General features: G+C 68.6%; 48 protein-coding genes, 2 tRNA genes and 3 pseudogenes (1 of these 53 cut by a window edge). 19 read left to right on the top strand and 34 right to left on the bottom strand.

Annotated elements, in window-relative coordinates:
• The 5 genes from ASD47_RS05210 to ASD47_RS05190 all read right to left on the bottom strand — a co-directional run.
• Positions 1-21 carry the 5' portion of a hypothetical protein gene (locus tag ASD47_RS05210; RefSeq protein ID WP_056752614.1) on the bottom strand. 561 nt of this gene lie to the left of the window's left edge, so the window shows 21 of its 582 coding nt (coding positions 1-21); its start codon is at positions 19-21; its stop codon lies beyond the left edge, outside the window.
• Between the two features lie 103 nt (positions 22-124).
• Positions 125-415, bottom strand: coding sequence for a hypothetical protein (locus tag ASD47_RS05205; protein WP_056752610.1), 291 nt, complete (start codon positions 413-415; stop codon positions 125-127).
• 132 nt (positions 416-547) lie between these two features.
• On the bottom strand, positions 548-1,420 hold the full coding sequence (locus ASD47_RS05200) for a kinase (protein WP_056752868.1): 873 nt from the start codon (positions 1,418-1,420) through the stop codon (positions 548-550).
• A gap of 170 nt (positions 1,421-1,590) precedes the next feature.
• Positions 1,591-2,472 (bottom strand): TraB/GumN family protein, encoded by an 882-nt coding sequence (locus ASD47_RS05195; protein WP_230983938.1) that lies wholly within the window; start codon positions 2,470-2,472, stop codon positions 1,591-1,593.
• 81 nt (positions 2,473-2,553) lie between these two features.
• Positions 2,554-3,582: a 2'-deoxycytidine 5'-triphosphate deaminase gene (locus ASD47_RS05190; protein WP_056752604.1), complete on the bottom strand. Its 1,029-nt coding sequence runs from the start codon at positions 3,580-3,582 to the stop codon at positions 2,554-2,556.
• Positions 3,583-3,754: 172 nt separating this feature from the next.
• On the opposite strand from ASD47_RS05190, the gene metZ reads away from it, so the two are divergent.
• The 4 genes from metZ to ASD47_RS05170 all read left to right on the top strand — a co-directional run bounded on the left by metZ (position 3,755) and on the right by ASD47_RS05170 (position 10,357).
• Complete coding sequence (metZ, locus tag ASD47_RS05185; RefSeq protein ID WP_056752601.1) at positions 3,755-4,939, top strand: O-succinylhomoserine sulfhydrylase; 1,185 nt, start codon at positions 3,755-3,757, stop codon at positions 4,937-4,939.
• Entirely contained in the window at positions 4,920-5,384 is a 465-nt protein-coding gene (gene apaG / locus ASD47_RS05180) for a Co2+/Mg2+ efflux protein ApaG (RefSeq protein ID WP_056752600.1), read from the top strand. The genes metZ and apaG overlap by 20 nt, the downstream gene beginning before the upstream one ends.
• 314 nt (positions 5,385-5,698) lie before the next feature.
• Complete coding sequence (locus tag ASD47_RS05175; protein ID WP_230983939.1) at positions 5,699-8,212, top strand: TonB-dependent siderophore receptor; 2,514 nt, start codon at positions 5,699-5,701, stop codon at positions 8,210-8,212.
• Between the two features lie 72 nt (positions 8,213-8,284).
• Positions 8,285-10,357: a hypothetical protein gene (locus tag ASD47_RS05170; protein ID WP_056752597.1), complete on the top strand. Its 2,073-nt coding sequence runs from the start codon at positions 8,285-8,287 to the stop codon at positions 10,355-10,357.
• Between the two features lie 33 nt (positions 10,358-10,390).
• On the opposite strand, the gene ASD47_RS05165 is transcribed toward ASD47_RS05170, so the two are convergent.
• Positions 10,391-11,899, bottom strand: a complete 1,509-nt coding sequence (locus ASD47_RS05165; protein ID WP_056752594.1) for a tryptophan halogenase family protein — start codon at positions 11,897-11,899, stop codon at positions 10,391-10,393.
• A 252-nt stretch (positions 11,900-12,151) separates the two neighbouring features.
• Between ASD47_RS05165 and ASD47_RS05160 the strand changes: the two genes are divergently transcribed.
• The 3 genes from ASD47_RS05160 to ASD47_RS05150 all read left to right on the top strand — a co-directional run bounded on the left by ASD47_RS05160 (position 12,152) and on the right by ASD47_RS05150 (position 16,547).
• Positions 12,152-13,126, top strand: a complete 975-nt coding sequence (locus tag ASD47_RS05160; RefSeq protein ID WP_255355499.1) for a LacI family DNA-binding transcriptional regulator — start codon at positions 12,152-12,154, stop codon at positions 13,124-13,126.
• Positions 13,127-13,349: 223 nt separating this feature from the next.
• Positions 13,350-15,188, top strand: coding sequence for an alpha-amylase family glycosyl hydrolase (locus ASD47_RS05155; RefSeq protein ID WP_056752592.1), 1,839 nt, complete (start codon positions 13,350-13,352; stop codon positions 15,186-15,188).
• A gap of 126 nt (positions 15,189-15,314) precedes the next feature.
• A complete protein-coding gene (locus ASD47_RS05150) occupies positions 15,315-16,547 on the top strand; it encodes an MFS transporter (RefSeq protein WP_056752589.1) in 1,233 nt (410 codons plus the stop codon).
• A gap of 91 nt (positions 16,548-16,638) precedes the next feature.
• Here ASD47_RS05150 and ASD47_RS05145 read toward each other — a convergent pair whose 3' ends face one another.
• The 3 genes from ASD47_RS05145 to ASD47_RS05135 form a co-directional block, all read right to left on the bottom strand.
• Complete coding sequence (locus tag ASD47_RS05145) at positions 16,639-22,098, bottom strand: AAA domain-containing protein (protein ID WP_056752586.1); 5,460 nt, start codon at positions 22,096-22,098, stop codon at positions 16,639-16,641.
• Positions 22,095-23,252: a M48 family metalloprotease gene (locus ASD47_RS26490; RefSeq protein ID WP_230983941.1), complete on the bottom strand. Its 1,158-nt coding sequence runs from the start codon at positions 23,250-23,252 to the stop codon at positions 22,095-22,097. The genes ASD47_RS05145 and ASD47_RS26490 overlap by 4 nt, the downstream gene beginning before the upstream one ends.
• A 196-nt stretch (positions 23,253-23,448) precedes the next feature.
• Positions 23,449-25,077, bottom strand: a complete 1,629-nt coding sequence (locus ASD47_RS05135; protein WP_056752580.1) for an ABC-F family ATP-binding cassette domain-containing protein — start codon at positions 25,075-25,077, stop codon at positions 23,449-23,451.
• A gap of 267 nt (positions 25,078-25,344) precedes the next feature.
• On the opposite strand from ASD47_RS05135, the gene ASD47_RS25985 reads away from it, so the two are divergent.
• From ASD47_RS25985 to ASD47_RS05120, 3 genes are read left to right on the top strand one after another with little or no spacing between them, the layout of a single operon-like run.
• On the top strand, positions 25,345-25,746 hold the full coding sequence (locus ASD47_RS25985; RefSeq protein ID WP_162251620.1) for a GntR family transcriptional regulator: 402 nt from the start codon (positions 25,345-25,347) through the stop codon (positions 25,744-25,746).
• Between the two features lies 1 nt (position 25,747).
• Positions 25,748-26,668, top strand: a complete 921-nt coding sequence (locus tag ASD47_RS05125) for a slipin family protein (protein ID WP_082564472.1) — start codon at positions 25,748-25,750, stop codon at positions 26,666-26,668.
• Between the two features lie 14 nt (positions 26,669-26,682).
• Positions 26,683-28,059 (top strand): S9 family peptidase, encoded by a 1,377-nt coding sequence (locus ASD47_RS05120; protein WP_056752575.1) that lies wholly within the window; start codon positions 26,683-26,685, stop codon positions 28,057-28,059.
• A 66-nt stretch (positions 28,060-28,125) separates the two neighbouring features.
• Here the strand turns inward: ASD47_RS05120 and ASD47_RS05115 are convergent, their stop codons facing one another.
• Complete coding sequence (locus ASD47_RS05115) at positions 28,126-29,199, bottom strand: tyrosine-protein phosphatase (protein ID WP_156402119.1); 1,074 nt, start codon at positions 29,197-29,199, stop codon at positions 28,126-28,128.
• 19 nt (positions 29,200-29,218) lie between these two features.
• Positions 29,219-31,522 (bottom strand): TonB-dependent receptor, encoded by a 2,304-nt coding sequence (locus ASD47_RS05110; protein WP_082564471.1) that lies wholly within the window; start codon positions 31,520-31,522, stop codon positions 29,219-29,221.
• A gap of 156 nt (positions 31,523-31,678) precedes the next feature.
• On the opposite strand from ASD47_RS05110, the gene ASD47_RS05105 reads away from it, so the two are divergent.
• The gene (locus ASD47_RS05105) at positions 31,679-32,950 is read left to right on the top strand and encodes a TetR/AcrR family transcriptional regulator (RefSeq protein WP_162251619.1); all 1,272 of its coding nucleotides are present in this window, start codon (positions 31,679-31,681) and stop codon (positions 32,948-32,950) included.
• A gap of 56 nt (positions 32,951-33,006) precedes the next feature.
• Here the strand turns inward: ASD47_RS05105 and ASD47_RS05100 are convergent, their stop codons facing one another.
• From ASD47_RS05100 to ASD47_RS05080, 6 genes and pseudogenes are all read right to left on the bottom strand, one after another.
• Positions 33,007-33,927 carry an Hsp33 family molecular chaperone gene (locus tag ASD47_RS05100; RefSeq protein ID WP_056752566.1) on the bottom strand — a complete coding sequence of 307 codons (921 nt, stop codon included), beginning with the start codon at positions 33,925-33,927 and terminating at the stop codon, positions 33,007-33,009.
• A 178-nt stretch (positions 33,928-34,105) separates the two neighbouring features.
• A complete protein-coding gene (locus ASD47_RS05095; RefSeq protein ID WP_007668579.1) occupies positions 34,106-34,345 on the bottom strand; it encodes a DUF2164 domain-containing protein in 240 nt (79 codons plus the stop codon).
• A 15-nt stretch (positions 34,346-34,360) separates the two neighbouring features.
• Positions 34,361-34,452: pseudogene (locus tag ASD47_RS28115) on the bottom strand (hypothetical protein); the annotation flags it as partial.
• 24 nt (positions 34,453-34,476) lie between these two features.
• Complete coding sequence (gene argF / locus ASD47_RS05090; RefSeq protein WP_056752563.1) at positions 34,477-35,412, bottom strand: ornithine carbamoyltransferase; 936 nt, start codon at positions 35,410-35,412, stop codon at positions 34,477-34,479.
• A 67-nt stretch (positions 35,413-35,479) separates the two neighbouring features.
• On the bottom strand, positions 35,480-36,694 hold the full coding sequence (locus ASD47_RS05085) for an aspartate aminotransferase family protein (protein ID WP_082564469.1): 1,215 nt from the start codon (positions 36,692-36,694) through the stop codon (positions 35,480-35,482).
• A 171-nt stretch (positions 36,695-36,865) separates the two neighbouring features.
• Positions 36,866-37,687 carry an ABC transporter permease gene (locus tag ASD47_RS05080; protein ID WP_056752558.1) on the bottom strand — a complete coding sequence of 274 codons (822 nt, stop codon included), beginning with the start codon at positions 37,685-37,687 and terminating at the stop codon, positions 36,866-36,868.
• 297 nt (positions 37,688-37,984) lie between these two features.
• Here ASD47_RS05080 and ASD47_RS05075 point away from each other — a divergent pair, with 297 nt between their 5' ends.
• From ASD47_RS05075 to ASD47_RS27905, 5 genes are all read left to right on the top strand, one after another.
• Complete coding sequence (locus tag ASD47_RS05075) at positions 37,985-38,503, top strand: GcrA family cell cycle regulator (RefSeq protein ID WP_028039557.1); 519 nt, start codon at positions 37,985-37,987, stop codon at positions 38,501-38,503.
• Positions 38,504-38,677: 174 nt separating this feature from the next.
• Complete coding sequence (locus ASD47_RS05070; protein ID WP_056752555.1) at positions 38,678-39,382, top strand: LysM domain-containing protein; 705 nt, start codon at positions 38,678-38,680, stop codon at positions 39,380-39,382.
• A complete protein-coding gene (locus tag ASD47_RS05065) occupies positions 39,379-39,828 on the top strand; it encodes a hypothetical protein (RefSeq protein ID WP_056752554.1) in 450 nt (149 codons plus the stop codon). Before ASD47_RS05070 ends, ASD47_RS05065 begins: the two co-directional genes overlap by 4 nt.
• A 237-nt stretch (positions 39,829-40,065) precedes the next feature.
• A complete protein-coding gene (locus ASD47_RS27410) occupies positions 40,066-40,260 on the top strand; it encodes a hypothetical protein (RefSeq protein ID WP_230983942.1) in 195 nt (64 codons plus the stop codon).
• A 427-nt stretch (positions 40,261-40,687) separates the two neighbouring features.
• Positions 40,688-40,816 (top strand): hypothetical protein, encoded by a 129-nt coding sequence (locus ASD47_RS27905; RefSeq protein WP_255355498.1) that lies wholly within the window; start codon positions 40,688-40,690, stop codon positions 40,814-40,816.
• A 363-nt stretch (positions 40,817-41,179) separates the two neighbouring features.
• Here ASD47_RS27905 and ASD47_RS28110 read toward each other — a convergent pair.
• From ASD47_RS28110 to ASD47_RS05045, 3 genes and pseudogenes are all read right to left on the bottom strand, one after another.
• A pseudogene (locus tag ASD47_RS28110) lies at positions 41,180-41,247 on the bottom strand (hypothetical protein); the annotation flags it as partial.
• 571 nt (positions 41,248-41,818) lie between these two features.
• On the bottom strand, positions 41,819-42,982 hold the full coding sequence (locus ASD47_RS05050) for an acyl-CoA dehydrogenase family protein (RefSeq protein ID WP_056752551.1): 1,164 nt from the start codon (positions 42,980-42,982) through the stop codon (positions 41,819-41,821).
• A 40-nt stretch (positions 42,983-43,022) separates the two neighbouring features.
• The gene (locus ASD47_RS05045; protein WP_056752548.1) at positions 43,023-44,012 is read right to left on the bottom strand and encodes an FAD-binding oxidoreductase; all 990 of its coding nucleotides are present in this window, start codon (positions 44,010-44,012) and stop codon (positions 43,023-43,025) included.
• A gap of 181 nt (positions 44,013-44,193) precedes the next feature.
• Here ASD47_RS05045 and ASD47_RS05040 point away from each other — a divergent pair, with 181 nt between their 5' ends.
• The gene (locus ASD47_RS05040; RefSeq protein WP_056752546.1) at positions 44,194-44,616 is read left to right on the top strand and encodes a helix-turn-helix domain-containing protein; all 423 of its coding nucleotides are present in this window, start codon (positions 44,194-44,196) and stop codon (positions 44,614-44,616) included.
• Positions 44,617-44,811: 195 nt separating this feature from the next.
• Complete coding sequence (locus ASD47_RS26485) at positions 44,812-44,955, top strand: hypothetical protein (RefSeq protein WP_156402117.1); 144 nt, start codon at positions 44,812-44,814, stop codon at positions 44,953-44,955.
• A gap of 59 nt (positions 44,956-45,014) precedes the next feature.
• Here the strand turns inward: ASD47_RS26485 and ASD47_RS05035 are convergent.
• From ASD47_RS05035 to ASD47_RS04970, 14 genes are all read right to left on the bottom strand, one after another.
• Positions 45,015-45,091, bottom strand: a tRNA-His gene (locus tag ASD47_RS05035).
• Between the two features lie 129 nt (positions 45,092-45,220).
• Positions 45,221-45,961: an energy transducer TonB gene (locus ASD47_RS05030; RefSeq protein ID WP_056752543.1), complete on the bottom strand. Its 741-nt coding sequence runs from the start codon at positions 45,959-45,961 to the stop codon at positions 45,221-45,223.
• A 9-nt stretch (positions 45,962-45,970) separates the two neighbouring features.
• Positions 45,971-46,405, bottom strand: a complete 435-nt coding sequence (locus tag ASD47_RS05025) for a biopolymer transporter ExbD (RefSeq protein WP_019847727.1) — start codon at positions 46,403-46,405, stop codon at positions 45,971-45,973.
• A 5-nt stretch (positions 46,406-46,410) separates the two neighbouring features.
• Positions 46,411-47,310, bottom strand: coding sequence for a MotA/TolQ/ExbB proton channel family protein (locus ASD47_RS05020; protein WP_029589236.1), 900 nt, complete (start codon positions 47,308-47,310; stop codon positions 46,411-46,413).
• A gap of 919 nt (positions 47,311-48,229) precedes the next feature.
• Positions 48,230-48,305 (bottom strand) — tRNA-Phe (locus tag ASD47_RS05015).
• Positions 48,306-48,415: 110 nt separating this feature from the next.
• Positions 48,416-48,586: a DNA gyrase inhibitor YacG gene (locus ASD47_RS05010; RefSeq protein ID WP_056752542.1), complete on the bottom strand. Its 171-nt coding sequence runs from the start codon at positions 48,584-48,586 to the stop codon at positions 48,416-48,418.
• Positions 48,583-49,623: a ribonuclease E/G gene (locus tag ASD47_RS05005; protein ID WP_056752539.1), complete on the bottom strand. Its 1,041-nt coding sequence runs from the start codon at positions 49,621-49,623 to the stop codon at positions 48,583-48,585. The genes ASD47_RS05010 and ASD47_RS05005 overlap by 4 nt, the downstream gene beginning before the upstream one ends.
• The gene (locus tag ASD47_RS05000; protein WP_056752536.1) at positions 49,620-50,204 is read right to left on the bottom strand and encodes a nucleoside triphosphate pyrophosphatase; all 585 of its coding nucleotides are present in this window, start codon (positions 50,202-50,204) and stop codon (positions 49,620-49,622) included. Before ASD47_RS05000 ends, ASD47_RS05005 begins: the two co-directional genes overlap by 4 nt.
• 8 nt (positions 50,205-50,212) lie before the next feature.
• Positions 50,213-50,431, bottom strand: coding sequence for a translation initiation factor IF-1 (gene infA, locus ASD47_RS04995; RefSeq protein ID WP_004617696.1), 219 nt, complete (start codon positions 50,429-50,431; stop codon positions 50,213-50,215).
• Positions 50,432-50,528: 97 nt separating this feature from the next.
• Positions 50,529-50,987, bottom strand: coding sequence for a low molecular weight phosphatase family protein (locus ASD47_RS04990; RefSeq protein WP_056752535.1), 459 nt, complete (start codon positions 50,985-50,987; stop codon positions 50,529-50,531).
• Between the two features lie 5 nt (positions 50,988-50,992).
• Positions 50,993-51,472: a UPF0262 family protein gene (locus ASD47_RS04985; RefSeq protein ID WP_056752532.1), complete on the bottom strand. Its 480-nt coding sequence runs from the start codon at positions 51,470-51,472 to the stop codon at positions 50,993-50,995.
• Positions 51,473-51,490: 18 nt separating this feature from the next.
• Positions 51,491-52,777, bottom strand: coding sequence for a histidinol dehydrogenase (gene hisD / locus ASD47_RS04980; protein WP_056752529.1), 1,287 nt, complete (start codon positions 52,775-52,777; stop codon positions 51,491-51,493).
• Positions 52,778-53,450: 673 nt separating this feature from the next.
• Complete coding sequence (locus tag ASD47_RS04975) at positions 53,451-54,413, bottom strand: glucokinase (RefSeq protein WP_056752526.1); 963 nt, start codon at positions 54,411-54,413, stop codon at positions 53,451-53,453.
• 114 nt (positions 54,414-54,527) lie between these two features.
• Positions 54,528-55,985, bottom strand: a complete 1,458-nt coding sequence (locus tag ASD47_RS04970) for an NCS1 family nucleobase:cation symporter-1 (protein WP_056752523.1) — start codon at positions 55,983-55,985, stop codon at positions 54,528-54,530.
• Between the two features lie 126 nt (positions 55,986-56,111).
• Between ASD47_RS04970 and ASD47_RS04965 the strand changes: the two are divergent.
• A pseudogene (locus tag ASD47_RS04965) lies at positions 56,112-56,359 on the top strand (hypothetical protein); the annotation flags it as partial.

The following is a 56,359-nucleotide window of genomic DNA, read 5'->3' as shown; positions in this document are numbered from 1 at the left end:
CTCGCCGCGTTCAGACGTCATGTCTTGGCTCCCTGTCTTTTTGACAAGGACGCTTGTCTTACATTGCCGTGATCGTGTCAAGCATGCTTGTCAAAAGATCAAGGATAGTCGACAGAACGCCGGTTCAGGCGGCCTTGCGCTGGGAGGCGTCGTCAAATCGCTCGGCGTGGCTGACGTGGACGGGCCTGGCGGTCGCGAGGCCCAGGGTCTGGGCCAGGCGGGTCTCGCCGCGCCCGCGCAGGATCAGCCAGCCGTAGCGCGAGAAAGGGTCCTCATAGTCGGCCCAGCGGATGATCCGCCCCTGGTCGTCGCAGCGCCAGATCGCCTTGTCGCAACCCGGGATCGGGGCGGCGCGGTTCCAGATCGCCACCCGCCGGGCATGGGTCGAATAGGTCCCGCCGAAGAGTGCGTTCATGGCCTTTGGAAGCTCCACCGCCAGCGACTCGGTGAGTCGTTTCGCCGACAAAGGCAAACTAGCATTGGTGGAAGCGGAAATGGCGGCACACCACATCTGGTGCGACGCCGTGCCGCGCGACCGAATGGCCGATCATAGGATGGACGAACGGCGGTCTTTGTCCAGCGCCACCACGACGTCGGCCCGGGCCGGCGTCTCGCGGGCGATGTGGCGGGTCAGGCGCTCGTAGTGCTGGACGAAGACGGCGACCTCGTCATCGGTCATGGCGCCGCCCTGCGCCGTCGCCGCCAGCCGCTCCCTCAGCTTGGCCTCCTGCTCCAGCCGCCAGGTCAGCACCGTCTCGAAGTCCGGCGCGGTGAACAGCACCAGCAGGTCCAAGCGGGCGAAAAGGGCGCGATAGGGCCCGGCCAGGGCGGCGTTGACATGGACCCGCCAGGCGCCGTCCGGGTCCCGCTCGCGCTCCAGGGCGTTGACCGGCGCGGCCAGGGCCTCGGCCGGTTCCGGGCGCGCGCCGACGCACCAGCCTTCGAACAGCACGATGTCGACCGGCCCCGCGACCACCCGCCAGGCCTCGACCGGCGCCCGATCGTCGGCGGCCTTGTCGAAACGCGGCAGCGCGGTTTCACGCTCGCCGGCCAAGCCGTCCAGCACGGCCAGGCCCAGGGCGACGTCGTGGGTCCCCGGAACCCCGCGCGTGCGCAGCAGCGGATGGACGTCACGGGCCAGGGCCCCGCGGTCGGCGCGCGGCAGGTAGAGGTCGTCCAGCGACAGGGTCGCCACCGTCAGGCCTTGTGCTTCCAGCAGGGCGGCCACGACCCTCACGGTCGTCGTCTTGCCCGAGCCCTGCGGCCCGCAGATCCCGACCACGAAGGCCGGCCCCATCGCCACCGCCGCGATGCGGGCGGCGAGGGGCGCATGCAGGACTTCGACTTCAGCGGCGAAGCCCTCGGGAAGGCCTTCCTCCCGCAGGAAGGCGGCCAGCCAGCTTGGATCGATGGTCGTCATCAGCGCCTCCACGCCTTCTCCCCTTGCGGGAGAAGGTGTCAGCGAAGCTGACGGATGAGGGGTCGCACGGCGGTGACGCCGCGGACAAGCTCCATGCTGACAGATTTATCGCCTCCATCCGACCGCCTTCGGTGGTCACCTTCTCCCGCAAGGGGAGAAGGAAGGGGAGTCTACTGCACCCGTCGCACCTGGAACCCGCGCGCCGCCATCAGGGCGGGCAGGCCATCCTCGCCGGCCATGTGCAGGGCGCCGACCGCCACCAGTTCGACGCCGGGCCTGTCCATCTCGGCGACCAGGGCCTGGGCCCAGGCCTGGTTGCGACGCTTGAGCAGGGCCTCATACAGCGCTGGGCGGTCGCGCTTCATCACGTCGACGACCAGCGGCCCCAGCCTGTCCATGTCGCCGCACAGCCAGGCCGACTGCAAGGCCACGCCGTTGTGCGGCGGCGACAGGGTCTCGGAGGCCACGTCGTCCAGGTACTGCACCTCGACCGCCTCGGGCAGGCTGGCGAACAGCCGGATCTGCTGCTCCACCGTCTCGAACGTGGCGATCGGCTTTTCGGCGGCCCGGGCCTGGCGGGTGACCGTGGCGTCGGCGCCGGCCGCGACGGAGGCGCCCTGCTGGGTCATCGGCAGGACCGACAGCATCATCGCCGCCGCCCACGGCCGCAGGCGATCGACCCGGTCCAGCGACCCGCCGTCCCGCTCCAGCGCCGCCTTCAGGGTCGCCACCGTGCGCGGCGGCAGCTTCTCGGTCAGCGAGCGCTCGGGATCCACGCCGTAGCGATCGACCAGGGCCTGGACCTCGGCCGGGTCGGCGTCGGCGCGGGTCTCGAACCAGACCTTGCCGGCCCGGGCATAGGCGCGGTCGAAGGCGCGGGTGCGCCACTTCACGTTCGGCTGCAGGACATGCATCGCGCCGAACAGATAGATCGTCGTGTCGTGGTCGCGGACTTCCCACATGGCCGGGGCGGCGTGGGCCGCGCCGCCGAACAAGGCGCAGACCATCGTGCAGGCGGCGACCAGCCCTTTGCGCAAACGAAACACCGACACCACGTCCCCCGACGCCTGGACTCAACAGGCGCCCAGGTTACGAAGCCGCCGGTTAACCGGGGAAGCGTCGCGCGTTGCGGCCTAACGCCACGCCTTGAAGTGCTTGGACAGCTTCAGCCCCTGGCGCTGGTAGTGCGACCCGCCCTCGCCGTACAGGCGCTCGGGTCGCGCGGTCAGCGGCTCGTAGACCAGGCGGGCGACGATCTGGCCGTCCTCCAGCAGGAACGGCGTCTCGTGGCTGCGCACCTCCAGCACGCCCTTGGAACCGACGGCCCCGGCCTCCTCGGTGCCGAAGCCGGGATCGAAGAAGCCGGCGTAGTGCACCCGGAACTCGCCGACCGACGGATCGATCGGGGTCATCTCGGCGGCTTCCAGCACCGGGATCTCCACATCGTCCTTCGAGGCCAGGATGTAGAACTCGCCCGGGTCCAGCAGCAGCTCGCCGTGGCGGGTCTCCAGGGGCTCCCAGAAGTCGCGCGGATCGTGGCCGTCCTCGCGGTCCAGGTCGACCACCCCGGCATGGCGACGGCCGCGGAAGCCGACGATGCCGCCCTCGCCCGGCGTCAGGTCGACCCCGACGTTCTTGATCGCCAGCTTGACCGGCTCGCCGCGCTTAAGGCGCAGCTGGTTCAGCCGCGTGCCGGTCCGCACCAGCACGGAGAAGGTCTGCGGCGCGATCTCGATATAGAGCGGCCCCTCATAGCCGGATTCGATGTCGTCGAAGGCCTTGCTGTGATCGCTGAGCAGACGGACAAAGACGTCGACCCGGCCGGTCGAGCTCTTGGGGTTGCCGCGCGCCGCCACGTTGCCGGGCAAGCTCAGGCGCTCCTGGATCTCGGCGATATAGACGCAGCCCTTTTCCAGCACCGCGCCCTTAGTCAGGTCCAGCTCGTGCATGGCCACGTCCTTCAGGCGCTCGGGCACCCGGCGGGCGACGCCCGGCAGGAACGAGGCGCGCACCCGCCAGCACCGCGCGCCCAGGCGCAGGTCCAGGCTGGCCGGCTGCACCTGGTCGGTGTCGAACGGAGTCTGAGAGGTGATCGCCTCTTGCGCGATCAGGTCCTCGATGGATTGGCAGGGCAGAATCCCCGCGGCGTGGGCGTCGGTCATCGGGGCGACACTCGCTAAACCGCGCCTTGAAGGCAAGGCTCGCGGTCCATCCGCCCGCCGCTTGTTCGCGTGTGACAATTCTAATGTTGAAATCGAACTTGTCCGCCTTGACCCTGGGCCCGCCGAAACCCCTTATGCCGGCCGTTTCAGCGTAGACGAGGAAGACACCGCCATGGCCGAGGACCCGAAGGACTGGGATATCGCCACCAAGCTGATCCGTGGCGGTCTGGCGCGTTCGCAATACATGGAGACGGCCGAGGCTCTCTACCTGACCCAGGGCTTCACCTACGACAGCGCCGAGGGCGCCGACCGCCGGTTCTCGGGCGAGGACCCCGGCTTCGTCTATTCGCGGTTCAACAATCCGACCGTCAAGATGTTCGAGGACCGCCTGGCCCTGCTCGAGGGCGCGGAAGTGTGCCGCGCCCAGGCCACCGGCATGGCCTCGATCCACGCCGCCCTGATGGGCCTGGTCCGGGCTGGCGACCACGTGGTGGCCGGCCGCGCCCTGTTCGGCTCGTGCCGCTGGCTGATCGCCGAGTGGCTGCCCCGCTTCGGCGTCGAGACCACGTTCGTCGACGCCACCGATCCCAAGGCCTGGGAGGCGGCGATCCGCCCGAACACCAAGGCGGTGCTGATCGAGACCCCGTCCAATCCGGTGCTGGAGATCACCGACATCCGCGCGGTCTCGGAACTGGCCCACGCGGTCGGCGCCAAGGTCATCGTCGACAACGTGTTCGCCACCCCGATCTTCCAGCAGCCGCTGAAGCTGGGCGCCGACATCGTGGTCTATTCGGCCACCAAGCACATCGACGGCCAGGGCCGGGTGCTGGGCGGGGCGATCCTGACCAGCGAGGCGATCAACGAGGAATTCTACCGCGACCCGCTGCGCCACACCGGCCCGTCGCTGTCGCCGTTCAACGCCTGGGTGCTGGTCAAGGGCCTGGAGACCCTGGACCTGCGCGTGCGCCGCCAGAACGACACCGCCGCGGCCCTGGCCGACGTGGTGGCCGAGCACAAGGCGGTCAAGCAGGTGCTCTACCCCTTCCGCGCCGACCACCCGGGCCACAACGTCGCCAAGTCGCAGATGAGCGGCGGCGGCACGGTGCTGGCCCTGGACCTGGGCTCGCGCGAGGCGGCCTTCAAGTTCCTGAACGCCCTGGAGATCGTCGACATCTCCAACAACCTGGGCGACGCCAAGTCGATGGCCACCCATCCGCCGACCACGACCCACCGCTCGGTGCCCGAGGACATGCGTCCGTCGCTGGGCGTGGTCGAGGGCGGGGTGCGCCTGTCGGTCGGCCTGGAAAGCCTGGCCGACCTGACCCGAGACGTGATCCGTGCGCTCGATCAGGCGTGAATCCTCCCCGCCCTTGAAGCGGATCCGTCGCCGTCGCGGCGCCGATGCGGGCATCTACGAAGCGCGCACCCGCGACATCGTCGTGCGCGTCTCGCCGGTCTATCAGCCCGAGGACTCCGCGCCCGACGAAGGCCTGTGGATGTGGGCCTATACGGTCGAGATCGAGAACCACGGCGTTGAGACCGTGCAGTTGGTCGCGCGATCATGGACGATCACCGACGGCCTGAACCGGTCGACCGAGGTCGAGGGCTCCGGCGTGGTCGGCGAACAGCCGGAACTGCGGCCGCGCGAGGCGTTCCGCTATGTCAGCAGTTGCCCGCTGCCGACACCGTCCGGCGCGATGGTCGGCCACTTCCAGATGATGACCGAGGCCGGCGAGGTGTTCGACGCCGCGATCCCGGAGTTCTCGCTGCACCTGCCCGGCGCGGCGCGGCGAGTGAACTGAGGCGGGCGCACGGCGGGCTGGGGCCGATGAGCCGGCCACTGCTTCAGAGCATTTGGACGCCTTGAAGAGGCCCGATCGGGCCATGTTCCGCAGCGAGACATCCGCAGGATCGCGCCCATTTGGCGGCGTCTCGCGGCATGGCGATTTCATCCGCGCAACCTTTGATAGCTGCCGGCGATTACCTGTGATTGGAGACGACATGAGTAATGTGAAGCTGGAAAACAAACGATTGCAATGAAATTGCAATCGTTCTACATCGCCTATGGGCACACCCGCAATCTCAAGCGGGGACCCGATTTCCTTGGGGAGGATCCATGCACGAACGCCACGCTCTTCGCGCCCTGCTGCTTGCCGGTTGCAGCTGCCTTGCCGCTCCCGCCTGGGCTCAGACCGCGTCACCACCCGCCGACCAGAGCGACCCGCAGGCCGTCAGCGAAATCGTCGTCACGGGCATGACCTCGCGCAATCGTCCGCTGATCACCGCTTCGGCGGACATCACCCTGGCGACCAGCGCCGATCTGGAACGCAAGGCCCCGCGTTCGACCGCCGACCTGCTGGAGCTGGTGCCCGGCATCTTCGTCGAGGGCACGGCCGGCGAGTTGTCCAACAACTACTCGGTGCGCGGCCTGCAGGGCGGCGGCCAACGCTTCATCCAGCTGCAGGAAGACGGCCTGCCGGTCATCTATCAAGGCGGCGGGGCCGACTTCTTCTTCTCCGAAGACGTGACGATCGATCGGATGGAAGCGGTCAAGGGCGGCACCTCGGGCATCCTGACCGTCAACGGGGCCGGCGCGACGATCAACTTCCTCTCGCGCAAACCCAATTTCGACAAGCCCGAAGGCATTCTGCGGGCCACGGGCTACAATTACGGCCTCAAGCGCGGCGACTTCTACTACTCCGCCCCGATCGCCAAGAACCTGGCGTTCAATATCGGCGGCTATGTCCAGAGCAGCCCCGGCGTGCGCGACAACACCTTCGACTATGAAGGCTATCGCCTGAAGGGGATGCTGGAATACCGCTTCGACGAGGGCGGTTTCCTGCGGGTCACCGGCAAGATCGGCGACATCAAGGCGGCCTATTACGCCGACCAGCCCTACGCCTACAGCAACGGCAAGCCCAGCAGCATCCCCGGGCTGGACACCCAGTTCGGCAATATCGGCGGCGACGCCTTCAACCGCATCGCCGTGCCGGTCTCCACCTTCGTCGAAGCCGACGGCTTCCGTGATTTCCGGCTCAGCGAGGGCGTGCGGGTCAAGACCAAGCAACTGCGCGTCGATTTCGAGCGGCCGATCAGCGACAGCGTCGAGATCTTCGCCCGCGCGCGCTATCTGGACCTGAAGGACGACTTCAACGGCCTGTTTCCCGGCTCGGGCACCGGCAACGCCGGCCTGGCCAGCGCGGTGACCTATCTGACGCCGGGCGCCAGTTCGCCGATCAACGACCTGCTGACCGCGGGGACCGCCGCCTATCCGGCCACGGCGCGCTTCGGCATCAAGAACCTGCGTACGGGCGTGGTCACCGGAGCAAACGACACCGCGACGCTGAACGCCTTGAACGGCAACGGCTTCCTTCAGCAGACGACGCTGAACCACGACTATCAGTCGGGCCACGACTTCGGGGCCAATATCGGCACGCGCTGGGAGTACACGAGCGGGTCGTTCACCAACTCCCTGACCACCGGCGTCCAGTACTATGACGTCAGTCGCAGGCAGAACCAGTCGGCGGTCGCGTCAGTTGTCAACGATGTCCGGACCAACAGCGACATCTATGACATCGTCTCGCTGGACGCCAATAACCAGGTTATCGGCACGCTCAGCGACAATGGGCTGGTGTCCTATGGCAACTGGGGCCAGGGCATGCGCCGGCGCACCGACAAGTCGCTGTCGCTCTACGCCAACGACGAACTGGCGATCGGCGACAAGATCCACATCGACGGCGGCGTGCGCTGGGAAAGCGACAAGGCCCGGTACCTGGAAGGCAACGCCGCGGCGGTCAATCAGCCGGTCCAGCCCGGCGTGGCAGGCGTCGTGCGCACCGTGGGATCAACCTTCGACGGCACGTTCACCGAGACGCGCCGGACCCAGGACAAGGTCGCCTGGACGATCGGCGCCAGCTATCTGCTCACGCCGCACTTCTCGCTCTATGGCCGTTACGCCAACGGCTTCCAGACCAACAACACCGATCCGATCACCAAGATCGAACTCTATGAGGCGGGCCTGCGCTTCGAGTACGGCCGCGTCCTCAGCGCCTCAGCCACGGTGTTTCGGACCAATTTCGACAACCAGTTCTACAACTTCATCGACCCGTCCGATCCCACGAAACAGACCAGCTTCCTGGCCGACCTCAAGACCAAGGGCGTCGAGCTGGACGCCATGGTCCGGCCCGTCGACTGGTTCTCGGTCAATGTTTCAGGCGTGATCCAGGATCCCACCCTCAACAACCTCAGCCTCGCCGGCGTTCCGCAGCCGACCTATGACGGCAACCGTCCCGAACGGACGCCGGCCCGACTGTTCACCATCACGCCGAGCATCAAGCTGCCCAATGGCCGGGGCGAGGTCTATGCCCGCTACAAGTACGTCGGCAAGATCTATGCGGACTCCGGCAACGGCGTCGCCCTGCCCTCCTATGGCGTGACCAGCGCCGGGGTCGCCCTGAACCTGAAGGACAATCTCCAGGTCAATTTGAACGTCGACAACATCTTCGACGTCGTCGGCCTGACCGAGGGCAATCCCCGCCAGGGCCAGACACAGAACGCGTCTTCGGGCTATTTCTACGCCCGCGGCATCGTCGGAAGAACCTATGGCGGCTCGCTCACGCTGCGCTTCTAGAAGGCTAGACTAAGAGCAAGGCGGCGGACGCACCCGAGCGTCCGCCGCTTTTCGCGTCGTTGGAGAGGCTGGATGTTCAAGGATTTTCGATGGGCCGCCGCCAGCGTCCTGTGCTCGCTGACGCTCTGCGACCAAGCCCTGGCCGCGCCGGACCTGGCCTACCGACTGACCGAGGGCCAGAACCTCAACGCCTTCATCCGGGAAGACAGCGTCGCGGCGCACCTGCTGCTGCGCAACGGCGCCGACCCGCGCATTCTCGTGGCTTTCCCGGCCGGCAACAGCGGCGTGGGCCTGTGGTTCGAATCCGTCGCGCGCCCCGCTGCATGGCGCCTCGACCAGCCGCTCCAGCCGGTCCGGCGCAGCGGGCTCAACGGCGTGATGGTGCGCGCCAGCATCGATGCGTCCAGGCTGGCGCCGAAACAGGCGGTCCTCTCCAATGTTCGCTACCTGCGGGACTATCAGGCCGTCGGCAGCTTCCCCGCCGAGATCGCGGTCGCGCCCAGGATCGATGGCGACACTATCAGCTACCGTCGCCCGCGCCTGGACGGCGCGCCGGGCTATGAGCTGACCGTCCGCGTCGTCGCCGGCCGGATCGATCGGGGCGCGATCATCGCGGGGCCCGACGGGCGGATCGCGCTGGAGATCACGGCGCTGAGCGGCGACGCCCCCCTGACGCCGATGCCGGTCGCGCAGCTGCTGAACCCCAACGCCGCCGCTGACCCGGCGGCGCGCGACGCCCTGGCCTTCCTGAGCTACCGCGAGAAATTCCTCGCCGGGTCCTGGCGCTTCAACACCTATTTCGGCCGCGACACTCTGATGTCGGTGCGGCTGCTGATGCCCGCCCTGCGACCGGCGGCGGTCGAGGCGGGCCTCAATTCGGTCATGGCGCGGCTGTCGCCCGGCGGCGAGGTCGCCCACGAGGAGGGCATCGGCGAGTTCGCCGTCCTCCAGAACCGCAAGGCCGGGCGCGACGGCGACGCGGCGGAACTCGACTACGGCATGGTCGACGACGACTACATGCTGGGCGTCGTCGCGGCCGACTATCTGCAGGGACCCGGTCAGGCGCGGGCGCGAAGCTGGCTGGCCCAGCCCCTGGCGAGCGAAAGCCAGCCCGGGACCCGGACCTCCACCGGCGCGATGCTGGTGCGCAATCTGCGCTTTGTGCTGACGCAGAGCCGCCCGTTCGCGGCCGCGCCCTCCAGCAAGACCCTGATCGCGATCAAGCCCGGCCGGATGACCGGCGAATGGCGCGACAGCAACGAAGGCCTCGGCGGCGGCGTCTATGCCTATGACGTCAACGCCACGCTGGTCCCCGCGGCGATCGAGGCGGCCGACCGCCTGTACCGCGCCGGCCTGCTGGACCCCTACCTGTCGGCCGAGGACCGCGCCCTGTTCTCCGACGCCGCCCGCATGGGCCAGGTCTGGCGGGCCAAGGCCCCGCCGCTGTTTCGGGTCCAACTGCCGGCCGCCGACGCCGCCTCGGCGGTCCGTTCCTATGCGGAAGGGCTGGGCGTTCCCGCCGCGCCCGCCTTGCGGTCCCTGGGCCGACAGCCGCTGGTGTTCCATGCCCTGTCGCTCGACGCGGCGGGCAAGCCCGTGCCGATCGTCAATTCGGACGAAGGCTTCGACCTGCTGTTCGGCCACCCCTCGGCGGCCGACCTCGACACCTATGTCACGGCGATCATGCGCCCGTTCCCGGCTGGGCTGATGACCGATGTCGGGCTGGTGGTGGCCAATGCCGCGTTCGCCGCCCCGGAGGCGCAGAGGCGCTTCACGCCAGCGGCCTATCACGGCGCGGTGGTCTGGTCCTGGCAGCAGGCGCTGCTGGCCGCTGGCCTGGAGCGACAGTTGGCGCGATGCGACCTACCCGCGCCGGTCCGCGCCAAGCTCGTCGCGTCGCAAGCCGAGCTCTGGCGCGCGATCCGGGCGACCCGGGCGGTCCAGAGCTCCGAACTCTGGTCCTGGGCCTTCCGCGACGGCCAATACCAGGTCGTGCCGTTCGGCGCCGGCAAGGCCGATGTCGACGAGTCCAACGCCGCCCAGCTGTGGAGCACGGTCTACCTGGCGGTGCAGCCGCCAAAGGCGCGGACGGCCGCGAAGACGATCGTCATCAACCCGCCCGAACGACGCAGTTGCGCGCGATAGGGCGACGGAGCTCCTGGATCGTCGGCGGCCTGGCTACACCGCCGTCGCCAGGGCCCCGATCAGCGCGGCGACGGCGTCGTCGTGTCTGGGCAGGGTCGGCGTCGCCCGCGCGATGACCGCCTCGATCTGTTCCAGCTGCTGACGATTGAGGGTCGGGTCCAGGGTGTCCGCCAGGGGGCTGTAGCCCTGGGCGCGCACGCCCTGGCCTTCCAGCACCGCCAGCCAGCTGGCCTCGCGGAACAGCTCGTCGGACGTCAGCATCAGGCGTCCGGCTCGCCGATACTGCTCTTCCTTGTCGACCAGGCTGTCGGGCAAGGCCATGTGTCGGGTATGCCGCCACAGCGGCGTCTCGTGTCCTTCGGTGGCGTGGTAGTGCAGGATCAGGAAGTCCTTGATCCCATCCATGTCGCGTCCGAACAGCGTGTTGAACTGCCGCGCCAGGCCTGGGTCGCAGTCGCGATCGGGGAACAGGGTGATCAGCTTGGCGATGCCGCTCTGGATCAGGTGGATGCTGGTCGACTCCAGCGGCTCGAGGAAGCCGGACGACAGGCCGATGGCCACGACGTTCTTGCGCCAGGTCTCGCGCCGGAACCCGGCCTTGAACCGCAGGAACCGCGGCGCGTCGAGCGCCGCGCCGTCCAGGCCGCCCAGCAGCGTCGCCGCCGCCTCGTCGTCGGAGAGGAAGGCGCTGGAATAGACGTAGCCGTTGCCGGTGCGGTGCTGCAGCGGGATGCGCCATTGCCATCCGGCCGGGCGCAAGGTCGCGCGCGTATAGGGCGTGGTTTCGGCCACGCGGGCGCAGGGCACGGCGACGGCCCGGTCACACGGCAGCCAGTGGGACCAGTCCTCGAAGCCGGCCTCCATCACCCCGTCGATCAGCAGCGCGCGAAAGCCTGAACAGTCAAGGAAGAGGTCGCCCTCCAGCCGCTCACCGCGATCGGTGGTGAGCGCCGTGACAAAGCCCGTGTCCGGGGCGCGCTCCACCGTCTCGAGCTTGCCTTCGCGCCGGGTCACGCCTCCAGCTTCGGCCAGACCGCGCAGGTATTTCGCGTAGAGCATCGCGTCGAACTGATAGGCGTAGCCCAGGGTCGAGAGGATCGATCGCGCTTCATTGGTCGGCTTGGCGAACCGGTTGGCGGCCGCCAGTTGGGTCGCCAACGAGAAGGCCGACAACGGACGGTCCAATCCCTCGGCGCAGGCCTTCAGCCATCGCTGATGAAACGGAACCGGCCCCAGATCGACGCCGTAGCGCCCGAACGGATGGAAATAGCGGTGGCCCGGCCGGGCCCAGTCGACGAATTCGATGCCCAGCTTGTAGGTGGCCTTGGTGGCGCGGACGAACTCGGCTTCGTCGAGACCGATCAGCTCGTTGAACCATTGGATCGTCGGGATCGTCGCCTCGCCGACCCCCACCGTGCCGATCGCTTCGGATTCGAGAAGATCGATCTTCAGCTGGGGCCCGAAGGTCTTGGCTAGCGCGGCAGCCGCCATCCAGCCGGCCGTGCCGCCGCCCAGGATGACCAAACGCCTGACTCGATCCATCCCCGAACTCCTTTTTGAGATTCATATTGCAATCGTTTGTACAAAAGGCAACACGAGTTGCGGCGGCGTCGCCCCGGCGGGAAACGCCGCGGACTAGGCGGTTGAATGGGATTGCCGTACAGCTCCACTGCCCTTTGGCGTTTGACGGAGGGCAGCAACGGGCCCGATCGCGAACGCTCGCGGGTATCGACGTCGACAGGAATAGAGGGACGGTCTCTGGAAAAGCCAGCTCGCATCCGCACTCTTGCTGACTTGGCCAAGCTCGCGGGGGTGAACACCGCGACCGTCTCGCGCGCCCTGGCCGACAGTCCTTTGGTCAAGACCGACACCAAGGCTCGCATCCAGGCGCTGGCCCAGGAACATGGCTTTCGCCCCAACCAGATGGCCAAACGTCTGCGGACGCAGCGTACGGGCGTGGTCGGCGTCGTGGTGCCGCTGGGCCACGAGAAGCGCCAGCACCTGTCGGACCCGTTCTTCATGGCGATGCTCGGCCACCTGGCCGACGCCCTGACCGAGAACGGCTACGACATCATGTTGTCGCGCGTCATCCCCAACACGCCTGACTGGCTGGAGGCCGTGATCGGTTCGGGCATGCTCGACGGCGTGCTGCTGATCGGACAGTCGGACCAGTTCGAGGCCATCGAACGCGCGGCCGCCCACTACCGGCCGCTGGTGGCCTGGGGAAGCCACTGGCCAGAACAGGCGCACTGCTCGGTGGGCACCGACAACTTCGCTGGCGGACGCATGGCGGGCGACCGCCTGGTGGCCGGCGGAGCGCGCCGCGTCGCCTTTCTCGGCGAGGTCCGCACCCCCGAAATCAGCCAGCGTCACGCCGGCCTGTGCGCCGCTCTGCAGTCGGCCGGGCTGGCCGCTCCGCTGCAGTTCGATGTTCACCTGGCGTCCGACGTCATGGAACAGGAGATCTCCGCCCACATCGCCAAGGTTGGCGACGCGATCGACGGGATCTTCGCCGCCTCCGACGTTATCGCCATGACGACCCTGCGCGTGCTGGCCGATCGCGGCGTGGCCGTCCCCGGCCAGATCCGCGTCATCGGCTATGACGACATCCCGCTGGCCGCCCAGACGGTGCCGCGCCTCACCACCGTCCGGCAGGATATCGCCACCGGCGCCAAGGCCATGGTCGAGGCGCTATTCGCCCGCATCGGGGGCGAGGACGCCGCTTCGGTCCAGATGACCCCGGTGCTGGTCGGTCGCGATTCCGCCTAGGCACCGAGCGGGCGTCGGGTTGACGCGCCGCGGGCGACCGATCTTTCGCTATCGTCAAAAATCGCGTCGCACGGAAGCTTTGCACAAAATGCGAACGATTGCATTTAATCTTGCAATCCTTTGTTGTTTCGATATCCAGCACTATGGCCCGCGCCAGGCATCGCCTCCCCGCTGCCCCGAGCGCGCCAGCGCTCGGGGATCTTTTGACTGATCGAGACTTTCAATGACGCCCACGAGCCCTTCCGGCCTGCCGGCGGCGCATCCGCACGAGAAGGATGTCGAGCGTCGGTTCCTGGCCCATTGGCCCAGGCTGGAGGCGCGATTGGCCGAGGTCTATGGCGGCGACCCGCGCTGGGCTGGCTTCATCGGGGCGCTGAAGGATCGGGTATGGGCGGCGGCGATCGCGCGTCCTGCGGCGCTACGCGACCTCGACTCGCGCCGGGAGGGTTCCCGGGACTGGCTGAGCGCGGCGGGCCAGACCGCCTACACCTTCTATGTCGACCGCTTCGCCGGCGACCTGCCGGGCGTTCGCAAGCGTCTCGACTATCTGGATGACCTGGGGGTGCGCTGGCTGCATCCATTGCCGCTGCTGCGGCCGCGGGACGGAGACAGCGACGGCGGCTTCGCCGTGGCCGACTATCGCCAGGTCGATCCGCGCCTGGGCGACATGGACGACCTGGAGGCCCTGGCCTGCGACCTGCGGGCCCGGAATATGGGCCTGATCGTGGACGTGGTCTGCAACCATACCGCCCGCGAACACGCCTGGGCCAAGGCCGCCCGCGCCGGGGATAAGGCCTTCCAAGACTACTACATCACCCTGAGCGCCGAGGAGGCGGCCGAACGCGAGCGGCGCCTGATCGATGTCTTTCCCGACACCGCGCCTGGCAGCTTCACCTTCGACCCGGACATGGGCGGCCATGTCTGGACGACCTTCTATCCGTTCCAATGGGACCTCAACTACGCCAATCCGCAGGTCTTTTCCGAGATGCTGGAGGTGCTGGTGTTCCTGGCGTCCAAGGGCGTGCAGGGCTTCCGGCTCGACAGCGCGCCTTATCTCTGGAAGGCGGCGGGAACCACCAGTCGCAATCGCCCCCAGGCCTATGCGATCGTCGAGGCCTGGCACGAAGCCCTGGCCATCGTCGCGCCCTCGGTGGTGCTGGTCGCCGAGGCGATCGAGAGTCTGGACGACGTCGTTCCGTTCTTCGGCCGTGACGGGCGCGGCTGCGACCTGGCTTACAACAATGCGGTGATGACCGCGCTGTGGGGCTCCCTGGCCGACGCCAACGCCGGCGTCTTCAACCGCTGCCTGGCGGCCTCGGCCGGCAAGCCTCGCCGCGCGGCCTGGCTGAACTATGTCCGGTGCCACGACGACGTGATCTGGAACGCCCTGGCGGCCTACGCCCCGTCCGAGGATCTGGCCCGCTGGTCGGCTTTCTACGGCGAGGGCGGAGGGTTCTCGCATGGACGCGCCTTCCAGACCGCGCCGGGCGGCGTGCCCTCGACCAACGGCATGGCCGCCGCGCTCGCCGGCCTTCAGCCCGGCCAGGGCCCCAGGTCGCCCGGCGCGCATCGCTTGGCGCTGCTCTACGGGATCGTCCATGCCCTGGACGGTTGGCCGCTGATCTATATGGGCGACGAGATCGGCTTGCCGAACGACGAAGACTACGAGGCCGACCCGCTGAGGGCTGGCGACGGACGCTGGCTGCATCGCCCGGCGATGGACTGGACGGCGGCGGAACGCCGGACCCAGGACGGAACGCTGGAAGCCGAGCTCTTCGGCTGCCTCCGCCGCCTCGGCGTCCAGGCCAGGACGCTGGCCGCCCACGGCGTCGCCGGTCCGGCCCTGCCGGTCGCCCTGGAATCGCCGGCCATCCTCGCCTTCGAGCGGGCCGAAGGCGCGCAGAGCCTGCTGTGCCTGGCCAATCTGGCGGAGGCCCCGCTGTCGACGCGCTTGCCCCTGGCCTATTCGGCGACGACGCGCGACGTGCTCACCGGACGAGATCGTCAGGGGGGATCCATCGATCTGGGTCCCCATGAACTGGTCTGGCTGGTGACGACATGACCTCGCCGGTTGCGTCCCGGACGTCGTTCCTCTGGACCTGGCCGCGATGGCGCCGTGACGATCGCCGCGCCTAAGGCGTCGGAACAAGCATGATCGGGACGCAGAGCCCGGAACGGGGAGGCCAACATGATCCGGACGGCATTGGAAGAGCGGGCGTCGAACGTCGGGCTGATCAAGCTGATGACCTTCCTGATGTTCATGATGTTCGCCATGACCACCGACGCGGTGGGGGTGATCATCCCGCAGATCATCAAGACCTTCGGACTCGACCTGACCGCCGCCGGCGCCTTCCATTACGCCACGATGGGCGGCATCGCCCTGTCCGGGCTTTGCCTGGGGTTCCTGGCCGATCGCATCGGCAGGAAGGCGACGATCATCGTGGGCCTCGCCGGATTCGCGGCCTCGGCCCTGGTCTTCGCCGTCGCCGAGCGGTTCGCCGTCTTCGTCGCCCTTCTGTTCGTGTCGGGCATGGCCATCGGCGTGTTCAAGACCGGCGCCCTGGCCCTGATCGGCGACATCTCCCGGTCGACCCGCGACCACACCGCGACCATGAACACCGTCGAGGGCTTTTTCGGCGTCGGCGCCATCATCGGGCCGGCGATCGTCGCGGCGCTGCTGGCGGCCGGAACGTCGTGGAAGTGGCTCTATGTGATCGCCGGAATCCTTTGCGTGGGCCTGATGGCGGCCGCGCTGCTGATCCGTTATCCCGCGCCGCGCAGCGAACGCGAGCCGGTCGGCCTGGACAAGACCTGGCGCGTGGCCAGCGACCCGCACGCCCTGATCTTCAGCGCGGCGGCGATGCTCTATGTCGGCGTCGAGACCGCGATCTATGTGTGGATGCCGACCCTCCTGACCGGCTATCGCGGCCCCGGCGCATCGCTCGTCGCCTTCGCCCTGCCCGTCTTCTTCGTCCTGCGCGCCGGCGGCCGGTTCCTCGGGGCCTGGATGCTGGTCCGCCTGCCATGGGCCCTGGTGCTGGCGATCTGCGCCGCGGCGATCCTGATCTGCTTCGCCGGCGCCCTGACCGGCGGACAAGCCGCGGCGGCCGTCCTGCTGCCGCTGTCGGGCCTGTTCATGTCCGTGGTCTATCCGACGCTGAACTCCAAGGGCATCAGCGGCTTTCCCAAGGCCGAACACGGCGCGGCGGCCGGCGTCATTCTGTTCTTCACCTGCGTCGGCGCCGTGGTCGCGCCGCTGGCCATGGGCATGGTGAGCGACGCCCTTGGCGGCCCCCTCTATGGCCTGGCGCTCGCCTGCGGCCTGGCCTTGATCCTCGCCCTGGCGACGCTGGCGAACCTCATCTGGAGCCCGTTCGCGAAGCGCCTGGCGGCGTGTGACGACCGCGAGTATGGCCGATGACGAGCGACTCGACGCCCGGCGGATGCGCCTCAGCGGCGCCTGACCACGCAGCGGATACCGACGTGGCTGGTGGCGCTCTCGACCGTCTGCATCAGAGGGGCGCTTCCACGTATCCCTTGCGCAGTTTCTCCTCGACCAGCTTGGCGACTTCGCGACGGGCGCGCGTTTCGCTGTCGTAGGACTTGGTCATCACCTGGCCCTTGGTCCCGACACGGCCATACACGACCGTGACGTCCAGCCCCTTCTGCCCAATGCGCCAGAACTTGTTCGAAGCGCCCTGCTGGAAAAGGAATTCCTGCATGTGCTCCGGCAGCGAAAGCCCCGAAGGCGACGCCTTCGGCTCCGCGGGCTCCAGGCGCGAGGGCGCCGCCTCGATCGGCGCGGCCAGGCCCTTGAGCAGCGCGTCGTCCTCGAGTTCGGTCTCCGCGCCGCTGGTCAGCCGGGCCTCGATGCGCTCGACCACGCCCAGCGGGTCGCGCAGCCAATCGACCGACAGCACCTCCATCACCGGCCAGCCGAAGTTGCGCAGGACGGACGGGCGGAACACGTAGCGCTCGCGCACGCGCGCCCGGTCCTCGCCCGGCGGAGGGTCGAGGAGGACGCCGAGCCCGTAGCGCTGTCCGTCTGGGCTGGCGATGGCCAAGTCACAGCGGAACTGCGAGCGCCCGACGTGCTCGTGCACCGCGTGCCCACGCTTGCGCAGGGTCGCGGCCAGCGAGGCGCGCAACGGGTCGACGGGGGGCGCCGAGGCGAAGGCCTGGCGAGCGCCGGGGTTCAGGGCGCCCAGGACCGCCTGCGACCGCTCCCCCTCCCCGCGCGCACTGGCCTCGGCGAACTGCAGGAACGCCCTGAGCGCCGCCGCGCCGTCGTTGTGGGTGTTGGTGATCGCCTCGGCGCGGATCGTCGAGACGACGGCCATGCGGTGCTTGGCGCGGCTAAAGATCACGTTCAGGCGCTTTTCCCCGCCTCGCTGGTTGATCGGGCCGAAGTTCATCAGCATCCGGCCGTCCGGCCCCGGTGCGTAGCAGATGCTGAGCAGGATGATGTCCCGCTCGTCGCCCTGCACATTCTCCAGGTTCTTGACGAACAGGCCGTTGAACTGGTCATCGTCCTCGCGGAGGTACTCCTTCTCCAGCAAGGCGGCGAAGGCGGCGTCCTCGTCGGCCAGGGCGTCGAGGGCGCTTTCGATCTCGCCCTGCTGGGCTTCGGAAAACGCCACGACGCCGATGCTCAGCCCCGTCCCGCGCAACAGCAGCTCACGCACCATGCCGGCGATGCACCGCGCCTCGGGGAGGTTGCAGCGGCTGACATAGACACCGTCCTCGACCAGGTGGAAGCTGAGCGGCCGCTCCAGCAGGTCATCGACCGCCAGCCTCGCGGCGCCCTCGGCGTCGGAGCGTCGCGCGGCGATCTCGGCGGTCTGTCCCTCGATCCGCTGATCGGGAATGGTGATCAGCCGCCCCTCGTAGAAGGCGGCGTTGGAGAAGCTGATCAGCGACTCGTGGCGGCTGCGATAATGCCAGGCCAGCAGGGTGGCCGGCAGGTTGCGGGCCGCCTGGTTGAGCAGGCTGTCGGCGTCCAGCGTGATGGCGATCCGCTCGCCGTCCTCTTCAGCGAAGACGGTGTTCTCGTCCTCGTCGGTCGAACTGGAGAAGAAGCTCGTCGGCGGCAGTTGCATCTCGTCGCCGACCACCACCACCTGGCGGGCGCGACTGAGCGCCGGCACGGCCTCTTCGGTCGGGATCTGGCTGGCCTCGTCGAAGATGACCACGTCAAACAGGTCGCCGCGCAACGGCAGGGTGTCGGAGACCGACAGCGGGCTCATCAGCCAGATCGGCTTGAGGTCATTGACCACGGCGCCGGTGTCGGCGCCCGCGATCTCGCGGATGGCCTTGTAGCGCATGGTCTTGCCGAACTCGTGCTCCAGCTCGCGCCGACCGCTGGCGTAGCGCTTGCGGAACTGGCGACCGGCCTCGTCGAGCTGCGCCACCGACAGGGTCGAGCGGCGCACGTTCTCCAGGAACTTGCGATGCTGGGCGGCGCGGACCATGGCGGCGTTCCGCTCCAGCCCGACCGTCTCGGCCCGCTCCACGCGGCGCGCCGCCTGGGTCAGGTCGCGGCTGTCGAAACGCGCCAGCTCCGGATCCTGGCGCATGAGGCGGGCCAGCGATTCGGCGGCGACCAGCGCCTCCAGCCCGTCCGGTGGCAGGGCGATGTCCTGCAGCATGCCCGCATAAGCCGGCCCCGCCTCGTGCACGGCGCGCAGCAGCGGGATCAGGTCGGGCAGGTCGTCCAGGGCCTCCCGCGTGTCGCGCAGCCACTCCAGCAGGTCGTCCAGCGTCCATTCGGGCGGCAGACGCAGGTCGGCCCCGACGATCGCGGCCAGACGGGACACGGGCTCGACCGCCAAGGCGTCCGCCCGGGCGGCGTCGGGCGCGTCGCGCAAGGCCTCGACCATCCGCCGCAGCAGCGGGCTGGCGCGGAGTTGCTCGACCAGGCCGTCGAGGGTCGAGACGAAGGCGGCGAAGTCGCGGACAGCGTAGCCCGTGCGGAGCGCCTGCTCGGCCGCGTTCCGCGCCGCCACGGCCCCATGCTCGGCCGCCAGATCGGCCAGCAGGGCGGTCAGGCGCGGCTTCACGGCGTGCTTGCCGAAGTCGTAGCGGCGGCCCAGCTCCTTGCCGAGCCGCCACCAGGCCGGCTTCAGGACGCGCAGGACCGAGCCCTCCTCGCGCCGAGCGATGTCGAGCGCCGCCGCCGTGTCCTGCGGCGACAGCTTCTCCAGCCAATGCGTCGTCGCCTTGCCGGCCTCCGCGACGGCGTCGTCCAGCCGGGCCAGGTCGGCGCGAGCCGCTTGCAGGTCGCGCGCCGACGGGCTGGCCGGATCCAGCAGGTCCAGCCGTCCGACAAGATCGTAGGTCGTGATCCGCGCCGCCGCGTCGGTCAGGGCCATCGCCTGCGGCAGGGTCAGGTCGGGTTTCAGCAACTGGCCGTCGTTCTCGAACGCCGCGTCGAGCTCATCGAAGACGGTGTCGCAGGCCTCGAGCATCTCCTGGGCCCTGGCGTAGGCCCGTGGATCGGCCAGCAATGCGCCGGAGAGCCTCGCGAACGGATGGCTGGCCAGGTTGTCCAGACCGAAGCGCTCCGACAGGACCCGCACCAGTCGCCCCAGCAGGTCGCGCTGGGCCTCCCAGGTCGCGTAGTCCGGCAGGCGTTCGCGGACCGCCGGCCCGACGTCGGGATCGGGCGGCGGCAGGGCGATGGCCCGCCGGACCAGCGCCCGCACCGGCAGGGCCAGGCTTTCGGGCGCGGCGACCATCGCGGTCTCGAACCGCTCCAGTCGCGCCAACTGCTCTTCGGCCAGGCCAACGGCGGACTGGCGGGCGGCCGACAGGCGGTCAAGGTCGTCGCCCTGCGCCACCCACTGCTCATAGCCCTCGCGCAGGTTCTGGACGAACGCCTTCTTGTCGGTCTGGGAGTCGTGGATCAGGCAGCAGAGATCGTCGAGCCCGCTCTGCTTGAGGCGATGGAACACCACGTCCAGGGCCGCCCGCTTCTCGCAGACGAACAGCACCCGCTTTCCGCGGCCGGCGTAGTCGGCGACCAGATTGGTGATGGTCTGCGACTTGCCGGTGCCCGGCGGTCCCTGGATGATGAAGCTGCGGCCGCTCCTCGCCACCCCGACGGCGGCGTTCTGGGTCTCGTCGGCCGAGACCACGTTCCAGCGGTCGCTCAGCGGGATCGGCGGCGGCGGCTCGGCTTCGACCTCGCGCGGCTCGATGGAGAAGATGCGGTCGAACGCCGGATTGGGCGCCGGCTCGTCGATGAGCTGGTTGTAGTCGCGGACCAGCGACATCTTCTTGTAGTTGAAGTTGGCCAGGGTGACCTGGGTCAGGTCGAAATCCCAGGCGAACTTGTGCCCGTCGTCCTCCGGCATCGAGAAGGTCAGGTTCTCGATCTCGCCCGTCGGCGCGACGGCGTGCACGGGCCGGGCCGCGACTCGCCCGCCGACGGAGCCCCGCAGCGGCAGGGCGCTGGGCTTCACCATCTGCTCGAACATGGCCAGGCCCAGCGGGCGGTAGTCGTCGCGGTCGTAGCTGAAGTCCGGCCGGCCGATGCTGGCCCGCCGCAGGTCGCGTCCCCGCCGGCGCTGGAACTGCTGCAGGCGCTGGACGGCCTTCTGGTGGATCAGCTTGATCGACGGCCGGGTGTGCAGGCGAAGATCGACGCCGGGCTCCGAGGCGTGGATCTGGGCCCGCAGGTCCGCATGGATCTGCTCGATCGAGACCTCGCCGAGATCGATCGTCTCCGGCAGACGGATGTCGTGCAGCTGGCGCAGGTGATGGCGCAGGGCGGGGTTGAATTCCGCCTCGTCGCTGGTGGCGTGGAGGACGTATTGGTCGGTGACGCCCTTCTTCTTCACCAGCTCGACGGGCAGCCACAGCAGCGGCGAGGTGATCCGCTCTTCCGGCGCGTCCTTCAGATTGTTCCAGCGCAGGAAGGCGATCACCAGGCGCAGATGGCTGAAGCCAAATTCAGCCCGGTCACGGCGCGTTTCCTGGATCAGCCGGTCGAGCGAATTGGGAAGATAGGTCTGGTCTTCAAAGCGCAGCCAGCGGCGAAGGCTCACCGCCCGGCCCGCCGCGACCTCGGCGGCGAACTCGCCGCCCCAGGTGCAGATCTGGTCGGGCTTGACGCTCTCCAGCCGCACCACCAGCGGCACGCTGGCCACCGTGAGGTTCACGCTCGCCTGGGTGGGCCGGAAGTAGAGCAGGCGATTGCGGCGCGAGAGATCGAACAGGCGGTCGCGCAGGTGCGCCAGCACGGCGGTGCGCCGCGGCGCGGCCCCGTCCGTCGTGGCCAGGACGCGGTCGATGTTCAGGGCCTGCGGCTGGTCGCGCCAGGTCTCCAGGCGATGGATCAGCGCGGCCAGGTCGGTCGCCCGCTCGTGACGGTTCAAGGCGGTCATCTCGGCGATGACGCTGGCCAGCACGGGGTTCAGGCGGTTGACGATGGCGAACAGGTTCTGGCGATGCGAGGCGAAGCGGTCCAGATCCTCGGCGTCGGTGAAGTCCAGGCCCGAGGCCAGGGCGGCCAGGACCAGGCCCAGCCGGAAAATGTCGGTGATCTCGTCGTGATGACCCAGCCGTTCTTCCCACGACTCGAACCCGACCAGATAGACGGGCTTGGTGATCGGCTTTTCAAGGTCCCGTTCCGCCCGCAGGGTCTCGACCTGAAAGCCCGCCTCGGAGTCGCGCGTGACCCGCATCTCGTCGATGATGTTCAGGGCCGAGGTCGGCGGCGGCTGGACGGCCTTGATGGCGTCGAGCCGGTAGCGCGGCAGCGCGCCGTCCGGCCGCCGCAGCCGCAGTACGCCGCCGGTCTCGAGGATGTCGCCCGGCCCCAGGTCAGCGACGCGCCCGTGCTGGTGCAGCGCGCTCACCGATTGCAACAGCGGCAGGATCGAGAACAGGACGTCGTCCATCGGCAGCGCCAGGCCGTCGTTCCTGGCCAGGGCCTCGCGCAGGCTCAATTCCACGGGCTCCTCGGTCACGCGGCGGCCTTCAGCTTGCGAGCCAGACCCTCGACCTCGCGCTTGGGCAGGCCGCCCTCGCGCTTGAGCGCCTCGAGAAAGGCCTCGGCGCGGCCCAGGTCCTTGGCCGCGCGCGCCGCTTCCAGCAGGGCGTGGTCGCGCACGTCGGGATCGGCCAGAGCCAGGTCGAGCATCACGAAGCCGAGGTAATCGCGGACGCTGTCGTCGGCCTGCTCGGGCGTGATCGCGTCCAACTCCACCGTCGCCTCGGCGTCGGACCAGTCGGGGAAGTAGCGCTTCACCTGGCTCATTACCAGGTCGCTGCGCATCGCTTCCTGGGCGACGAAGCGGGAGACGAAACGGCGGGTCAGGGTTTCGAGCTCGGCCTGATCGATCAAGTCGAGCTTGCTCATCGACAGCGGCCCTTGGAGGCGGAGGCGCAGCCAGTCGTCCAGCCCCGGGTCGCCCTCCACCCATTTGCCGACCGCCTGGGCCCGTAGATAGATTTCCGGGTGCGACTGTCCTTCGGACAGGCGAGGAGGCCCCGCCTCCAGCTCCCTGGCCTGGGCAAGGTAGGCCTCCGGATCCACGGCATGGATCCCTGTCCGCACCTTGACCAGGGTCGAGATCGACGGGCCGGCGGCGCCGGTGACGAAGGCCGCCCCGCGATCGGCATAGACCTCGGTGAAGAGATCGTAGAGGCGCGCGGTGTTGGCGTGGCTGGCGCTCGCGCCGGGGTCGGCCAGGGTATGGTCGAGGATGCGTGAGACGGTATGATAGTCGCCGCCGTCCAGGGACCACAGGCGATAGTGCGACAGCTCGTGGCCGAGCAGCGCGGCCAGCTCGTCCGGGCCGAGCTTCTCCAGCACCGGGCCGTAGAACAGGACGTGCACCTCGCCCGGCAGGTAGAACAAGGCCGCGTTCATGCTGTCGCCGCCGGCCTGATAGAGGGTGACGGGCGCCTCGATCTCCAGCTTCGCCATCACCGCCCGGCAGGCGGCGTAGACGTCAGGATGGGACTCGGGCGTCAGGCGGTAGGTCTCGCGCAACAGGCCGGCCCGCACCTCCTGCACGTGCTGGTCCTGCGCCGCGAACGACGACGCCCACTTCCAGACCTCGGGCTCGGCGCGCTTCAGGTAATCCACGAGCCGCAGGTGGTACGGCAGGGGGCGCAACGCATCCCCAAGCTCAAGACTCATACGCATAGTCGCCCCAACCGCCCGCCTCTCGCTGGGCGCGAGCAGCAGGTTAGCCTAGTCCGCCTTACAAACCAGCGTCCATAGCAACGCGCGCGACGTGGCCGCGGCGGCGAGCGGATCGACAGGCTTGACGTCAGCTCGTCGGCGAAAACGTGCTTGGTAGCGCCGCCGCTTAGCCTCCCGGGTGCAGTCCCGGCGCTTCCTGGCCCGTACGGGTGACGTATTCCGTATAGCCGCCGCCGTACTGATGGACGCCCTCGGGCGTCAGCTCCAACACTCGGTTCGACAGGGCCGCCAGGAAATGGCGGTCGTGTGAGACGAACAGCATGGTGCCCTCGAAGTCCGCCAGGGCCGCGACCAGCATCTCCTTGGTGACCATGTCGAGGTGGTTGGTCGGCTCGTCCAGCACCAGCAGGTTCGGCGGGTCGAACAGCATCTTGGCCATGACCAGGCGCGCCTTCTCGCCGCCGGACAAGACGCGGCAGGGCTTTTCGACATCGTCGCCGGAGAAGCCGAAGCACCCCGCCAGCGTGCGCAGCGCGCCCTGCCCTGCCTGAGGGAACGAACGCTCCAGAGATTCGAAGATTGTCTCTTCGCCATCCAGCAGGTCCATGGAGTGCTGGGCGAAATAGCCCATCCTGACACTGGCCCCGACATTGACCGCGCCCTGGTCGGGCTTGGTGTCGCCGGCCACCAGTTTCAGCAGGGTCGACTTGCCGGCCCCGTTGGCCCCCAGGACGCACCAGCGTTCCTTGCGGCGCACCAGGAAATCCAGCCCCTCATAGATCGGCTTGTCGCCATAGCCCTTATGGACATTGCGGAGGCTGATCACGTCCTCGCCCGACCGCTGCGGGCTCTGGAATTCGAACTGGACCGACTGGCGACGACGCGGCGCCTCGACGCGCTCGATCTTGTCGAGCTTCTTGACCCGGCTCTGGACCTGGGCGGCGTGCGAAGCGCGCGCCTTGAACCGCTCGATGAACTTGATTTCCTTGGCCAGCATGGCCTGCTGGCGCTCGTACTGGGCCTGGCGTTGGGCCTCGCCGAGCGCCCGCTGCTGGTCATAGAAGTCCAGATCGCCCGAATAGGTGATCAGCGAGCCGCCATCGATCTCGACCACCTTGCCGATGATGCGGTTCATGAACGCGCGGTCGTGCGAGGTCATCAACAGCGCACCGTCGTAATTCTTGAGGAAGGCCTCCAGCCAGATCAGGCTTTCCAGGTCCAGGTGGTTGGACGGTTCGTCCAGCAGCATGCCGTCGGGGCGCATCAGCAGGATTCGGGCCAGCGCCACGCGCATCTTCCAGCCGCCGGACAGCAGGCCGACATCGCCGTCCATCCGCTCCGGGCTGAAGCTCAGGCCGGCCAGCACCTCGCGGGCCCGCGCCTCCAACGCATAGCCGTCCAGTTCCTGGAAACGCTCCAGCACCTCGCCATAGCGTTCGAGGATGGCGTCCATCTCGTCGGCCTGGTCCGGATCGACCATCGCCGCCTCCAGCCTGGCCATTTCGGCGGCCAGCGCGCTGACGGGACCGACGCCGTCCATCACCGCGGCGACCGCGCTCTGGCCCGACATTTCGCCGACGTCCTGGCTGAAATAGCCGATCGTCATGCCGGGCTCGATCGCGACCAGTCCGTCGTCGGGCTGTTCCTGGCCGGTGATCATGCGGAACAGCGTCGTCTTGCCCGCGCCGTTCGGGCCGACGAGCCCGACCTTTTCGCCCTTCTGGACGCCCATCGAAGCTTCGATGAACAGGATCTGGTGGCCGTTCTGCTTGGAGATATTGTCGAGGCGGATCATGGGCGGTCTGCTAACGCGGGTCGGACCAGAACGCCAGCCTTAGAGCCATGGCAATTCGAAGCGACGACGACGCCGGCTAGCCCTTCGGGCGCACCGTCACCGTCTCGACAGGCCCCGGGCGCCGCCGCGCCATGTCCGTCCGGCCCCACGATGCGAATGTCGTCGCCGCCCTCCCCGCCACCTGCTCGCGAGCACGATCTTCGCGTCGATCGCTCCGCGCCGAGGCCGATCGTTGACTCGAAGCGCATGTTCATATTGTATGAATGTATGCATACACAGGAACACATCCTTGGCGCCTTGCGAATAGAGGGGACCGGCGTTCCCATCTATGTGCAGTTGCGGGAGCAGTTCCTGAGGGCGATGGGCGCGGGGCTGCTGAAGCCCGGCGATCAGATGCCGACCATGCGGCAGGTGGCCGTGGCGTTGCGCATCGACCTCAACACCGTGCGCCGCGCCTATGACGAGCTGGAACGCACCGGCGCCCTGCGCCTGGAACGTGGCCGCGGCAGCTTCGTCGCCGAACCGCCCCGGCCGCTCGACGCGCGCGCCCAGACCCAGGCGGCTGACGATCTGGCCCGCCAGACCCTCGCCCAGGCCGCGGCCATGGGCGTCGAACCGGAACTCTTGATCCAACGCATCGCGGCGCTCGCCGCCAAGAAGGAGGACTGAAATGACTCCCCTGCCTCAACTCCGCCTCGGCGAAAGCCTCGCCGGACGGCTCAACGCCCCGGCCATGGTCCTGATGGTGGTGCTCATCATCGCCGGCGTGGCCCTGCTCGCCACCGGCCAGGCGCCGTTGCAATGGCTGGGCGGCCTGATGATCGCCGTCGGCGTTCTGACGCCGCTGGCCCTGAAGATGGCCCAGCAGTGGGAGCGGGCGATTGTCCTGCGCCTGGGGCGCTTCCATCGCGTGGCCGGACCAGGCCTCTTCCTGACCATACCCGTGGTGGACGAGGTCGCCTACTGGATCGACCAGCGCATCCAGACCACCGAGTTCAACGCCCAGCAGGCGCTCTCGAAAGACACCGTGCCGGTGAACATCGACGCCGTGATCTTCTGGCAGGTGCACGACACCGAGCGGGCGGCCCTGGAGATCCAGGACTATAAGCGCGCCATCGCCCAGGTCGCCGAGACGTCCCTGCGCGAGATGGTCGGCTCCTCGACGCTGGCCACCTTGCTCGCCGAACGAAAAAAGAGCGACGGCGTCCTGCGCGAGGTGATCGGCCGCAAGACCGCCGACTGGGGCATCTCGGTGATCTCGGTGGAAATCCGCGACATCGGCGTGCCCGCCGGGTTGCAGGACGCCATGAGCCGCCAAGCCCAGGCCGAGCGCGAGCGCCTGGCCCGCGTGGCTCTCGGCCAGGCCGAGCAGGAGGTGGCGGAAAAGTTCGTCGAAGCCGCCGAGATCTACGCCCGCTCGCCGACCGCCCTGCAGCTGCGCGCCATGAACATCATCTACGAGACCACCAAGGAAGGCGGCGCCACCATCCTGCTGCCGACCGCGATGGTCGACGCGATGAACCCCGGCGGCGTGCTGGGCCTGACCCAGGCGGCGACGGCCAGTCGCGGCGCGCCGCCGAGCGCGACCTAAGAGGAGCCAGGGCGATGAAGAAGACGGTGTCATGGGCTGCGGCCCTGGCGGCGGCGCTCGGCCTGCTGGCCTCCGCCGCCCGCGCCCAGGAAGCAACGGGCGACTGGCATGGCGTGCTGAAGGTCGGTCCCAGCGAGCTGCGCGTCGGGCTGACGGTGACCGCCGGCCTGGACGGCGTCCTGGCCGGCCAGCTGGTCAGCCCCGACCAGGGCGGCGCGGCGATCGCCCTGAGCGAGGTGCGCGGCCAGGGCGGCAGGCTGTCTTTCTCGGCGACCGCCATCCATGGCCGCTTCGAGGGCGCCTGGGACGCTCCGCAGCAGGCCTGGGTCGGGTCCTGGACACAGGGCGTCTCGCTGCCGCTGACCCTGACCCGGGGCCCCGTTCCCGTCGCCGCCCGGCCGCAGACGCCCGGCAGACCCTACCCCTACCGCGAGGAGGAGGTCGCCTTCGACAGCGCTCCCGGCGTCCGGCTGGCCGGAACCTTGACGCTGCCGCCCGGCGAGGGCCCCTTCCCCGCTGTCGTCCTGATCACCGGCTCCGGGCCGCAGGACCGCAACGAGACCCTTGCGGGGCATCAGCCGTTCCTCGTGCTGGCCGACCACCTGACCCGCAAGGGTGTCGCCGTGCTCCGGTTCGACGACCGGGGCGTCGGCAAATCCACGGGCGGTTTCGCCGCCGCGACCAGCAGCGACTTCGCGGTCGACGCGGAAGCCGCGGCCGCCTTCCTGCGCGGACGCCCGGAGATCGCCGCCGGCAAGGTCGGCCTGCTCGGCCACAGCGAGGGCGGCATGATCGCCCCGATGGTCGCCGCGAAGGACCCGAAGATCGCCTTCCTCCTCCTGCTCGCCGCCCCGGGCGTGCCGGCGCGAGCGCTCTTGACCGCTCAGCGCCAGGCGGTGATGGCCGCGCTCGGCGCTCCGCCCGAGGCCATCGCGCGCAGCCAGGCCCTAATGACCAAGGTTGACGACGCCGTGCTGCAGGCCAAGGACGCGGACGCCGCTCGCACCGAGGTGACGCGCCTCCTGTCCGAGGCCCGCGGCGACCTCCCGCCGGCCGCCGCAGCGGTTCAGGCGAGCATGATCGGCAGTCCCTGGTATCGCGAATTCATCGCCTACGACCCTGGCCCCGCCCTCGCGAAGATCCGCGTCCCGGTGCTGGCGCTGAACGGCGACAAGGACATGCAGGTGATCGCTGAGCAGAACGTGCCGGCGTTGCGGGCGGCGTTGCGCGACGACCGGGATGCGACCGTCATGGCCCTGCCCGGGCTGAACCACCTCTTCCAGAGCGCCAGCACAGGCTCGCCCCAGGAGTATGGCCGCATCGAGGAAACCTTCTCCCCCGCCGCCCTGGAGATCATTTCCGACTGGATCGCGGCGCGGACCCGCCCCTAGCTCACCCTTCCGAGGCGGTGGGCGCCGACGTTCCGATGGCGCCGCCATCGGAACGTCGGTCACAGGTCAGGCGAGATAGGCGCCGCGCAGCTGGGCGATCTTCCGGTCGGTCAGGCCAAGGCGGGCCTTGGCCAGGCCGACCGGACCCCCGAACTTGACGTCCATCGAAGCCAGGGCGCGGCGCATGACCTCCGGATCCGAGCCCATGATCACCTGCAGAACCTCCGGCGGCATCTTGGCGAAGGCCTGGGCCTGCCGGGCGGACACGCCGCTGGTCCCCGCGCCGCTCGACATCTGCTTCATGTAGTACGATGGCGGGGTGTAGACCTGGGTCAGGGCATAGTCGGCGATCACCGTCTCGCGCGGGACGCCCAGCACCGACAGGATCAGCGCCGAGGCCACGCCCGTGCGGTCCTTGCCCGCGCTGCAGTTGAAGGCCAGCGGCCCCTCATTGGCGACCAGGCGCGCGAACATGTCGGTATAGTGCGGGGTCAGCATGTCGATGAACGACACATAGGCGTCGGCGAAGCCCTGGATGGCCTGTTCGCGATTGGACAGCTTCATCAGCGACGCCATGGAGCCGCTCATGTCGTAGTCGGTCGCCACCACCTCGGGGCCGCCGGCCTTCAGGAACGGATTGGGTTCGGCCGTACGCTCGCCCGGGCTGCGCAGGTCGCAGATCACCGTGATCCCCAGTTTCGAGAGGTAAGTCATGTCGGGCGCCGTCAGGCCGCTCATCACGCCCGAGCGGTAGATCCGGCCCCATTTCACCTGGCGGCCATCGGCCGCGCGCCAGCCGCCCAGGTCGCGGAAGTTGCGGCCGCCCTCCAGCGGCAACAGCCGCTCGGCGACGCGGGTCTGGCGACCGTCGGCCGCCGTGACCAGGAAGTACGGGCGGGGCGAAACCGGCGCGGCCAGATCCGCCGTCGCGCCCGATGCCGCAACCAGCGGACGCATGGCGGCCTTGGTCGCGCCCGGATCCGCCGAGACGAAGACCGAAACAGCCCGGGCGCCGGTCCAGCCCAGGCGAACGGTCCCGGGCGCGGTGCGGGCGGCCTTGGCGTCCAGCCCAGTCGCGGCGCGGGCGGCGGGCGCCAGCGCCAGGGCGCCGGCGCCCGTGAGGAAAAGACGTCGATCCATCTTCAGGTCTCCCATCGCTCTAGAATTTCACGTTGGCTTCGACGCCGAAGGTGCGCGGCTCGTTGTAGATCGCGTACCTGCCCAGGGCGGCGTTGGTGTTGCGCAGGAAGGCGTAGGACTCATTGGTCAGGTTGCGCGACCAGACCGACAGCTGCAGATCCGGCGCCCCGTCACCCAGCCTGATGTCGGCCAGGGCCAGGCGGCCGTTCACCGTGAACGACTTGTCGCTCCGCGTCGGGTCGGTGGTGCTGGTGAACTGGCTGTCGGCGAAGTTGGCGTCCAGGTGCGCCTTGAACGTCGCGCCCAGGGCCGGGTGGACATAGTCGACCGCGACGCTGCCGGCGTTCCTGGGGCTGTACAGCGGATAGATGGTCGACTGGGCGTTGGTGAACGGGTTGAAGGCCTTCGACAGCTTGACGTCGGTGTAGGCGTAGGCGCCCGACAGGGTCAGGCCCTCCATCGGGAGCAGGGCGAAGTCGAGCTCCAAGCCCTTGGTCTTGCCCGAGGCGGCGTTGGTGGTTTCCAGGGTGCCGCGGTTGTTGCCCACGATGATGACGTTGAAGTCGACCTGGGCGTCCTTGATGTCGCCGGTGAACGCCGCGACGTTCAGGCGTACGCGGTGGTCCCAGAACTCGGTCTTGGTCCCGACCTCGAACATCTTGACCTTCTCGGGATCGAAGGCGCGATAGGTCAGCGAACGCGAGTTGGCGCCGCCGGCCTTGTAGCCCGTGCTCCAGCGGCCATAGAGGTTGATCTCCGGCGTCAGTTCGTAGGCGACGCTGACCAGCGGGTCGAAGTGGCTCCAGGACTCGTCCAAGGGGATCGCGCCGACGACCGTGTTCTTGTTGGCGTCGACGTAGCTGGGCAAGGCGCCGTTGACCACGTCCAGCGAGCCCTTCTTGGCGTCGCGGGTGATGCGGCCGCCGACTGTGACATGGGCCCTGTCGTCCAGAACCGGCGGCGTCCAGGACGCCTGGCCGAAGGCGCCGTAGCTGGTCGTGGTCACCCGGCTGGCGCGATCCTTCGGAACGGTGTTGAAGTCGATCGAAAGCTGGGTGTAGCCCGTGCCCGTGGCGTTCCATTGCAGCGAGTTGGGGGTCTGGGCGTTGTCGCTGACCTTCTCGCGGAAATAGAAGACGCCGGCCACGTAGTCGAGGCGCTCGGTCTTGCCGACCAGTTGCAGTTCCTGGCTGTCCTGGTCCTGCCAGACGCGGGCCACGCTGTAGCGGGCGAACGGCCCGTTCGGCGCGAACACGGACAGGGCCACGGCGCCGTTGTCGAACTGGGTCTGGGTCAGCTTGCGGTACGAGCTGATGGACTTCAGCTCCAGATCGTCGGCCAGGGTCCAGGTCAGGTTCAGGCGATGGCCGCGCGTGTCGCCCTCGCTCATCTGCAGCGGCACGCCGACATTGGCGCGCTTGGCGCGGTCGGGCTGGAGCGGCGTCAAGGGCGCCAGCGCCAGCGAACCCTTCTTCTCCAGCTGCACATAGTAGGGCGTCGAGCCGTCGTACGAGACGTCGAAGGCGTAGTCGGCGTTGAAGTGGTCGCTGGGCTTCCACGCCGCTTCCAGGTTCACGCCGCGCTTGTCGTAGCTGTTGAAGTCCGGCTGGCCCGAAGTGGTCGGGTTGGTGGTCGTGCCGCCACGCTTGCTGAGCAGGGCGTCGATCTTGACGCTGACGCCATGGAACGCCGGCAGATCCAGATGGGTCTCGGCCTTGTAGGCGTTGTAGTCGCCGTAGCCGACCGTGGTGTTCATGCCGAAGACACCCGTCGGCGCCTTGGTGACGATGCTGACCGCGCCCCCCTCGGTGTTGCGGCCAAACAGCGTGCCCTGCGGCCCCTTCAACACCTCGATGCGCTCGACGTCGTAGAGCGCCGAGCCCAGGCCCTGGGCCCGGCCCAGATAGACGCCGTTGACATAGACGCCGACAGCCTGGTCGCGGGCCGGCTGGTTGGCGTCGCCCAGGGCGCCGATGCCGCGCATGCCGATCGTCAGGGCCGACTTGCGGGCGAAGAACGGGGCCACTCGCAGCGACGGGATCGCGCCGTCGCCCAGGTCCTCGATCGACTGCACGTGGCGGGCCTTCAGGGCTTCGCTGTCCATGGCCGAGATGGCGATCGGGGTGTCCTGAAGATCCGTCTTGCGCTTCTGGGCGGTGACGACGACCTGCTCCAGGCCCACCGCGCCTTCGGCGGCGGCGGCGGCGGCGGGAGCGGCCGGCGGCGGAGCGTCCGCGGCGCGGGCCGCGCCGCAGAGGGCCAAGGCCGCCACGCCCGTCAACAGGCCGGCGCGCCGCGCCGCCATCTCGAAGTTCCGCTTCATCTGTGTCCCCCAAGTTTTCCCGGCGGACCGCCGGGCTCGGGGCGCGTCTAAGCTTTATCCGTGACCTCAGAACGAATGTTATGTTTCAGTTCCGCGAAGGTCGTCGCGGATCCAAGGACAGCCTTGCGATCTGGATGCGGGCGGGGAATATGCGCCATGGTCGCCCGTCCGCCCGCCTTGCCCCTTTCCGCCGCCTTTGCGTCCGCGCGGGCCCCGGGGTCTCACGACGACACCCGTCAACGCCTCGTCATGGCGGCGGGACAGCTGATCGCCGATGGCGGAATCAGCGCCGCCTCGGCGCGCGCCATCGCCGCCAGCGCGGGCACGGCGCCCAGCGCGATCAACTACAACTTCGGCAATATAGAACGATTGTTACTGACGGTTTTCGAGCAAGGCGTCGAGGAGACTCGCGCCTGGTTGCAGGATTGCTCGCACACCCTCGCCGCCCTGCCCGCCTCGCCGGACGGCCTGGCCTGGGCCCTGTTCCACCTGCTCGGCGCCTGGGCCGGCGACGGCCGTCGCCTGGCCCTGATCTATCAGGAGACCGTCGCCGCCGATCCGGGCCATGGCCCGGCGGCCGCCTGGACCCGTCTGTGGCGGGACTTCTGGATCGACGCCGCCGCACGCTGCGGCCTCCCGGCGGTGGACGGCCGCGTCCTGCACGCCTTCTTCGAACACGAGGCGCTGTACAATCTCTCGGCCTGGTCGCCGGCGTTGGAGAGCGCCGGACTGGCCGAGATGGTCGATCACTTGGCGACGATCTGGCTGGGCGCCCGTCCCCGCCCGTCGCGCGAGGCGATGGTGCAGGCCGAGCGCCTGGCCGGGACGCGCCCCCACGGCTCGGTGCCGCCGGCCGCCATGCGCATCGCCAAGGCGGCCGCGAAGGTCGTCGAGGACAAGGGCCTGGCGGGCCTGACCCATCGCGCCGTGGCCGCTCGCGCCGGTGTCACCACCGGCTCGGTGACCCACCATTTCCGTTCGATCGAGGATCTCGTCGCCGGCGCCATCCGCGGCCAGGTGCAGGCGATGACCGAAGACGCCGCCGCCCGGGACGACGCCGGCCCGTCGCTCGACGAAGCCCGGACGGCGCAGGCTCTGTTCGCGGCGTTACGCCTGCACGTCACCTCTGACCTTCCATCGCCCGCCGTGCTCCGTCGCCGGCGCCTGTTCCTCGCCGCAGTCCGTCGAAAGGACCTTGCGGCGGCTGGGGCTGTGATCCGCTTCTCGTATGGCGGCACCTTGCGCGACAGCCTGGGCCGGGTCTTTGGCTTCTCCGGCCCGGACCTCGTGCTGCACGCCAGTGTGTTGGCTCGCCTGCTGGCGGCGATCTGGTTCGCCTGCGCCGGCGACGAAGACCCGGCCGCTTCGCGCTCGGCGCTGTTCGAGCGGATCGAGGAGCAGTTCCGCGCGCACCTGGGCGCCGCCTGAACCGGAAGGGCAAGGCCGAACCAACCCGACGGCTTGCAGCAGGCCGTACGCGCCCCTTAGCCCGCCGCCGTCGGCTCCAGCGCGTAGACCCGCGAGCAGTATTCGCAGGTCACGTGGATCTTGCCGTCGGGCTCGACCATCTCGGCCACCTCCTCGGCGGTGAACGAGCCCAGCACCGCGCCGATGCGGTCCTCCGAGCAGCGGCAGAAGGCGCGCAGCGGCTTCTCCTCCAGCAGGCGCACGCCGTCCTCGTTGAACAGCCGCCACAGCAGGGTGGTGGTCGGCACGGTGGGGTCGATCAGTTCGTCCTCGCCGGTGGTCTCGAACAGGGCCTGGACGTGGGTCCAGGCTTCCTGGGTCTCGCCCCGGCTCTCGTCGCCGGCGATGGCCTGGATCAGGATGCCGCCGGCCCGCCACTTCAGGCCCTCACCGCTGTCGGCCTGGCCGACGGCCAGACGCACCCGGGTCGGGGTCTGCTCGGACTGGGCGAAGTACTGCTCGGCGCACAGGGCCAGGGTCTCGCCCTCGATCGGGGTGATGCCTTGGTAACGGTCCATGTCCGGACCCTGGTCGACGGTCATCACGAAGGTGCCGCCGCCCAGCAGGGTCTTGGCGCCCGGCCGGGCGAAGCCTTCCGAGACCGCCGCCACCTCTTCCGGGTCGAACCGGCAGTAGCCGCGCAGGGCGCCGCTGGTGTCATAGTCGACCACGACATAGCGCACCGGACCGTCCCCTTGCGCCTGGACGATCAGCCGGCCCTCGAACTTCAGGCTCGAGCCGACCAGGGCGGCCAGGGCGCAGGCCTCGCCCAGCAGGTTGGCGACAGGCTCGGGATAGTCGTGGCGGGTCAGCACCTCGTCGACCGCCGCGCCCAGGCGCACGGCCCGGCCGCGCACGGGCAGGCCTTCGATCTGGAAGGCGGAAACGAGGTCGTCGGGAGCGTCCCCGAGGGCGGTTTGGGCGGCGATGTCGGTCATGGGGAGGCTAGATAGGCGGTTCGGCGGAAATTGCGAGGGGGTGCATTGGCGCACTTGCCCCCTACGGGTCGCTTCGCGACCGTCTTCCCCCAAAGGAGGAAGAGTTAAAACGCGAGGCTCCGCTCCCTGTAGGGGCGGACAGACCGCGCAGCGGTCAGGTGGGGGCAAGTGTTCCCGCCTAATCCACGAACGGCTTCTCGATCTCGTAGACCGCGTCTTCCAGCTTGTCGCGGAACAGCTGCTGGGCGTCCTGGACACCCTGATTGTAGTAGTACGGCCCCATCTGCTCGGAGATGAAATCCAGCAGGAACCCGGCCTGCAGCGGACTGGCCTCGCAGTCGAGCTCGCGGTCCAGGTAGCGCGTCAGCTTGTCGAGCAAGGCGTCGCGCTTCTGCTTGTTGAACTCGATCTTGGCCATCGACTGGATCCTTTTGCGCCCTGCGTCCTGCGAGGCCCGCTGCGTGGGCGCCTCAGGAAGAGGAACTCAGTTGCTCTGAATTCCTCATCCTGAGGTGCGAGCCGCAGGCGAGCCTCGAAGGACGCAGGGCGTCAACCGATCGCCCCGAAGCACCAGGCCAGTACCGACTTCTGGGCGTGGATGCGGTTCTCCGCCTCGTCCCAGGCCAGTGAGCGCGGGCCGTCCAGCACGCTGTCGGTGACTTCCTCGCCGCGATGGGCCGGCAGGCAGTGCAGGAAGACGCCGTCGGGGGCCGACAGGTCCATCAGGGCGTCGTCGACCTGGTAAGGCTCCAGGGCCGCCAGGCGCTCGTCATGGTCGGTGTCGCCCATCGACACCCAGGTGTCGGCCACGACCACGTCGGCGCCGCGCACGGCCTCGCGCGGGTCGTCGGTCATGACGATCTGGCCCTGGCGCTCCTGGGCGCGGGCAAGGTCGACCAGGTCGGGATGGTAGACCGCCGGGCAGGCGATGTTCAGCTTGAAGCCCAGCAGCGGCGCGGCGTGGATGAAGCTGGAGCAGACATTGTTGCCGTCGCCGACCCAGGCGATGGTCTTGCCGCCGACGTCGCCGCGATGCTCCTCGATCGTCAGGAGGTCGGCCATGATCTGGCACGGGTGGCTCTTGTCGGTCAGGCCGTTGATCACCGGCACGGTCGAGACCTGGGCGAAGCGCTCGACGTCGGCGTGGCTGTTGGCGCGGATCATCACCGCGTCGACCATCCGCGACAGCACCTTGGCGGTGTCCTCGATGGTCTCGCCGCGGCCCAGCTGCATGTCGTTGGACGTCGAGATGATGCCGCTGCCGCCCAGCTGCCGGATCGCCGCGTCGAACGAGAACCGGGTGCGGGTCGAGTTCTTCTGGAAGATCATCGCCAGCACGCGGTCGGCGGCCGGGGCGTCGGCGTCGACGCGCCCCTTGGACCAGCCGGCGCGGGCGGCCTTGCGGGCCTTGGCGTCCTCCAGCATCAGCCGCAACGTCGGGCCGTCCAGCTTCCACAGGTCGATGAAGTGCCTGGGTTCGGTCATTGCAAATCCCCCTGCCCGCCCGCCCCGGCCTTGCCGGAACGAGCGGTTTGATCGGTCGCGGCCGTGTTTAGGCGGCGGCTTTGGCCCGGGCGGCCTCGCAGGCCTTTTCGAGCTTGGCGATGGCCTCGGACGCTTCCTCGACCGTCAGGTTCAGCGGCGGCAGCAGGCGCACGCAGTTGTCGCCACCGCCGGCGATCAGCAGCTTCTGGTCGCGGGCCAGGACCATGAACTCGCGATTGTTGGGGATCAGCTTGACGCCGATCAGCAGGCCCTTGCCGCGGACGTCGACAATGACGTCCGGGAAGCGGTCCTTGAGGCCTTCCAACTGCTGGGTGAAGAAGCCGGCGACGGTCTTCACGTTGTCCAGGATCTCCGGCGTGTTGATCGCGTCGAACGCCGCCTTGCCCACGGCCATGGCCAGCGGGTTGCCGCCGTAGGTCGAGCCGTGGACGCCCGGCGTCATGCCGCGCGCGCCCTCGGTGGACGCCAGGCAGGCGCCGACCGGGAAGCCGCCGCCCAGGGCCTTGGCCACCGCCATGATGTCCGGCGCGGCGTCGCTGGCCCATTCGTGGGCGAACAGCTTGCCGGTCCGGCCCATGCCGCTCTGGACCTCGTCGAAGATCAGCAGGACGCCCGCGTCGCGGGTGATCTGGCGCAGTTCGTTGAGCTGGGCGTCGGTCAGGGCCCGCGCCCCGCCCTCGCCCTGCACCGGCTCGATGATCACCCCGGCCGTGGTCGGGCCGATGGCCGCCTTCAGGGCGTCCCAGTCGCCGAACGGCAGCTGGACATAGCCCGGCAGGCGCGGCCCGAAGCCGTCCAGGTAGCCGGCGTTGCCCGAGGCGTTGACCGCCGCGTACGAGCGGCCGTGGAACGAGCCGTCGAAACCGATGATGTCGACCCGCTCGGGCTGGCCGTTGACCACGTGGTAGCGGCGCGCGGCCTTCAGGGCGCACTCGATCGCCTCGGTGCCCGAATTGGTGAAGAACACCACGTCGGCGAAGGTGGCCGCGCACAGCTTGTCGGCCAGCACTTCCTGCTCGGGGATCGTGTAGATGTTGGAGACGTGCCAGAGCTTCTCGCCCTGGGTCTTCAGCGCGTCGACCAGCACCGGGTGGGCGTGGCCCAGGCCGCAGGTGGCGATGCCGGCCACGCAGTCCAGGTATTCCTCGCCGGTGGTCGAGAACAGGCGCGCGCCTCGGCCTCGCTCGAACGCCAGCGGGGCGCGGTTATAGACGCCCATGATGTGGTGTTGCGCGGGGTTAGACGACGTCGACGTGCTCAAGACGGCCTCCCAAAAAGGAAAGAAGCCCCCGTGCTCGAAAGCACGGGGACCGGAAGGCCCAGCGTTGTCGGCGCGTATCCGCGCCCTGTCAACAAAGCCCGGGTGAATTTTGAGTGTCAGGGACGGCTGCGCCACAGTGTTTGCGGTCACACCGGCGCTCAACGGCGAAATCTAGCTCTTCAGCCGGTATCCGGTCCGGAAAAGCCACCAGCACCAGAGGAACAGCCCCACCGACAGGGCCGCGGTCACCACCGCCCCGATCGCCACCGAGCCGTCGGCGTGGCCGATGAAGCCGTAGCGGAAGCCGTCGATCAGGTAGAAGAACGGATTGAAGTGGCTGGCCGAGCGGAACGGCTCGGGCAGGCGGTCGACCAGGTAGAAGGTGCCCGACAGGAAGGTCATCGGCATGATCACGAAATTGGTCACCGCCGCCAGCTGGTCGAACTTCTCGGCCCACAGGCCGGCCAGCACGCCGGCCAGGCCCAGGATGACCGAGGCGCCGACCGCGAAATAGAGGATCGCCCACAGGTGGCTGACCTGCAGGCCCGCGCCGGGCAGCACGCCGATCACCAGGGCGGTGACCGTCCCCACGACGATGCCGCGCGTCGCCGCGCCCAGGCCGAACGCCGCCACCTGCTCCAGCGGTGACAGCGGCGGCGTCAGGAAGTCCGGCGTCAGGCCCATCATCTTGGCCTGGATCAGCGACGAGGATGAATTGGCGAAGGCGTTGTTGAGGATGGCCATCATGATCAGGCCCGGGGCCACGAAATGGCCGAAGGTCACGCCCCCGACCGCCGGCCGGCTGCCGCCCACCGCCACCACGAACACCAGCATGTAGAGCAGGGTCGTCACCACCGGGGCGGCGACCGTCTGGGTGCCCACCTTCCAGAAGCGGCGGATCTCGCGCTGGTAGAGGGTGAAGAACCCGCTCCAGTTCCAGCCGTGATAGTCGCGCGGCTGCGGGGGGATGACGGAGGCCGTCACGTCTTTCATGGGCTTGCGGTCCTGGAGGTCTCGATCGAACGGCCCGAGGGCCTGGCGCCGCCAGGACCCTCGATCAGCCAAGCCCCTGGCATGTGCGCCCGAGGCGGGCCCGGCGCAAGCGGCGCGCCGACGGAATCAATATGTTGTTTCTGTGGACAGACCGGATGGCGCCTATTGTGTGTTTTAACGTATTCTTTACACTATCTGGTAGGCGAGCGGCCGGCGGGGCCGTCCGTACACCAGATGTAGAGGCCGGGGCGAGTCGGGGAAACCCGTTTCGGACTCTTTTTTAGGCGGAGATGGGTCATGAGCTGGACTGACGAACGGGTCACCACCTTGAAGAAGCTCTGGCTGGACGGCCTGTCCGCCAGTCAGATCGCCAAACAGCTGGGCGGCGTCACGCGCAACGCCGTGATCGGCAAGGTGCACCGCCTGGGCCTGTCGGGCCGCGCCGCGCCGTCGCAACCGGCGCGCCCGGCCTTCAAGGCCCCGCGTCCGGCGCGCCCGGCCGCCACGGCGATGCCCTCGGCGCCGCGCCGGGTGATCGCCGCCGAGCCGGCGCCGCTGCCGGCCGTGGCCCAGCAGCCGTCGGTCCCGGCCTTCCGCGCCGAGGAGCCGGGCTCGGCCACCGTGCTGACCCTGGGCGCCCACATGTGCAAGTGGCCGATCGGCGACCCGTCGACCGACGGCTTCACCTTCTGCGGCCGACGCTCGTCGGACGGCCCGTACTGCAACGAGCACGCCCGGGTCGCCTACCAGCCCCAGCAGACCAAGAAGAAGTCGGGCCCGACCGAACTGGCCCGCTCGCTGCGCCGCTACATCTAGCCCGCAACCCACCGCGGACCGAAAATCCCGGACGGCCCGAAAGGCCGCTCCGGGATTTTTCGTATGGGCGCTGCGCCAGGCGCCGCCGCGCGCCTGGACGAAAATCGGATTCCAGCCCAAGCTGCTCTACCTGGGCGCGCTTCGCCCGCCCTGTCCGCTACCCGTGAGCGTCGCATGCCGTTGCCCCCGAAGACCCCCTTCGAGAAGTGGAAGGACACGATTGACACATCGGGCAAGAATCCAGCTTGGCACAGCTACGACGCAGTCATCAAAAGCACGGTCGATAAGTACAACACGCACCTGAAATCAGCCCCGGGCTTCACGGCTCTGGACTGGAAACTGGTCAAGGCGATGGTGTGGACCGAGACTGGCGCCCCCTCTGATTCCTGGGCGACCCAGCCCATGCAGATCGGCGACGTGAGCGACCCAGGCCTTGCAGCCCTGCTGGGCGGCAAGGAGGGCGGCGATTTGATCATGCCTAGCGACATCGCCAGCAGCTTGACGTTCCAGAACGTCCGCACCGACCCCGTGAAGAACATCCAGGCGGGCGTCGGCTATTTGCTAATGAAGGCCGCCAACTACGATTACGTCAATGTCGAGGATCTCACAGACCCGGTCCATGACTACAAGGTCGTTCCCGGCGACAGCCTCGATCGCATCGCCAGGCAGAACGGCTCGACGCTCGGCGAGTTGTATTGGCTGAATCCGGGCCTCCACACCCTGAAGATCGGCCAGACCGTCAAGATTCGAAAAGCCAAGATGATGAAGACAATCACCGGCTTCAAGTCGCTCGATAATACCACGGTAGCCAGGCTCTACAACTCTGGCGACAAGCGTTACGCCGAAAAGCTTGCCTATTGTCTGGGGAAGATCAAATGAACCCCTCACTCCGCCTCTTCCTGCTCACCCTGCTGCTGTACGCACCCGCCGCGGCGCGCGCCGGGGCGCCCGACAAGCCCGCGCCGGCCGCCGCTGCACCGCCGAGCGAGCCCCGCCTTCAACTCGGCGTCTTCGAGGGCACCGGACGCGCCTGCAGCGGACTGCTGAAGATCACGCCCAAGCGGCTGAGCTGGAAGACCCCCTTTAGTTCCTGCCCCACCTTGGCCTTCACCCTGGCGGAGCGTCGCCAGGAGGACGGGACCACCCGATGGGTCTATCGGCGCGTCGGCGCCCCCAAGAGCTGCTTCTACAAGTTGGTTGTGCTGAAGAAAGTGGTCAGCCCAGACAGCTCGATCGCGTGGAACGTCACTGGCTTCACCTCGATGCAGGCCTACAAGGCCAGCTCTGATATCCGTCTCAGTTGCTATCTGGTGAAGCTGGATTAGTTCGGCGACGAGGGCTCGAGACGCCGCCCCCAGAGCTTTCACCTGGATCTCACAGGCCTCACCATGAAGCCCTCACTCCGTCTCCTCCTCCTCGCGCTTCTGCTGTGCGCGCCCCCCGCGGCTCTCGCCAGAGCGCCCAACAAGCCCGCGCAGACGCCGGCCACCGGTTCGCCATCAGGCGAGCCGCGCGTCCAACTAGGTGTCTTCGAGGGCACCGGACGCGCTTGCAGCGGACTGTTGAAGATCACCCCCAGGCGGCTGAGTTGGAGCCCTCCGTTCAATCCCTGCCCACCCACAGCCTACACCCTGGCGGAGCGTCGCCAGGAGGGCAGCGTCACCCGATGGGCCTATCAACGCGTCGGCGCCCCCAAGAGCTGCCTCTATAAGGTGGTGGTGCTGGAAAAGGCGGTCGATACAGACGACTGGGCGTAGAACGTCTCTGGCTTCACCTCCGTAAAAGCCTACAAGGCCGACGCCAAGTTCGAGCAGCTCAAGTGCTACCTGGTGAAAGCGGCCTAGCTCGACGGTGGGCGGCCGGAGATGCCGGAAACGCCGATTTCCCACGAACTTCGCGTGGATCACGCAGGCTTGATCATGAAGCCCTCGCCCCGCTTCCTTCTGCTCGCCCTGCTGCTGTGCGCGCCCGCCGCGGCGCGCGACAGAGCGCCCGACCAGCCCGCGCGGCCGCGAGCAGCCGTTTCGCCGCCGGTCGAGCCACGCGTCCAGCTAGGCGTTTTCGAGGGCGCCGGACGCGCCTGCAGCGGACTGCTGAAGATCACGCCCAAGCGACTGAGCTGGAAGACCCACCCAATGGATCTATCAACGTGTCGGCGCTCCCAAGAGCTGCCTCTACAAAGTTGTGATCCTGGAAAAGGCGGTCGACCCGAGCGACACGACATCGTGGAGCGCCTACGGCTTCACCTCGATGAAAGCCTACAAGGCCAACTCCAATGTCTGGCTCAACTGCCCTCTGGTGAAGCTCGACTAGTTCAGCGGGCCTGTCGGGGACGCGCACTCACGGCAAGGCGTTGGTCGGCGTGCAGGGCGTTTGCGTGAGTGCGTGTCCCCTCCTTGATCTGTTGTGTCCGGCCTTGAACCCGCTCTTGGGGACGGACGAGCCAGCGCTGCGGATGACTTTGGGGACAGGCACGCACTCCAAGGCTTCGTCAGGCCTGAGGAGGTCTTGCCGTGCGTGCCTGTCCCCGTCTCCCGCGCGGGGACATGCCCTTGCGGCGTGTCCCCAGTCGTGCGCTTATCCTCTGGGTATCCGCGACGAACATAAGTAAAATCAACATCTTGAACTTTCTCGACCTAACTTATCCTCACCCTTCCAGATCGCCCTTATCCTGTACCCACCTCGACGCAGGGAAAGGGCGCATGGCCAGCGACCGATGCGGCGGCGGGGGGCGATCGAGCGGGAAGCTCCGTCGGCGGTCCTTTTGGACCAAACTTCGCGTCTCTGGAGCCGGTCGGGCCTGGAACACAAAAACGACGTGGCGCGAGGGCTGGCGGTGACGCGCTCGCGGTCCGGGACCGGGGTTCGTTGACCTGGCCCGCCCGTCGGAGGCTTCAAGGCGGCGAGGCCCCAACAGGGCTCAGCGCCGCTGCGCTTCCGGACAACGACCGCGCGGAGCGATCGGGCTTCGTCGAAAACGGTTACTACTCAAACACTCCGGACGATGTCCGGCGCTCCGCGTCCCTTTCCATACCTTCAGCGAGAGATCGCGTGAGGCGGCCAACACTTGCCCCCACCTGACCGCTTCGCGGNCTCCGGACGATGTCCGGCGCTCCGCGTCCCTTTCCATACCTTCAGCGAGAGATCGCGTGAGGCGGCCAACACTTGCCCCCACCTGACCGCTTCGCGGTCTGTCCGCCCCCAAAGGGGGCGGAGCCTTCGCACCGGAGCGCTCTTCCCCCTCTGGGGGAAGACGACCGCGAAGCGGTCCGTAGGGGGCAAGTGGGCGCCTCATTTCCCGAAAGAAAGGCCTCCTCAATAGCTCTTCGGCAACCCCAGCACCCGTTCGGCGATGAAGTTCAGGATCATCTCGCGGCTGACCGGCGCGATCCGGGCGATCATCGCCTCGCGGAAATAGCGCTCGACGTCGTATTCCTTGGCGTACCCCATGCCGCCATGGGCCAGGACCGAGCTCTCGCAGGCGGTGAAGCCCGCCTCGGCGCCCAGGTACTTGGCGGCGTTGGCCTCGGCCCCGCAGTCCTGGCCGGCGTCGTAGAGGGCGGCGGCCTTGAAGGCCAGCAGGTTGGCGGCCTCCAGCTCGGCCCAGGACCTGGCCAGGGGGTGGGCGACACCCTGGTTCTGGCCGATCGGCCGACCGAACACCACGCGCTCGCGAGCGTAGGTCGTCGCCTTGGCCAGGGCCGCACGCCCCAGGCCGATGGCCTCGACCGCGAACAGCACCCGTTCGGGGTTCAGGCCGTGCAGCAGGTAGGAAAAGCCCTTGCCCGCCTCGCCGACCAGGTCGTCGGCCGGCACGAACAGGTCCTCGATGAACAGCATATTACACTCGACCGCCTTGCGCCCCATCTTGGGGATCGGCTTGGCCTCGATCTTCTCGCGGTCGGTATAGAACAGGGAAAGGCCCTGGGTCGGCTTGGCGCACTGGTCCTTAGGCGTGGTCCGGGCGATGATCAGGATCTTGTTGGCGCGCTGGGCGCCGGTGGTCCAGATCTTGCGGCCGTTCAGGCGATAGCCGCCCTCGACCTTCTCGGCTCGGGTTTCCAGGCTGGCGGTGTCCAGGCCCGAATTGGGCTCGGTCACCGCAAAGCACATCTTGTCCTGGCCCGAGATCAGCCGCGGCAGGTGCTCCCGGCGCTGCTCGTCGGTGCCGAACTTCACGATCGGCATCGGGCCGAAGATGTTCAGGTGGATGGCGCTGGCGCCCGAAAAGCCCGCGCCCGACTGGGCCACGGCCTGCATCATGATCGCCGCCTCGGTCAGGCCCAGCCCCGCCCCGCCGACGCTCTCGGGCATGGCCACGCCCAGCCAGCCGCCCTGGGCGATGGCGGCCACGAATTCCTCGGGGAAGATCCCGGTCTCGTCGGTGCGGCGCCAATAGTCGTCGTCGAAGTCGGCGCACAGCTTGGCGACGCCGTCGCGGATGGCTTCCTGGTCCTCGGTCAACCCAAATCCGCCCATTCGCCCCTGCCCTGCTGGTTATGGTTCTTGTCGTCGCGGCTCAGGTCCTCGAGAAGCGCCGCGCGTCCAGCGACGTGGCGTCCGAACCTGGGTGATCACCCTTCAGATACGCCGCGACCAGATCGGCCACAAGCGGGGCCAGCAGCCAGCCGTTACGGCGGGCGCCGACCGCCAGCATCACGCCCGGCGTCGCGCTCCAGCCCACCAGGGGCAGGCCATCGGGCGTGGCGGCCCGCACGCCCACCTCGGTGGTCATCCGCGCCTCGGCCAGTTCCGGACGCAGGCGGATCGCCGCCGCGCGCAGGGCCGCCGTCGCCGAGGGATCAACCGCCAGGTCGGCCCGGCCCGCCTCCATGGTCGCGCCGATCGCCGGCCGATCGCCGGGGCAGACATAGACCCCCTCGCCCCGGATCACCGGCCCGCTCGAAGGTCCGCGGTCGGCGCGCAGGATCTGGCCCTTGATCGGGGTCAGCGCCGCCAGTTCCGGGGCCAAGCCGCCGGCGTCGCCCGCGCCGGTCGCCAGAACGACGGCCGAAAAGGCCGGCAGGTCGTCGGCCGCTAAGGCGCGGGCCGCAAAGCGTCCGCCCAGGGCCTCGAAACCGATTCGCAGGGCCGCCAGGGCCGGCCGCGCCTCGACCCGCCAGTCCTCGGCGTCCACCAGGGCGCCGTCTAGCCGCTGGAACGGCGCGCCCAGGGCCTCAAGGCGGGCGGCGATACCGGCCAGCCAGGCCGCCTCGCCCTCGACCCTCAGGCCGTCCCGCAGGATCGGCAGGTCCAGCCCCGCCGTAAAGGCCGGCCAGCGGTCGCGGGCCCGCCTCAGCAGGGCCAGGTGCGGGGTCGAGACGGGATCGAACACCGCCTCGGCGAGCGGCGCCAGCATGCCGGCCGCCACGCCGGACGCATTGTCGCCGGGGGAATTGGGGTCGAAAAGCGTGACGTCGAACCCGGCGCGCACCAGGGTCAGCGCCACGGCCGATCCGATCGCGCCGGCGCCGGCCACCGCCACCCGCACGCGCAGCTTGGTCTCCATGGGCGGCAAACACCCTTGCTCGCGCCAAACGTCAAGCCCGCCGGCCCATTTTGCGGGCTCAACGGATGTGTCAGACGCGTGACTAAGGCGGCGGCATGGGTCTATTCTGCGTTAACCAAGCTGGACCACACGCTTTCGAATAGAGGGCGGGCGCGCGGTCGCTGGGAGGAACGTGACGCGGATGACCGACAAACTCCCTTCCGACATGGCCCACCCCGTCGATCTCTATGTGGGCGCCCGGCTTCGGATTCGGCGAAAGGTGCTGGGTCTCAGCCAGACCCAGCTTGCCGAGGCCCTGGGCATCACCTTCCAGCAGATCCAGAAGTACGAGCGCGGCGCCAATCGCATCAGCGCCTCCAAACTCTACGAGGCCGCGCGGCTGCTGCAGTCGCCGGTGTCCTATTTCTTCGAAGGCCTGGACGAGACCAGGCGGGACGACCTCGACGACGGCTTCGCCCAGCGCATGACCCAGTTCGTGGCCACGCCGGAGGGCTTGGAGCTGGCGGGGCTGTTCCCACGGCTGAACGATCGCCGCCTGCGCCGGCGGGTCGTCGACCTGGTCAAGGCGATGGTCGACGACGAGCCGGCCGCGGCCGCGCCCTAGAGCAAGCTTCGCGATACGGGAATCGCGCGGCGAGATCCCGGTTTTCGCTGTCGCATCGCCCTCACGGAAGACCGGGGCCCACTTTTCCACGCGGCGCGGTAGCGGCGCTGTGCCGCATTTCGCAAGCGCCCGTTCAAGCGCAGCCTCCAGACCAGGGAGCAGGCGCGCAAAGTCGCGTTAGTCGGGAGCGTAGGCGTGAAATTGTCCTCGGGGGCGGCCGCCGTCCGCATTCGGTACTGGTGGCAGGCCCATCCGATGGCCGGCCTGCTGGCGGGTTGGATCGCCATCGCCCTGATCGGCTGGCGCGTCTGGGCCGCCCTGCACGGGCGTCACGCCTAGTCTCCGCCCCGCAACGAAAAAGCCCCAGGCGGAACCCGGGGCTTTACAGCGTCCTGCGATGGTACCAGCTCTCGGGCTCGAACCGAGGACCTCTAGATCCACAATCTAGCGCTCTAACCAACTGAGCTAAGCCGGCTCATCGCGAGGCAGTGTCTTTAGTCGGACACGCGGGCCGGATCAAGCACCGAAACAGCCCTTCCACACGAAAACGCCCCGGAGCCGCAAAGCTCCGGGGCGCTCGTTTCCTGACCGGTCGTCCGGGCCCCTAACGGGGAACCGTGAAGACGATCGGGATCGTGATCTGACCGCCGTCCACCGGAGCGCCGTCAAGCGTCTTCGGCTTCATGCGGAACAGCCGCGACAGCTTCAGGGCGGCATCGCCGAAGCCGTAGTCCGCCGGATTTTCCGACACGACCGAACAGCCTTCCAGCGACCCCTTGGCGGTGACGGTGCACGACAGGGTCGCGCGACCGCCCACTTCCATCCGCTGTGCGCGGTCGGGGTAGTAACGGGCCATGTCCTCGCCGGTGGGCTTGCGGGCCCAGTCCGGCTTGGTGATCACCGAAGCCCGAGCCGGCGGGTTCGAAGGTACCGGCGGCACGTTCGAGATCACCGGCGGAGCCGTTTGCTCGACCCGCTCCTTGACGGGCGGGATCGGCAGCGGCGGCGGCGGAGTCACGTCCGGCGGCGGCGCGATCGGCGGCCTAGGCTGCACCACCGCGGGAGGCGGCGGCGGAGCATTGGTCGGCGGCGGCGGCGGGGGCGGAGGAGGCGGCGGCGGCGGCGGCGGCGGCGGAGGCAGCTCCACGTCCACGGCGTCGTCGTGATACTCCTTCATCACCGCTTCGAACTTCTGCTTCGCCAGATACGCGAACAAAGCAGCGTGCAAGCCGACGACGATGATGGTCGCGATACCGAAGGCGCCGAGTCCGCCTTTCTTGCGTCGCGGGCCATCAGAGGTGAGCGGGTCGTAGTGGCGATGCTCAGGCGCTTGTTGTTCAGCCATGCATCACCCCTAGCTGTTCTGATCCTTGCCGATGAGCGCCACGCTGTAGAAGCCGTTGTCCTGGAGGGTGTTCATCACCTCCATGAAAGCTCCGTAGCGCGTCTTTTCGTCGGCGCGGATGTAGATGCGCTCCTTGGTCGGATCGCGACGACCGATGCTCTTCGTGAGGTCCGCCCCCATCTCGTCGACCGTAGTGGGGTCGTCGCCAATGAAGACCTTTCCCGAAGCCTTGATCGAGATATAGACGGGCTTTGGCGGGCTCGGCGACGGTTTCGCGACCGCCGGCGGCAGGTTCACTTCGACCGACACGGAGGCGAGCGGAGCCGCCACCATGAAGATGATCAGGAGGACCAGCATGACGTCCACGAAGGGCGTGACGTTGATCTCGCTGTTTTGGTCGATGTTAAACCTGTCGCCCCCACCGCCTGAGAGTTTGGCGGCCATCGGTCTTACGCCCCTTTGTCGAGCTGACGCGAGATGGCGTTCATCAGTTCAGCAACGAAACCTTCAGAGCGCGTGCCGTAGCCGGAGATGCGGGTCTGGAAGTAGTTGTAGAAGATAACGGCCGGGATAGCGGCGAACAGACCGATGCCGGTGGCGAGCAGCGCTTCGGCGATGCCGGGGGCGACGACGGCCAGGTTGGTCGTGTTGGTGTTCGCGATGCCGATGAACGAGGTCATGATCCCGTAGACGGTGCCGAATAGACCGATGAACGGACCGGCCGAACCGACCGAGGCCAGGAACACCATGCCGCCCGACAGGCGCTTGGCCAGCGAGGCCTGCACCGCGTTGATGGCGTAGGTGGCGCGCGACAGGGTCGAGTCACGATGTTCGCCGCCGACGGCCAGGCCAGCTTGGCGCGACAGTTCGACTTCTTGGGCCGCCGCGGCGGCCATGTCGGCCATCGGGTTGCCTTCGAATTCTTCCGACGAGCCGATACGGGCGATGTCGGCGATCGAGCGAGCGCCGCGGAAGGCTTCCAGGAACTTGTCCGATTGCTTGTTCAGGGCGCCGAACTCGAACAGCTTGGTGATCAGCAGGACCCACGAGAAGACCGAGGCCAGGATCAGGCCGATCATCACGACCTTAACCACCGCCTGGGCCGACAGGAACATGCCGATCGGGGTCAGGGAGTGGGACTTCATCTTTTCGGTCGCGGCGACGCCAGCGTCCAGCGGCTCTTCGGCAGGCGCAGCGGCGGGGGCCGGGGCGGCGGCGGCCGGAGCAGCAGCTTCGGTGGTGGCCGGCGCAGGAGCCGCAGCGTCCTGAGCGAAAGCCGGGGCGCTCACCATCAGCGCCATGGCGCCGACGAGAGCGATGAGGGGGGTTTTCCGTTTAATGTCGAGCATCTGTCGCCAGTTCCTGATTGGTCTAGCACGTTTGGACCGAGGGTCGTCGCGCGAGAGCGTCTCCACCCTAACTTGAATAGCCTGCATGAAGGCCGATCGCTCGGACGTCCCGCAGACCCGCTTCGCAGCGCTCGACCCGTTACGCCCCCCAAGTCGGGCTCATGCCCTTCAAGAAGGATCGTTTCGAAGCGCGTGTGATCGCCGCCCCCGAGGAGGCTTCGATCTTACCGCAATGTTAGAATTGCGGCAGGGGTCCTTTGGCAACCCCTTTTCGTACCGTCAAGGGGTGCGACGAGGCATAAATTTACCGCCCCCGCCGTACGCCCACCATCGTTGCCGCGCCGCACAAATAGGAAATCAGGATTTGAGGGCGGTTTTTCTCCGCCATAGGGAATAGGGATGTTGCAACGCAGCATGCTTACAAAACATTGGTCTGGCACACCCGATCGGAACGCGCATTGAGCAGGAGTTCAATCTAGCCGAGAACAGGTCTGACGGAGATCTGACCTTTGCACGAGCGCTCCCCGTCGCGCAGACGTGGCGAAGTGACGATTTTCGCCTCTGATTGGACTTTCTTCATCCAAAACGGTGGCGCGGCCTTCCCTCCAGGACGAACGAGATCCAATTCGCCGGGCCGGCGCGGGAGCGCCTGCTGCATGGCCGCGTCAAGCCCAAGCGGGCCCGCTGTTTCCGCTGCAGGCCTGATCGCCACACCAAGGACGCAGCGACGTTCGAACGCCCGCGAGCCGCTTCGCTCCACACGGGTTAGAACTCAGCTAAAATTTCACGCCTGCCCTCAGGCGAACGCGAGTGATCAAGTTCGCGGCGCCGCAGGATGGCCGCCCTTCGCATTCGAGACAGCGTCGACAGCACAATCCGGATGGCGAAAGCGTCGGCCGACGACGCGCAAAAAAGGAAGTGGTGCCTGGGGGCGGATTCGAACCACCGACACGCGGATTTTCAATCCGCTGCTCTACCAACTGAGCTACCCAGGCCCTGGGCCTAAGAGGCGGTCGAAACCGCCCTGGCGCCCGCCCGACGGCGGGGAGCCGCGTCTATAGGGGAGGCTAAAAACGAAGTCCAGCCCCTCTTGAACGATCGCCAACTATTCCCGGCCGAAGTCTGTGGACGGCGGGTTTTCCTCGTCCTCGTCCGCCCCGGGCACCACGTAGCGGTCCGACAGCCACCGGTTCAGGTCGATGTCGGCGCATCGCTTGGAGCAGAAGGGCCGGAACTCGGGAATCGCCGGCTTCCTGCAGATCGGACAGGCGCTCATGAGGACGCGACCTCCAGGCGGTCGTTGGGCCAGTCGGCGGCGACGGCCAGGGTGAAGCGACGGCCGATCGTGTCGGCCAGGGCGGCGTCCAGCGCTGCGAACGCCTCGGCGACCGCGGGACCGCAGCGGCCCGCCAGCTTGCCGCCGGGAGCCGCCCTGCCCTCGCGCTCGAACGCCCGAACCAGGCGCCGGGCCCCGGCGCGGGCCGACAGCCCTCCCGATTCGTCCAGCAGCCGGTCGAGAATCGGCTTGGCGCGGCGCGGCACGATCATCTCCAGAGCGCCGAACTTGCTGATCGGACCGATTCCCACGCCCGGATTGTCGACGGCGAAGGCGTTGCGAGCCGCCGTGGTCAGGGCCGGACCATCGTGGCCGCGACCGACCAGGTCGAAGACCACCAGCCCGGCCAGGCCCTTGAGGCGCAGAACCCGAGCAGTCGTCGCGAAGGCGGCCATGTTGGCGGCGCGGGCCGCCCTCTTGGAATCGCCATCCCGCCCCCCGAGGTCGACGTCGACCGCCACCAGGGCCCGGGTCGCCTCAATGCTGACGTCGCCGCCGCCCGGCAGGGCGAAGACCGTGGCCAGGGCCTCAGCCTCGGCGGCCTCGACCGCTTCCAGAGCGGCCAGGCCCTGGGTCGGCGATCCGGACTTGACCCACAGGCGCAGCAGTTCATCGATGGTCGGGGCGTGAGCCAGCACGCGCGGCTCGCCCTCGGCCGGACCGACGTAGCGGGCCACGGCCGACTTGTCGCGACGCGAGGGACTGCGAATTTCCACCTCGACCACCTGGCCTTCGACCAGCTTGGGCATGTCGGGCTTGAGGGCCAGCAAAAGATCGGCGCCGCCCGGCAGGGCGACGAAGGCGGCGTTGAAGGCTCGCTCGATCGTCTTGACCCGGGCGACGCCCCGGACGCCCTCGGCGTCCAGCGGATCGTCGCCGTCCCATTGGGCGACCAGGCGCTCGGGCCGGCCGTCCAGGGTGACGACCCCGACCGTCTCGCCGATTCCCTTGTAGAGGTAGGCCCGCCGTTCGCTCATTTTCGATAGCCCAGGCCGGTCAGCAGGTTCAGCGTCTCGTACAGCGGCAGGCCGACCACGCTGGTGTAGGAGCCGTGCAGGTCGATGATGAAGCCGCCGGCCACGCCTTGCACCCCGTAGCCGCCGGCCTTGCCGTTCCATTCGCCGCCGGCCAGGTAGTCGGCCTGCTCGGCGTCGGACAGGTGCTTGAACTGCACGCGGGTCTCGACCAGCCGCGACGCCTCGCGGCCGTCGGGAGCGATGGCGGCGATCCCGGTCAGGACCTTGTGGTTGCGGCCCGACAGCAGCTTGAGGCAGCGGGCCGCCTGCTCGGGCGTCTCGGCCTTGGGCAGGATGCGGCGACCGACGGCGACGACGGTGTCGGCGGCCAGGACGATGGCGCCCGGCGAACGCGGCGCGACCGCCCTCGCCTTCTCGACCGCCAGGCGCAAGGCGTGGCGGCGCGGGGTCTCGTCGCGCAGCGGCGTTTCATCGATGTCGGCGGGATCGACCCGATCCGGGGCGACGCCGACCTGCGCCAGCAGGTCCAGGCGCCGGGGGCTCGCGCTGGCCAGAACCAGCGGCGTCCGCTGGACGACCATCGCCAGCCCTACTTGAAGCGGTAGGTGATGCGGCCCTTGGTCAGGTCGTAGGGCGTCATTTCCACGAGCACCTTGTCGCCGGCCAGCACGCGGATGCGATTCTTGCGCATCTTGCCGGCGGTGTGGGCGATGATCTCGTGATCGTTCTCCAGCTTCACGCGGAAGGTCGCGTTGGGCAGCAGTTCGCTGACCGTACCGGGAAACTCGAGCAGTTCTTCCTTAGCCATCAGGCCTCTCAAAACGGGTGACGCCATGCCGACAAGGCCCCCTCGACGATTGAGTCGGGGAGCGGATCGCGGCTGCGAGGCGGGGTGTATAGCGCATTCACCCCCCGAACGTCGATGGCGCGCCGAAACGTTGTCGAATCGCCGTGGCCAAGGCGTCACGCACCTCGCGATAGGCCGCCAACATGGCGTCTCGCGAGCCGTCCGCAAGGGTGGGGTCGTGAGTCGGCCAGTATTCGATGTCCGTGGCGCGGGCGCGGGCCAGCTCGACGGCCCGGTGCTGGGCCTCGGGGGTCAGGGAAATGACGACGTCGAAGCTGTCGTCCTCCAGCTGGGCGAAGCTCTTGGGCTGGTGGCCGCTGACGTCCAGGCCCATTTCGTCCATGACCACGGCCACGAAGGGGTCGACGCCCTCGTCCGACGGGTCGGGCTTCAGTCCGCACGAATCGACGAACGCCCGCGTTCCGTAGAAGTGCTTGAACAGCGCCTCGGCCATCGGCGAGCGCACGCGGTTGTAGTTGCAGGCGAACAGGACGGCGCCGGGGAGCTCCGAAGCCACGCCGCCTAGCCCCGCCAGTGCAGCGCGCAGATCAGGGTGAACAGCCGCCGGGCGGTGTCGAGGTCGGTCTTGACCTTGCCCTCCAGCCGTTCGCGCAGCAGGTTCGAGCCCTCGTTGTGCAGGCCGCGACGGCCCATGTCCAAGGCCTCGATCTGCTGGGGCGAGGAATTGCGGATCGCTGAATAATAGCTGTCGCAGATCATGAAGTAGTCCTTGATCACCCCCCGGAAGGGCGACAGGGACAGCAAGTGTCGGCGTTCCTGCCCGCTCGGGGCGACGATGTCGAAGGCCAGGCGATTCTCGACCAGCGACAGCTTCAGGTCATAGGGGCCGCCCGGCGACTCGACCGGCTCGAAATAGTTGCCGTCCAGCAGGTCGAAGATCGCCACCTGCCGTTCCTGCTCCTGGTCGCGCGAGGCGGCCGCCAGGCTGTCCTCGTCGATGAGGATGGATTTCAGGAACTGGGTGGCCTTGGGATCGGACATCGCCGGCAGACTTGCCTCTTATCCCTGAGTTGACAACCGGATCGCGGCGGAAAGCGCGTGGGCGGGCAGACCTTCCGCGTCGGCCAAGGCGACCGTGTGCGGCCCCAGGATCCCGAACGAGGCCGCGTCGCATTTCACGATCGAGGTCCGCTTGAGGAAGTCGTAGATCGACAGGCCCGACTGGAAGCGCGCCGCGCGGCTGGTGGGCAGCACGTGGTTGGAGCCGGCCACGTAGTCGCCGATGGCTTCCGGCGTCAGGCGGCCCAGGAAAATGGCGCCGGCGTGGCGCACGCGGTCGGCCAGGCGCTCGGGCTCGTCGATGGCGAACTCGACGTGCTCGGGGGCCAGAAGGTCGACCAGGCGCGGGCTGTCGTCCAGCGGGCAAAGGATGATCGCGCCGTGGTCGCGCCACGAGGCGGCGGCGTCGACGCCGGTGGCCAAGGTCTTGAGCCGCGCGTCGACGGCGTCGGAAACCGCCTGGGCGAAGGCCTCGTCGTCGGTGATCAGGATCGACTGGGCGGCCGGGTCGTGCTCGGCCTGGCTCAGCAGGTCGGCGGCGATCCAGTCAGGGTCGTTGGCGGCGTCGGCGACCACGACGATTTCGGACGGGCCAGCCAGGGCGTCGATGCCGACCACGCCGTAGAGCCGGCGCTTGGCGGCGGTGACATAGGCGTTGCCCGGGCCGACGATCTTGTCGACCGGTTGGATGGGCCCCGCGCCATAGGCCAGGGCGGCGACGGCCTGGGCCCCGCCGATCCGCCAGATCTCGCTGACCCCGGCTTCCTTGGCGGCGGCCAGCACCGCGGGCTGCAGCTTGCCGGGCGGGGTGACCATGGCGATGCGGTCGACGCCGGCCACCTGGGCCGGCACCGCGTTCATCAGCACGGTCGAGGGATAGGCCGCCCGGCCGCCGGGCACGTAGACGCCGACGGCCTCCAGCGGCGTCCAGCGCCAGCCCAGCTGGACGCCGGCCTCGTCGATCCAGCTCTGGTCGGCGGGCCGCTGGCGGGTGTGGAAGGCGCGGATACGGGCGGCGGCGAAGGCGATCGCCTCGCGGACCTCCGCCGAGCATTCGGCCGCGCCGGCCTCGATCTCGTCGGCGGTGACGCGGATGGTGTCCTCGGTCAGTTCGACGCCGTCGAAGCGGCTGGTGAAACTGAGCACGGCCTTCAGCCCATCGGCCTGCACGGCGTCCAGCACGTTGCGCGCGGCGGCGTCGACATTCTCGGGCGCGCCCCGGCGCTCGTCGAGGAACGCCTTGAAGGCGGCGGGGAAAGACGGGTCGGAGGCGTTGAAGCGGCGCATTGGGCCTAGATGCGGGTTTTTGGGCGGGATGCAAGTTCTGATGCGCCGCGAGCCCCCTCCGGCCTTCGGGCCACCTCCCCCAGAGGGGGAGGATCTGATCCGCGTCGATGCTCCCCCTCTGGGGGAGCTGTCGCGAAGCGACTGAGGGGGTCTTTCGCGGGCACGATCTCTCGTCCTCACGCGGATCACCGCTGAGCTGATGGAAAGGGACGCGGAGCGCCGGACATCGTCCGGAGTGTTTGAGTTTGTGTACCGTTTCGACGAAGCCGATCGCTCCGCGCGGTCGTTATCCGGAAGCCCGCGGCGCTGAACCCTGTTAGGGCCTCGCCGCCTTGAAGCCTCCGGCGGGCGGGCCAGGTCAACGAACCCCGGTCCCGGACCGCGAGCGCGTCACCGCCCGCCTGTTGCTCAATCAGCCCTCGCGCCACGTCGTTTTTGTGTTCCAGGCCCGACCGGCTCCAGAGACGCGAGGTTTGGTCCCGAAGGACCGCCGACGGAGCTTCCCGCTCGATCGCCCCCCGCCGCCGCATCGGTCGCTGGCCATGCGCCCTTTCCATGCGACGAGGTGAGGCCAAGGATACGGGCGGTCTGAGAAGGTGAGGGGCATAAAGATTTAACGTCGGGATTTCAGCGGCTTGCCGGCAGATGTGACGGGAACAGGCCTTGCGGGGCTCTAGTTGAACAGGGCCGTCAGGCCCAGCAGGCCGCAGTTCGGCTCATTGACCAGATAGAACGGCACGTCGCGCAGATAGGCGGACATCCGGCCCTTGGCTTCGAAGCGCTGACGGACCAGCGCGCGGTCGAGCATCTCGCCCCAGGACAGCACCGTGGCGCTGATGACGTAGATCCCGCTGCGCGCGCCGGCGGTCAGGACCAGGTTGCCCGCGACCGCGCCCAGCCATCCGGAGACCAGGGCGAAGACTTCGCGGGCCTGGGCGTCGCCGGCCCGGGCGGCGGCCAGCAGGACGCCCAGGTCGCCGGGACGCTCCGGCTTCCCGGCCAGGATCGAAACGGCCAGGGCGACGTCGAGCACGCCCTGGCCCGACAGCACGTGCTCGGCCGAGACGTGACCGTGCAGGCCGCGCAGCACCCGGATGACCTCGGCTTCGCGGTCCGTGGCGGCGGCCAGGTCGGCGTGCCCGCCCTCGGCGGCGGCGGCCATCCAGCCGACGAACCCGTCCGGGTTGAGGATCGACATGCCCAGGCCGGCCGCAGAAGGGCCGATGGCGGCGGCGGGCGCGTCGCGATGCGGGATCCCGCCGCCGATCGGCTCCATCGCGTCGGGCGCCAGCAGCGGCACGGCCAGGGCCCGGGCCGTGAAATTGTTGACCAGGTGCAGGCGGTCCAGGCCCAGCCGGTCGGCGATCACCTCGGCTTCCAGGCGCATGGGAGAATGGGTCAGCTGGATCACGCCGTCGAGGCATGGGCCGGGCGCGGCGATGGCCGCGCCGAAGATCGGGCCCTCGCACGCGGAGGCGGCGGCCGCCAGGAGGTCGATCAGCTGGTCCTGGCTGACGCAGTCGGCCGTCGTGATCGCCGCAGGCAGGCTCCCGCGTTCGACCAGCACGATCCTGGCGCTGGCGCCGTCCACGTCCGCCAGCAGGACATGCGAGGCCTGGTCACGCGGCAATGCCATGCGGTCGATCTCCTGGAACGTACGGGGACGGTCGCCGAAGTCGCAGTCTTGACCAATGCGGGAAAGCGTCGCAACCGCCTCGGAAACGTCAGCGGACGCATCCTGTTCCGCGCCCTAGGTCCGCGCCTCGCCCCCAGCCCGCATCGCGGCCAGATAGACCGCCGCGGCGATCCCCGCCCCGACCAACCAGGCATAGTCGTAGAGTCCGGTCCACGGCGCACCGATCCCGGCCGCCGCCGGCAGGCCGGCCGCCTTCAGGAAGCCCGGCAGGTTGGGCGCCACGCCGATGGCGAACGCCGCCACAGCGGCCGGATTCCAGCCCTTGGAATAGGTGTAGCGCCCGGCGCGGTCGTACAGCGCCTCGACGTCCAGCCGGGCGCGGCGCAGCAGCCAGTAGTCGGCGATCAGGACGCCCGCCACCGGCCCAAGCAGGGCGCCGTAGCCGGTCAGCCAGACGAAGATGTAGCCTTGCGTGCTCTCCAGCAGCTTCCACGGCATGATCAGCACGCCGATCGCCGCGGTGATCCAGCCGCCGGTGCGGTAACTGATCCGCCTGGGCCACAGGGCCGAGAAGTCGTAGGCGGGGCCTACCAGGTTGGCGGCGATGTTGCAGGACACCGTGTCGAGGCTGATGACCAGCAGGCCGACCAGCACCGCCACGCCGCCAATGTTTCCCGACAGCGCCACCGGGTCCCAGACCGGCTTGCCATAGATCAGCACGGTGGCCGAGGTGACGATCACACTCATGGCCGCCAGCAGCGCCATGGGTCCGGGCAGCCCCACCGCCTGGCCGACGATCTGGTCGCGCTGGGTGCGGGCGAAGCGGGTGAAGTCGGGAATGTTCAGGGCCAGGGTGGCCCAGTAGCCGGTCATGGCGGTGACGGCCGGACCGAAGTCGCGCCAGAACCGGCCGGCCTTGGCGCCGCCGGGGTCATAGGCGCTGGGCGCGTGCAGGATCGGGCCGATGCCGCCGGCCCGGCTGAGCGCCCACCAGACCAGCAGGCCGCAGACGATCACCTTGACCGGGGCGGTCCAGGTCTCGAGCTTGCGCACGGTCTCCAGGCCCTTGGTGACGAACAGCAGCTGGATCAGCCAGAAGGCGGCGAACGACAGCAGCTGACCCAGGCCGATCCCCAGCACCGGGACCATCGGCCCGACCAGGCTCTCGCCGACCATCACGCCCAGCAGGGTCAGCAGCGCCCCGCCGCCGATCCAGGTCTGGATCCCGTACCAGCCGCAGGCGACGATGGCCCGGGCCAGGGCCGGCGCCCTCGCCCCGCGCCAGCCGAACGAGGCCCTCGCCAGCACCGCATAGGGCACGCCCCATTTTGCGCCCGCATGGCCGATCAGCAGCATCGGAACCAGCACGATCAGGTTGCCCAGCAGCACGGCCCACACCGCCTGGGTCGCCGACATTCCCTGCTCGATCAGGCCCGCGGCCAGCATGTAGGCCGGCACGGCGATGACCATGCCCAGCCACAGGGCCGCGAAGTGCCACCAGCGCCAGGTGCGCTGCGCCGCCGTGGTCGGCGCCAGGTCCGGGTTCCAGAGGGTGTTGCCGGCTTGGTCCATGTCGCCCCCGCGATCGTGTCGTGAACGGACCATCGGCCGGCGTTCGGCGGACGTCACGCGCAAAGTGCGGCGGTGGCGCCGTACGGTTGAATCGCCTTATCCAGAGGCTGTTGCCGGGGAAACGCCATGAAAGCCTTCGTCGAGTCCATCCGCCACGGTTTCGCGGGCCTGCCGCGCTTTGCGGGCCGGGATTCGGCGGGGCGCTTCTGGCCCTACGCCGGCGCGGTGATCGCCCTGTTCTTCATCGCCGCGGCCGCGACCATGATCCCCATCATGAGCGATGGGGTGGACGCCCCCCGACGGCATCGATGTGCCAAAGTGGAGGTGTTGAGAACACCACTGCAAAGGAGGCGTCCGTGGAAGAAGTTATCACA

The organism is Caulobacter sp. Root1472, from assembly GCF_001426985.1.
Lineage (GTDB): Bacteria > Pseudomonadota > Alphaproteobacteria > Caulobacterales > Caulobacteraceae > Caulobacter > Caulobacter rhizosphaerae.
This window is presented reverse-complemented; position numbering and strand designations above follow the sequence as displayed.

Bases quoted from the DNA above. Each gene is read 5' to 3' on its own strand.
- ASD47_RS05205 (WP_056752610.1), bottom strand. From the start codon at position 415: ATGAACGCACTCTTCGGCGGGACCTATTCGACCCATGCCCGGCGGGTG.
- ASD47_RS05200 (WP_056752868.1), bottom strand. From the start codon at position 1,420: ATGACGACCATCGATCCAAGCTGGCTGGCCGCCTTCCTGCGGGAGGAA.
- ASD47_RS05190 (WP_056752604.1), bottom strand. From the start codon at position 3,582: ATGACCGACGCCCACGCCGCGGGGATTCTGCCCTGCCAATCCATCGAG.
- metZ (WP_056752601.1), top strand. From the start codon at position 3,755: ATGGCCGAGGACCCGAAGGACTGGGATATCGCCACCAAGCTGATCCGT.
- ASD47_RS05175 (WP_230983939.1), top strand. From the start codon at position 5,699: ATGCACGAACGCCACGCTCTTCGCGCCCTGCTGCTTGCCGGTTGCAGC.
- ASD47_RS05170 (WP_056752597.1), top strand. From the start codon at position 8,285: ATGTTCAAGGATTTTCGATGGGCCGCCGCCAGCGTCCTGTGCTCGCTG.
- ASD47_RS05165 (WP_056752594.1), bottom strand. From the start codon at position 11,899: ATGGATCGAGTCAGGCGTTTGGTCATCCTGGGCGGCGGCACGGCCGGC.
- ASD47_RS05155 (WP_056752592.1), top strand. From the start codon at position 13,350: ATGACGCCCACGAGCCCTTCCGGCCTGCCGGCGGCGCATCCGCACGAG.
- ASD47_RS05150 (WP_056752589.1), top strand. From the start codon at position 15,315: ATGATCCGGACGGCATTGGAAGAGCGGGCGTCGAACGTCGGGCTGATC.
- ASD47_RS05135 (WP_056752580.1), bottom strand. From the start codon at position 25,077: ATGATCCGCCTCGACAATATCTCCAAGCAGAACGGCCACCAGATCCTG.
- ASD47_RS25985 (WP_162251620.1), top strand. From the start codon at position 25,345: ATGCATACACAGGAACACATCCTTGGCGCCTTGCGAATAGAGGGGACC.
- ASD47_RS05125 (WP_082564472.1), top strand. From the start codon at position 25,748: ATGACTCCCCTGCCTCAACTCCGCCTCGGCGAAAGCCTCGCCGGACGG.
- ASD47_RS05120 (WP_056752575.1), top strand. From the start codon at position 26,683: ATGAAGAAGACGGTGTCATGGGCTGCGGCCCTGGCGGCGGCGCTCGGC.
- ASD47_RS05115 (WP_156402119.1), bottom strand. From the start codon at position 29,199: ATGGATCGACGTCTTTTCCTCACGGGCGCCGGCGCCCTGGCGCTGGCG.
- ASD47_RS05110 (WP_082564471.1), bottom strand. From the start codon at position 31,522: ATGAAGCGGAACTTCGAGATGGCGGCGCGGCGCGCCGGCCTGTTGACG.
- ASD47_RS05105 (WP_162251619.1), top strand. From the start codon at position 31,679: ATGGTCGCCCGTCCGCCCGCCTTGCCCCTTTCCGCCGCCTTTGCGTCC.
- ASD47_RS05100 (WP_056752566.1), bottom strand. From the start codon at position 33,927: ATGACCGACATCGCCGCCCAAACCGCCCTCGGGGACGCTCCCGACGAC.
- ASD47_RS05095 (WP_007668579.1), bottom strand. From the start codon at position 34,345: ATGGCCAAGATCGAGTTCAACAAGCAGAAGCGCGACGCCTTGCTCGAC.
- argF (WP_056752563.1), bottom strand. From the start codon at position 35,412: ATGACCGAACCCAGGCACTTCATCGACCTGTGGAAGCTGGACGGCCCG.
- ASD47_RS05080 (WP_056752558.1), bottom strand. From the start codon at position 37,687: ATGAAAGACGTGACGGCCTCCGTCATCCCCCCGCAGCCGCGCGACTAT.
- ASD47_RS05075 (WP_028039557.1), top strand. From the start codon at position 37,985: ATGAGCTGGACTGACGAACGGGTCACCACCTTGAAGAAGCTCTGGCTG.
- ASD47_RS05070 (WP_056752555.1), top strand. From the start codon at position 38,678: ATGCCGTTGCCCCCGAAGACCCCCTTCGAGAAGTGGAAGGACACGATT.
- ASD47_RS05065 (WP_056752554.1), top strand. From the start codon at position 39,379: ATGAACCCCTCACTCCGCCTCTTCCTGCTCACCCTGCTGCTGTACGCA.
- ASD47_RS05050 (WP_056752551.1), bottom strand. From the start codon at position 42,982: ATGGGCGGATTTGGGTTGACCGAGGACCAGGAAGCCATCCGCGACGGC.
- ASD47_RS05045 (WP_056752548.1), bottom strand. From the start codon at position 44,012: ATGGAGACCAAGCTGCGCGTGCGGGTGGCGGTGGCCGGCGCCGGCGCG.
- ASD47_RS05040 (WP_056752546.1), top strand. From the start codon at position 44,194: ATGACCGACAAACTCCCTTCCGACATGGCCCACCCCGTCGATCTCTAT.
- ASD47_RS05030 (WP_056752543.1), bottom strand. From the start codon at position 45,961: ATGGCTGAACAACAAGCGCCTGAGCATCGCCACTACGACCCGCTCACC.
- ASD47_RS05025 (WP_019847727.1), bottom strand. From the start codon at position 46,405: ATGGCCGCCAAACTCTCAGGCGGTGGGGGCGACAGGTTTAACATCGAC.
- ASD47_RS05020 (WP_029589236.1), bottom strand. From the start codon at position 47,310: ATGCTCGACATTAAACGGAAAACCCCCCTCATCGCTCTCGTCGGCGCC.
- ASD47_RS05010 (WP_056752542.1), bottom strand. From the start codon at position 48,586: ATGAGCGCCTGTCCGATCTGCAGGAAGCCGGCGATTCCCGAGTTCCGG.
- ASD47_RS05005 (WP_056752539.1), bottom strand. From the start codon at position 49,623: ATGAGCGAACGGCGGGCCTACCTCTACAAGGGAATCGGCGAGACGGTC.
- ASD47_RS05000 (WP_056752536.1), bottom strand. From the start codon at position 50,204: ATGGTCGTCCAGCGGACGCCGCTGGTTCTGGCCAGCGCGAGCCCCCGG.
- infA (WP_004617696.1), bottom strand. From the start codon at position 50,431: ATGGCTAAGGAAGAACTGCTCGAGTTTCCCGGTACGGTCAGCGAACTG.
- ASD47_RS04985 (WP_056752532.1), bottom strand. From the start codon at position 51,472: ATGTCCGATCCCAAGGCCACCCAGTTCCTGAAATCCATCCTCATCGAC.
- hisD (WP_056752529.1), bottom strand. From the start codon at position 52,777: ATGCGCCGCTTCAACGCCTCCGACCCGTCTTTCCCCGCCGCCTTCAAG.
- ASD47_RS04975 (WP_056752526.1), bottom strand. From the start codon at position 54,413: ATGGCATTGCCGCGTGACCAGGCCTCGCATGTCCTGCTGGCGGACGTG.
- ASD47_RS04970 (WP_056752523.1), bottom strand. From the start codon at position 55,985: ATGGACCAAGCCGGCAACACCCTCTGGAACCCGGACCTGGCGCCGACC.